59 protein-coding genes and 3 tRNA genes (1 of these 62 running past the window's edge) are annotated in these 57,671 nt (G+C 36.8%); 51 read left to right on the top strand and 11 right to left on the bottom strand.

The genetic code is table 11. The features are described from left to right. The 6 genes from ACFQ32_RS08925 to ACFQ32_RS08900 form a co-directional block, all read left to right on the top strand. Positions 1 to 433, top strand: the 3' portion of a protein-coding gene (locus ACFQ32_RS08925; protein ID WP_046324410.1) for a GntR family transcriptional regulator. 284 nt of this gene lie to the left of the window's left edge; the window shows 433 of its 717 coding nt (coding positions 285-717); its start codon lies off the left edge, out of view; the stop codon is at positions 431 to 433. A 23-nt stretch (positions 434 to 456) separates the two neighbouring features. Continuing rightward, positions 457 to 1,623 (top strand): SIS domain-containing protein, encoded by a 1,167-nt coding sequence (locus ACFQ32_RS08920; RefSeq protein ID WP_046324411.1) that lies wholly within the window; start codon positions 457 to 459, stop codon positions 1,621 to 1,623. A 164-nt stretch (positions 1,624 to 1,787) separates the two neighbouring features. Next, entirely contained in the window at positions 1,788 to 2,276 is a 489-nt protein-coding gene (locus tag ACFQ32_RS08915; protein ID WP_046324412.1) for a PTS system mannose/fructose/N-acetylgalactosamine-transporter subunit IIB, read from the top strand. A gap of 10 nt (positions 2,277 to 2,286) precedes the next feature. Further along, positions 2,287 to 3,210, top strand: coding sequence for a PTS mannose/fructose/sorbose/N-acetylgalactosamine transporter subunit IIC (locus ACFQ32_RS08910; protein ID WP_046324413.1), 924 nt, complete (start codon positions 2,287 to 2,289; stop codon positions 3,208 to 3,210). Continuing rightward, positions 3,197 to 4,015: a PTS system mannose/fructose/sorbose family transporter subunit IID gene (locus ACFQ32_RS08905; protein WP_046324414.1), complete on the top strand. Its 819-nt coding sequence runs from the start codon at positions 3,197 to 3,199 to the stop codon at positions 4,013 to 4,015. Before ACFQ32_RS08910 ends, ACFQ32_RS08905 begins: the two co-directional genes overlap by 14 nt. Positions 4,016 to 4,078: 63 nt before the next feature. Beyond that, a complete protein-coding gene (locus tag ACFQ32_RS08900; RefSeq protein WP_046324415.1) occupies positions 4,079 to 4,480 on the top strand; it encodes a PTS sugar transporter subunit IIA in 402 nt (133 codons plus the stop codon). Positions 4,481 to 4,550: 70 nt separating this feature from the next. Here the strand turns inward: ACFQ32_RS08900 and ACFQ32_RS08895 are convergent, their stop codons facing one another. Then, positions 4,551 to 6,569: a hypothetical protein gene (locus ACFQ32_RS08895; protein WP_046324416.1), complete on the bottom strand. Its 2,019-nt coding sequence runs from the start codon at positions 6,567 to 6,569 to the stop codon at positions 4,551 to 4,553. A gap of 199 nt (positions 6,570 to 6,768) precedes the next feature. Here ACFQ32_RS08895 and ACFQ32_RS08890 point away from each other — a divergent pair, with 199 nt between their 5' ends. Beyond that, positions 6,769 to 9,618: a TIM-barrel domain-containing protein gene (locus ACFQ32_RS08890; RefSeq protein ID WP_052724627.1), complete on the top strand. Its 2,850-nt coding sequence runs from the start codon at positions 6,769 to 6,771 to the stop codon at positions 9,616 to 9,618. A 142-nt stretch (positions 9,619 to 9,760) separates the two neighbouring features. Further along, positions 9,761 to 10,756: a tagatose 1,6-diphosphate aldolase gene (locus ACFQ32_RS08885; RefSeq protein WP_046324417.1), complete on the top strand. Its 996-nt coding sequence runs from the start codon at positions 9,761 to 9,763 to the stop codon at positions 10,754 to 10,756. Positions 10,757 to 10,813: 57 nt separating this feature from the next. Here the strand turns inward: ACFQ32_RS08885 and ACFQ32_RS08880 are convergent, their stop codons facing one another. Next, positions 10,814 to 11,575, bottom strand: coding sequence for a MurR/RpiR family transcriptional regulator (locus ACFQ32_RS08880; RefSeq protein ID WP_046324418.1), 762 nt, complete (start codon positions 11,573 to 11,575; stop codon positions 10,814 to 10,816). 120 nt (positions 11,576 to 11,695) lie between these two features. Between ACFQ32_RS08880 and pfkB the strand changes: the two genes are divergently transcribed. The 3 genes from pfkB (at position 11,696) to apf (ending at position 16,064) form a co-directional block, all read left to right on the top strand. Then, positions 11,696 to 12,625: a 1-phosphofructokinase gene (gene pfkB, locus ACFQ32_RS08875; RefSeq protein WP_046324419.1), complete on the top strand. Its 930-nt coding sequence runs from the start codon at positions 11,696 to 11,698 to the stop codon at positions 12,623 to 12,625. Position 12,626: 1 nt separating this feature from the next. After that, complete coding sequence (locus ACFQ32_RS08870) at positions 12,627 to 14,546, top strand: fructose-specific PTS transporter subunit EIIC (RefSeq protein ID WP_046324420.1); 1,920 nt, start codon at positions 12,627 to 12,629, stop codon at positions 14,544 to 14,546. A gap of 849 nt (positions 14,547 to 15,395) precedes the next feature. Then, complete coding sequence (gene apf, locus ACFQ32_RS08865; RefSeq protein ID WP_046324421.1) at positions 15,396 to 16,064, top strand: aggregation-promoting factor; 669 nt, start codon at positions 15,396 to 15,398, stop codon at positions 16,062 to 16,064. Positions 16,065 to 16,152: 88 nt separating this feature from the next. Here the strand turns inward: apf and ACFQ32_RS08860 are convergent, their stop codons facing one another. Then, positions 16,153 to 16,875, bottom strand: coding sequence for a GntR family transcriptional regulator (locus ACFQ32_RS08860; protein WP_046324422.1), 723 nt, complete (start codon positions 16,873 to 16,875; stop codon positions 16,153 to 16,155). 186 nt (positions 16,876 to 17,061) lie between these two features. Between ACFQ32_RS08860 and ACFQ32_RS08855 the strand changes: the two genes are divergently transcribed. The 20 genes from ACFQ32_RS08855 (at position 17,062) to ACFQ32_RS08760 (ending at position 32,387) form a co-directional block, all read left to right on the top strand. Then, on the top strand, positions 17,062 to 18,057 hold the full coding sequence (locus tag ACFQ32_RS08855) for an SIS domain-containing protein (RefSeq protein WP_046324423.1): 996 nt from the start codon (positions 17,062 to 17,064) through the stop codon (positions 18,055 to 18,057). Positions 18,058 to 18,280: 223 nt separating this feature from the next. Next, the gene (locus ACFQ32_RS08850; RefSeq protein ID WP_046324424.1) at positions 18,281 to 18,703 is read left to right on the top strand and encodes a PTS sugar transporter subunit IIA; all 423 of its coding nucleotides are present in this window, start codon (positions 18,281 to 18,283) and stop codon (positions 18,701 to 18,703) included. Continuing rightward, positions 18,700 to 19,170, top strand: coding sequence for a PTS sugar transporter subunit IIB (locus tag ACFQ32_RS08845; protein ID WP_046324425.1), 471 nt, complete (start codon positions 18,700 to 18,702; stop codon positions 19,168 to 19,170). The genes ACFQ32_RS08850 and ACFQ32_RS08845 overlap by 4 nt, the downstream gene beginning before the upstream one ends. A 15-nt stretch (positions 19,171 to 19,185) precedes the next feature. Beyond that, a complete protein-coding gene (locus ACFQ32_RS08840; protein WP_046324426.1) occupies positions 19,186 to 19,980 on the top strand; it encodes a PTS mannose/fructose/sorbose/N-acetylgalactosamine transporter subunit IIC in 795 nt (264 codons plus the stop codon). An 11-nt stretch (positions 19,981 to 19,991) separates the two neighbouring features. Then, positions 19,992 to 20,828, top strand: a complete 837-nt coding sequence (locus ACFQ32_RS08835; RefSeq protein WP_046324427.1) for a PTS system mannose/fructose/sorbose family transporter subunit IID — start codon at positions 19,992 to 19,994, stop codon at positions 20,826 to 20,828. 42 nt (positions 20,829 to 20,870) lie between these two features. Next, entirely contained in the window at positions 20,871 to 21,848 is a 978-nt protein-coding gene (locus ACFQ32_RS08830; protein ID WP_046324428.1) for an SIS domain-containing protein, read from the top strand. Between the two features lie 93 nt (positions 21,849 to 21,941). Beyond that, the gene (locus tag ACFQ32_RS08825) at positions 21,942 to 22,919 is read left to right on the top strand and encodes an SIS domain-containing protein (protein WP_046324430.1); all 978 of its coding nucleotides are present in this window, start codon (positions 21,942 to 21,944) and stop codon (positions 22,917 to 22,919) included. A gap of 15 nt (positions 22,920 to 22,934) precedes the next feature. Continuing rightward, positions 22,935 to 23,639 (top strand): GntR family transcriptional regulator, encoded by a 705-nt coding sequence (locus ACFQ32_RS08820; protein WP_046324432.1) that lies wholly within the window; start codon positions 22,935 to 22,937, stop codon positions 23,637 to 23,639. Positions 23,640 to 23,650: 11 nt separating this feature from the next. After that, entirely contained in the window at positions 23,651 to 24,127 is a 477-nt protein-coding gene (locus ACFQ32_RS08815) for a PTS sugar transporter subunit IIB (protein WP_046324434.1), read from the top strand. Between the two features lie 5 nt (positions 24,128 to 24,132). Beyond that, positions 24,133 to 24,921: a PTS mannose/fructose/sorbose/N-acetylgalactosamine transporter subunit IIC gene (locus tag ACFQ32_RS08810; protein ID WP_046324435.1), complete on the top strand. Its 789-nt coding sequence runs from the start codon at positions 24,133 to 24,135 to the stop codon at positions 24,919 to 24,921. Beyond that, positions 24,905 to 25,726, top strand: a complete 822-nt coding sequence (locus tag ACFQ32_RS08805) for a PTS system mannose/fructose/sorbose family transporter subunit IID (protein ID WP_046324436.1) — start codon at positions 24,905 to 24,907, stop codon at positions 25,724 to 25,726. The genes ACFQ32_RS08810 and ACFQ32_RS08805 overlap by 17 nt, the downstream gene beginning before the upstream one ends. Before the next feature lie 120 nt (positions 25,727 to 25,846). Further along, positions 25,847 to 26,905, top strand: a complete 1,059-nt coding sequence (locus ACFQ32_RS08800; protein ID WP_046324437.1) for an SEC10/PgrA surface exclusion domain-containing protein — start codon at positions 25,847 to 25,849, stop codon at positions 26,903 to 26,905. A 71-nt stretch (positions 26,906 to 26,976) separates the two neighbouring features. After that, positions 26,977 to 27,492 carry a GNAT family N-acetyltransferase gene (locus tag ACFQ32_RS08795; RefSeq protein ID WP_046324438.1) on the top strand — a complete coding sequence of 172 codons (516 nt, stop codon included), beginning with the start codon at positions 26,977 to 26,979 and terminating at the stop codon, positions 27,490 to 27,492. A 90-nt stretch (positions 27,493 to 27,582) separates the two neighbouring features. Continuing rightward, positions 27,583 to 27,654 (top strand) — tRNA-Gln (locus tag ACFQ32_RS08790). 195 nt (positions 27,655 to 27,849) lie between these two features. Further along, positions 27,850 to 28,560 carry a glycerophosphodiester phosphodiesterase family protein gene (locus ACFQ32_RS08785; RefSeq protein WP_046324439.1) on the top strand — a complete coding sequence of 237 codons (711 nt, stop codon included), beginning with the start codon at positions 27,850 to 27,852 and terminating at the stop codon, positions 28,558 to 28,560. Between the two features lie 154 nt (positions 28,561 to 28,714). Next, entirely contained in the window at positions 28,715 to 29,896 is a 1,182-nt protein-coding gene (locus tag ACFQ32_RS08780) for an aminotransferase class I/II-fold pyridoxal phosphate-dependent enzyme (protein WP_046324440.1), read from the top strand. 62 nt (positions 29,897 to 29,958) lie between these two features. Next, positions 29,959 to 30,040, top strand: a tRNA-Tyr gene (locus ACFQ32_RS08775). A 7-nt stretch (positions 30,041 to 30,047) separates the two neighbouring features. Continuing rightward, positions 30,048 to 30,119, top strand: a tRNA-Gln gene (locus tag ACFQ32_RS08770). Positions 30,120 to 30,491: 372 nt separating this feature from the next. After that, positions 30,492 to 31,604 carry a hypothetical protein gene (locus ACFQ32_RS08765; protein ID WP_046324441.1) on the top strand — a complete coding sequence of 371 codons (1,113 nt, stop codon included), beginning with the start codon at positions 30,492 to 30,494 and terminating at the stop codon, positions 31,602 to 31,604. 84 nt (positions 31,605 to 31,688) lie between these two features. After that, a complete protein-coding gene (locus ACFQ32_RS08760) occupies positions 31,689 to 32,387 on the top strand; it encodes a GntR family transcriptional regulator (RefSeq protein ID WP_046324442.1) in 699 nt (232 codons plus the stop codon). A gap of 40 nt (positions 32,388 to 32,427) precedes the next feature. On the opposite strand, the gene tagD is transcribed toward ACFQ32_RS08760, so the two are convergent. After that, positions 32,428 to 32,814 carry a glycerol-3-phosphate cytidylyltransferase gene (gene tagD, locus ACFQ32_RS08755; RefSeq protein ID WP_046324443.1) on the bottom strand — a complete coding sequence of 129 codons (387 nt, stop codon included), beginning with the start codon at positions 32,812 to 32,814 and terminating at the stop codon, positions 32,428 to 32,430. A gap of 124 nt (positions 32,815 to 32,938) precedes the next feature. On the opposite strand from tagD, the gene ACFQ32_RS08750 reads away from it, so the two are divergent. The 10 genes from ACFQ32_RS08750 to trxA all read left to right on the top strand — a co-directional run bounded on the left by ACFQ32_RS08750 (position 32,939) and on the right by trxA (position 43,933). Then, positions 32,939 to 33,670: a WecB/TagA/CpsF family glycosyltransferase gene (locus ACFQ32_RS08750; RefSeq protein WP_046324444.1), complete on the top strand. Its 732-nt coding sequence runs from the start codon at positions 32,939 to 32,941 to the stop codon at positions 33,668 to 33,670. A 2-nt stretch (positions 33,671 to 33,672) separates the two neighbouring features. Next, positions 33,673 to 34,764: a glycosyltransferase gene (locus ACFQ32_RS08745; protein WP_046324445.1), complete on the top strand. Its 1,092-nt coding sequence runs from the start codon at positions 33,673 to 33,675 to the stop codon at positions 34,762 to 34,764. Between the two features lie 77 nt (positions 34,765 to 34,841). Next, positions 34,842 to 36,320, top strand: a complete 1,479-nt coding sequence (locus tag ACFQ32_RS08740) for a nicotinate phosphoribosyltransferase (protein ID WP_046324446.1) — start codon at positions 34,842 to 34,844, stop codon at positions 36,318 to 36,320. Further along, a complete protein-coding gene (nadE, locus tag ACFQ32_RS08735; RefSeq protein ID WP_046324447.1) occupies positions 36,317 to 37,147 on the top strand; it encodes an ammonia-dependent NAD(+) synthetase in 831 nt (276 codons plus the stop codon). Before ACFQ32_RS08740 ends, nadE begins: the two co-directional genes overlap by 4 nt. A gap of 295 nt (positions 37,148 to 37,442) precedes the next feature. Continuing rightward, positions 37,443 to 40,082: an alanine--tRNA ligase gene (gene alaS, locus ACFQ32_RS08730; RefSeq protein WP_046324448.1), complete on the top strand. Its 2,640-nt coding sequence runs from the start codon at positions 37,443 to 37,445 to the stop codon at positions 40,080 to 40,082. Positions 40,083 to 40,134: 52 nt separating this feature from the next. After that, on the top strand, positions 40,135 to 40,392 hold the full coding sequence (locus ACFQ32_RS08725; RefSeq protein WP_038521496.1) for an IreB family regulatory phosphoprotein: 258 nt from the start codon (positions 40,135 to 40,137) through the stop codon (positions 40,390 to 40,392). Further along, entirely contained in the window at positions 40,392 to 40,820 is a 429-nt protein-coding gene (gene ruvX / locus ACFQ32_RS08720; protein WP_046324449.1) for a Holliday junction resolvase RuvX, read from the top strand. Before ACFQ32_RS08725 ends, ruvX begins: the two co-directional genes overlap by 1 nt. 1 nt (position 40,821) lies before the next feature. Then, positions 40,822 to 41,127, top strand: a complete 306-nt coding sequence (locus tag ACFQ32_RS08715) for a DUF1292 domain-containing protein (RefSeq protein WP_046324450.1) — start codon at positions 40,822 to 40,824, stop codon at positions 41,125 to 41,127. Positions 41,128 to 41,181: 54 nt separating this feature from the next. Continuing rightward, positions 41,182 to 43,536: an endonuclease MutS2 gene (locus ACFQ32_RS08710; protein ID WP_046324451.1), complete on the top strand. Its 2,355-nt coding sequence runs from the start codon at positions 41,182 to 41,184 to the stop codon at positions 43,534 to 43,536. 85 nt (positions 43,537 to 43,621) lie between these two features. Continuing rightward, positions 43,622 to 43,933 (top strand): thioredoxin, encoded by a 312-nt coding sequence (trxA, locus tag ACFQ32_RS08705; protein ID WP_046324452.1) that lies wholly within the window; start codon positions 43,622 to 43,624, stop codon positions 43,931 to 43,933. Between the two features lie 27 nt (positions 43,934 to 43,960). Here trxA and mscL read toward each other — a convergent pair whose 3' ends face one another. Both mscL and ACFQ32_RS08695 read right to left on the bottom strand, forming a co-directional pair. Then, a complete protein-coding gene (mscL, locus tag ACFQ32_RS08700; protein ID WP_046324453.1) occupies positions 43,961 to 44,332 on the bottom strand; it encodes a large-conductance mechanosensitive channel protein MscL in 372 nt (123 codons plus the stop codon). Positions 44,333 to 44,404: 72 nt separating this feature from the next. Further along, positions 44,405 to 44,824 (bottom strand): DUF2507 domain-containing protein, encoded by a 420-nt coding sequence (locus tag ACFQ32_RS08695; protein ID WP_143444005.1) that lies wholly within the window; start codon positions 44,822 to 44,824, stop codon positions 44,405 to 44,407. Positions 44,825 to 44,892: 68 nt separating this feature from the next. Here ACFQ32_RS08695 and murI point away from each other — a divergent pair, with 68 nt between their 5' ends. Continuing rightward, positions 44,893 to 45,681 carry a glutamate racemase gene (gene murI, locus ACFQ32_RS08690; protein WP_046324454.1) on the top strand — a complete coding sequence of 263 codons (789 nt, stop codon included), beginning with the start codon at positions 44,893 to 44,895 and terminating at the stop codon, positions 45,679 to 45,681. A gap of 15 nt (positions 45,682 to 45,696) precedes the next feature. Further along, positions 45,697 to 46,311 (top strand): XTP/dITP diphosphatase, encoded by a 615-nt coding sequence (locus tag ACFQ32_RS08685; protein ID WP_046324455.1) that lies wholly within the window; start codon positions 45,697 to 45,699, stop codon positions 46,309 to 46,311. Between the two features lie 77 nt (positions 46,312 to 46,388). Here ACFQ32_RS08685 and ACFQ32_RS08680 read toward each other — a convergent pair whose 3' ends face one another. Beyond that, complete coding sequence (locus ACFQ32_RS08680) at positions 46,389 to 47,204, bottom strand: mechanosensitive ion channel family protein (protein WP_046324456.1); 816 nt, start codon at positions 47,202 to 47,204, stop codon at positions 46,389 to 46,391. A 111-nt stretch (positions 47,205 to 47,315) separates the two neighbouring features. Between ACFQ32_RS08680 and ACFQ32_RS08675 the strand changes: the two genes are divergently transcribed. Both ACFQ32_RS08675 and ACFQ32_RS08670 read left to right on the top strand, forming a co-directional pair. Continuing rightward, positions 47,316 to 47,741, top strand: a complete 426-nt coding sequence (locus ACFQ32_RS08675; RefSeq protein ID WP_046324457.1) for a DUF948 domain-containing protein — start codon at positions 47,316 to 47,318, stop codon at positions 47,739 to 47,741. A gap of 17 nt (positions 47,742 to 47,758) precedes the next feature. After that, positions 47,759 to 48,172 (top strand): YtxH domain-containing protein, encoded by a 414-nt coding sequence (locus ACFQ32_RS08670; RefSeq protein ID WP_046324458.1) that lies wholly within the window; start codon positions 47,759 to 47,761, stop codon positions 48,170 to 48,172. Positions 48,173 to 48,252: 80 nt separating this feature from the next. Here ACFQ32_RS08670 and ACFQ32_RS08665 read toward each other — a convergent pair whose 3' ends face one another. Then, positions 48,253 to 49,353, bottom strand: coding sequence for an aminopeptidase P family protein (locus ACFQ32_RS08665; protein ID WP_046324459.1), 1,101 nt, complete (start codon positions 49,351 to 49,353; stop codon positions 48,253 to 48,255). A 148-nt stretch (positions 49,354 to 49,501) separates the two neighbouring features. Between ACFQ32_RS08665 and ACFQ32_RS08660 the strand changes: the two genes are divergently transcribed. Then, a complete protein-coding gene (locus ACFQ32_RS08660; protein WP_046324460.1) occupies positions 49,502 to 50,503 on the top strand; it encodes a substrate-binding domain-containing protein in 1,002 nt (333 codons plus the stop codon). A 26-nt stretch (positions 50,504 to 50,529) separates the two neighbouring features. Here ACFQ32_RS08660 and ACFQ32_RS08655 read toward each other — a convergent pair whose 3' ends face one another. Continuing rightward, positions 50,530 to 51,918: a glycerophosphodiester phosphodiesterase gene (locus ACFQ32_RS08655; protein ID WP_046324461.1), complete on the bottom strand. Its 1,389-nt coding sequence runs from the start codon at positions 51,916 to 51,918 to the stop codon at positions 50,530 to 50,532. Positions 51,919 to 52,003: 85 nt separating this feature from the next. Between ACFQ32_RS08655 and ACFQ32_RS08650 the strand changes: the two genes are divergently transcribed. From ACFQ32_RS08650 to ACFQ32_RS08630, 5 genes are read left to right on the top strand one after another with little or no spacing between them, the layout of a single operon-like run. Continuing rightward, the gene (locus ACFQ32_RS08650; RefSeq protein ID WP_046324462.1) at positions 52,004 to 52,339 is read left to right on the top strand and encodes a hypothetical protein; all 336 of its coding nucleotides are present in this window, start codon (positions 52,004 to 52,006) and stop codon (positions 52,337 to 52,339) included. Between the two features lie 12 nt (positions 52,340 to 52,351). Then, positions 52,352 to 53,749 carry a bifunctional metallophosphatase/5'-nucleotidase gene (locus tag ACFQ32_RS08645; RefSeq protein ID WP_046324463.1) on the top strand — a complete coding sequence of 466 codons (1,398 nt, stop codon included), beginning with the start codon at positions 52,352 to 52,354 and terminating at the stop codon, positions 53,747 to 53,749. Next, entirely contained in the window at positions 53,727 to 54,305 is a 579-nt protein-coding gene (locus ACFQ32_RS08640) for a YutD family protein (RefSeq protein ID WP_110446688.1), read from the top strand. The genes ACFQ32_RS08645 and ACFQ32_RS08640 overlap by 23 nt, the downstream gene beginning before the upstream one ends. Continuing rightward, positions 54,306 to 55,082 carry a TIGR01457 family HAD-type hydrolase gene (locus tag ACFQ32_RS08635; RefSeq protein ID WP_046324465.1) on the top strand — a complete coding sequence of 259 codons (777 nt, stop codon included), beginning with the start codon at positions 54,306 to 54,308 and terminating at the stop codon, positions 55,080 to 55,082. Beyond that, positions 55,079 to 55,687, top strand: a complete 609-nt coding sequence (locus ACFQ32_RS08630) for a TIGR01906 family membrane protein (RefSeq protein WP_046324466.1) — start codon at positions 55,079 to 55,081, stop codon at positions 55,685 to 55,687. Before ACFQ32_RS08635 ends, ACFQ32_RS08630 begins: the two co-directional genes overlap by 4 nt. 10 nt (positions 55,688 to 55,697) lie before the next feature. Here the strand turns inward: ACFQ32_RS08630 and ACFQ32_RS08625 are convergent, their stop codons facing one another. Then, the gene (locus ACFQ32_RS08625) at positions 55,698 to 56,348 is read right to left on the bottom strand and encodes a VTT domain-containing protein (RefSeq protein WP_046324467.1); all 651 of its coding nucleotides are present in this window, start codon (positions 56,346 to 56,348) and stop codon (positions 55,698 to 55,700) included. Between the two features lie 9 nt (positions 56,349 to 56,357). Further along, a complete protein-coding gene (locus tag ACFQ32_RS08620; protein ID WP_084619518.1) occupies positions 56,358 to 57,317 on the bottom strand; it encodes an NAD(P)/FAD-dependent oxidoreductase in 960 nt (319 codons plus the stop codon). Positions 57,318 to 57,671: the final 354 nt, after the last annotated feature.

The raw sequence follows: 57,671 nt of genomic DNA, 5'->3' as shown, positions 1-57,671 counted from the left end.
TAAAAATCAAAGTTTAGACTTGATTATCCCGGATAAAAATATTGCAGCACAGCTACATTTAGGACCGACAGAAAAAACATACAAGCTTGTACGTTTGCGTCTTGCTAATAATGAGCCGCGAATTTTCAGTACGTCCTATTTACCGGAAAAAATATTCCCTGAACTTGTTATTGATGATTTAAAATCTAAGCCACTCTATACTGTTATGAAAGAAAAATACAACCAAATTAGTGTAATGGCTTTTGAAGATGTTGAAGCGGTTTGTCTTAATTCTGAAGAGAGTAAAAATTTGGCTGAGGAAGTCGGCGCACCGAGTCTAAAAATATTTCGAAAAACTATTAATGATAAAAATGTACCAGTAGAGTTTACAATTTCTTTGGCTAGAGGCGATAAATTCGTTTATCGTTCACGTCAATATAATGATTTATCTTAGTTATATAAGGAAGGAAAATAATTATGTTTTCAAAAACAGATGCAGAATTAGAAAAAATGGGCGCTAAAATTACTACTCGCGAAATTGAACAGCAGCCTGAATTATGGGGACAAACATGGTCAATTTATCAGAATAACAAGGCGAAAATTACCGAATTTTTAGACGAAATAAAGCAAAAATGCGGCAAAGCCAGAGTTATTTTCACTGGTGCCGGTACTAGTGCATATGTTGGGAATACGATTATGCCATATTTACAAAAGCATGGTGACAGAACAAGGTATGACTTTGAAGCTATTGATACTACTAAAATTGTCTCTACTCCGGAAGATTATTTGGCAAAAGATACTCCTACAATTCTGGTATCATTTGCTCGCAGTGGTAACTCACCGGAATCTGTAGCAACTGTAGAGTTAGCTAAAAAGTTAGTTAAAAATTTATATCAAATAGCGATTACTTGTGCACCAGAAGGCCACTTGGCACAAGACTTAAAAGGTGACCCTTCTGGATTAGTTTTATTAATGCCGGAAAAGTCACTAGATCAGGGATTTGCCATGACAGGCTCATTTTCCTGCATGAGCTTAATGGCACTGCTTGTTTTTGATACATTGTCAGATGAGCAAAAAGAGCAGATTGTTAAGCAAATTGCACAGATGGGTAAAAGCGTCATTGACCGTGAAGATGAAATTCAATCTTTAGTTGATACTGACTTTAATCGTATTACTTATATAGGAAGTGGCAGTTTAGGAGGTCTTGCTGAAGAAACGCGACTTAAGATTTTGGAATTAACTGCAGGAGAAGTGGCAGCACTATTTGATACATCAATGGGCTTACGTCATGGCCCTAAGTCATTTTTGGACAAAAAGACAATAGTTTTTGATTTTGTTTCAAATAATACTTATACCAGACAATATGATTTGGACATTTTAAACGAAATTAAAGATGACGAAATTGTACCGCTAGTGATGGCCGTGGGGCAGGAGAAAGAAGGACAAAACTTCTCAGGTAAATCATTTACGTTTGCTGAGAAAGAATTGTTGCCAGATGCATATTTGGCTTTACCCGATGTAATGTTTGGTCAAACAATTGCTTTGTTAACCTCAATCAAAGTTAATAATAAGCCGGATACACCTTCTCCAACAGGCACGGTTAATCGTGTGGTTAAAGGAGTCACAATTCACGAATTTCATTAATATGCTTTTGTTGTTATTGAAAAAAGTATAACTATGTTTTCAAAAAAAGGTATTTTAAATATACCAAAATATATATTGACAAAAATTGGTTGGTACCTTAATATTAGGGTTGAAAGCGTTTTTGTTAATATTTAGATTTCCTTAAAAGATATGGAGGAAGAAATATGAATATTGTAGGAGCGAGAGTTGATGAACGCTTGGTTCATGGTCAGGTGGCAAACTTGTGGACACCTCAGTTGCAAGTAGAACGGATTATTGTTCTTGATGAGAAGGCAGCTAAGGATGACATCCAAAAAAGCGGCTTGAGAATGGCTACACCTATGACTACTAAGCTAAGTGTTTTACCAACTGAAATAGCTGCTGATCACCTGAAGAAAGAACGTTATGGCAAGCAGAGACTGTTTTTGGTAGCTAAGAAACCAGATAAGTTTCTTGAATTGCTTAACATGGGTATTAAGCTGGACACAATCAATGTTGGTAACATGTCTAAACAAGATGATACTACTGAATTGACTAAGCAAGTTAATATCAATGAGCATGAAGCCGATATTTTTAGAGAGATTTCTGGCAAAGGCGTTAACTTAATTGCCCAATTAAATCCTAGTGTTGAGTCACGGGATTTAATGAAATTGATTAATGAAAAGATGAAGTAGGAGGAGAAAAATGGCTTGGTGGCAAATATTACTGCTTACGTTGTATGCAGGATTAGAAATTTTAGATGAATTGCAAATTTATTCATCATTAAACACACCAGTTGGTGCTGGGTTGATCGCCGGTCTGATCATGGGAGATCTGCCTACCGGTCTGTTTATCGGTGCATCAATGCAGTTGACAGTTTTAGGTATCGGTACTTTTGGTGGTGCTTCAAGAATTGACGCTACTACCGGTACAGTTTTGGCTACAGCATTTTCAACTAGTATTAAAGGTATGAGTCCTCAAACAGCTATTTCTTCAATTGCTGTTCCAGTTGCTGCTATTATGATTGAATTGGACGTTTTGGCAAGGTTTGCCAACACCTACTTTTCACACAGAATTGATCATTTGATTGATCAAGACAAGATTAACTATAAGGCAGTTGAAAGAAATGTTTTATACGGTGCAATTCCGTGGTCACTTTCACGTGCTGTTCCTGTCTTTATCGCATTGGCCTTTGGTCAGGGATTAGTACAGCAGATCGCAAATGCTTTAAATGGAGATCTGTTATGGCTTGGTAATGGTTTGACTGTTGCTGGTGCCACATTACCAGCAGTTGGTTTTGCTGTTTTGCTCCGGTACTTGCCAGTTAAGAGACATGCAGCATATTTGATCTTGGGCTTTACAATTACGACATTGTTCTCAGTGCTCTTTAGTGGAATGCAAGCTTTGGGTACAGGCTTAACAGCTGTTAACAAAGGCTTCACTACTATTTTCAATGGCTTGCCAATGCTTGCAATTGCAATGCTTGGATTAGCTCTTGCAATTTTGCATTACAAGAATATTCCGATAAATAAAGGTACTGCTCAAGCACAAAGTACAGAAGGTCAAAGTAATAATGCAAGTTCAAGCTCTGATGACGATGAAGGAGAGATTACTGATGACGAACTCTAAACCTAAATATAAATTAACTGAACAAGACTTCAATCAAATTAACCGGAGATCTTTGTTTGGTTTCCAGTTAGGCTGGAACTATGAAAGAATGCAGAATAGTGGTTATCTATACACTATTTTGCCCCAATTGAGAAAAATTTATGGCGATGATACTCCAGAGTTAAAGGAAATGATGAAGACTCACATGCAGTTCTTTAACACTTCTAACTTCTTTAATACAATCATCACTGGTCTTGATCTTGCCGTAGAGGAAAATGAGGGTGTTGAAGGAAAAGACACCGTTACTGGTATTAAAGTTGGTTTGATGGGTTCATTTGCCGCAATCGGTGACTCTATCTTCGCTTCTTTAATTCCAACTATTTTTGGTGCTTTAGCTGCTTCAATGGCAACTCAAGGAAACCCAGTTGGTGTTATCATTTGGGTTATTGCCTGCCTTTTGATCTGTGTCTTCCGTTGGAAGCAACTTCACTTTGCTTATGACAAAGGTGTTTCTCTAGTTACTGACATGAGAGACCGCTTAAACGCTTTAACTGATTCCGCTACTGTTTTGGGTGTATTCATGGTTGGTGCCCTTGTTGCTACTATGGTTAACATTAAGTTTGCCTGGGCACCTCAAATTGGTAAAGTTACTATGAATGTTCAAAATAATTTGGACATGATTCTTCCTAAATTATTACCAGCAGCTGTTGTAGGCTTTGTTTACTGGCTTCTTGGTAAGAAGGGTATGACATCAACCAAAGCAATCTTTATTGTTTTAATACTATGTATTGTTTTAGGTGGCCTTGGAGTTATCGCTAAGATATAATTAAATATAGTAATTGCTTTAAGTAAAGCTGATAGTATAAAGTATTAAATAGAAAGATAAAGTATGGCAGAAAAAGAATTAATTTTAATTAGTCATGGCAAAATGGCTGAGGGCGTAAAAGCCAGTGCCGAATTAATTATGGGCGAACAAGAGCACGTACATACGGTATGTTTGCTTCCATCTGAAGGTCCTGATGATTTTAAGAAAAAATTTGAAGAGCAGATTTCAGGAATGAATATCGAAGATATTACTGTTTTCGCCGATTTAATGGGTGGAACTCCGGCAAATGTGGTTAGTCGTCTGATTATGGGTGGTCAAAAAATTCACTTAATCTCGGGAATGAATTTACCACTGGTAATTGAATGGCTCAACAGTCAAATGAGCGGTGCAGAATCCGATTATGTGACAGCAGGTAAAGCTGGTATCGTTGATGTCACTGCAATGTTGGCTAAAATGAAAAAATAGCATTTAAATAAAAAAATAGCGTCTAGTTCTAAACAAAGAGACTAGGCGCTATTTTTGGCTTTTATTTAATTTAAAACAGTATTTGAATAGTTTCAAGTGGTGCTAAAGGCTCATCTATTGAAGCAATGCCATTTTCAACATTAATATGAATTTTTGTCTTCTTAACTGAATTACCAACTTTTCTAACTATCGTTGCCTCATTACTTACAAGTGGTGCTGCCAGATGCCATTTTATTTGCTGGTAACCATCTAATGTAAAGTTAGCGAGCCAAGCTTTTTGACCATCGTTTTCAACCAAGAGCTTAACATTAGGCATTCCTATTAAGTAGTCTACAGGCTTAATACTGTCAAGCATTTGCTGGAGCAGTCCCTGCTTATACGTAATAAATTGGGAATCCCAACCGTGGCGTGGATCTTGATCCATAGGTAAAACAATAATATGTTGATCAATAACAGCCATAACGTTGCCCAATTTTTCATCAATCGAGTTGTACGCAAATGACCATACGTTTACATCACTTTGAGGCTGATATTCAATTTTTAAATAATTACCAGTATGTTGCAACATTGTTATTCGTGGATTTTTGACGCCATCAACAATGTGTCCGTCGGCTTGTTCAAAGGATTGATAATTGGTGCGAACTGGATGCCACTCAGCATTTTTAACGTGCAATAAGTTACCCAGATTGCGGTCAAGCAAAACTTGCACGCTCTCGCCATCAAGCAATACCAAATTCTTTTTGAGCAATGCTGTAATCTGGTCATTTGCCAGATTACGTAAAAGTTGCCCGGAAACAGCAATAATTTCGTTTTCTAATGAAGTTTTTTGATTAACAGGTAAAATGCTTGTTGCAAAACTAAAAGCTCCTAATAGACTAGCCCAGTTTTTTTCGTGGGGCAAAAGTTCTTCCACGTTTTTGCCGGCAGTAGTTTGTAAGTGATAACTGGAATCTTGATCAACCAGAACTTTAATCCCTCTTAAATGATCTAGCGGCAGGCGATTTTCTAATAGTTGATTAACGAATGGCTTGATGTCAGCAAGCATTTCAGCGTAATGCCAGCTTTCATTGATACCATTACCCATCATGTCATATAAGTTGAGTAGGATTCCCTGACTTCCGATTAAAGCAGCAGTGATAATTTGAAATGCAGTAAATGCATTTGATTTGACTAGAGGGGAATACATATAACTTTCTAATTCAGGGTAAAATTCAGCATTTTCTCCTAAAAAAGCAGCGGTAATACGAGTATACTCTTCAAAATTTCTACCATATGCTAGAGGCGCAACTTCATTGTAAGCAGGTAGGTGGGGCCGAGCCACCTTGGGATGACCTTCACCAGCTAAAGCCTTAAACAATTTTTCCCAATCACGACCTTCTAGAGCGTGCCAGTCAGGGTATGAAGTCATCTGTGCCAGATCTGTTTCGGGACTGACTTCATGAACGGCTTGCTCAATTAGATGTTCATTTTCAATCATTTCTTGACGTGCTTGATCCAGGTAAATTTGGCGCTCCTTAGTGGGTTTTCCCGGTTGCAACATCTTTTTAACAAATTCAGCACGTGTTTCTTTTTTGCCTAATTTTTCATTATACAGTTGCATATGATAGTCGCAGAAACACATCAATTTTAAAGGGGTGTGATTATAGTGGCGAAAATCGTCTTCTAACCATAATCGACGGGGATGTATGCTGGCATACTGAGCATAAGTGGCAGCCAAATATTTGCGCCATGTAGGATCAGCAGGACAAGCCATATCCTTAGCCTTATTACCATCAATGTCAACAAAAGTATTGAAACCAATCTCAGGATTAACCCGATAGCCCCGATCGGAGTGCATAATAGTTGTCCACGGGTTTAAACTAGTAGTTACACCTATATCAGATAATTTCTTTTGTAAAGGCTTAATGGCATCTAGCCAGACTTGTGTTTCTGCTTTAGTTAAGTGACTGTGGTTTAATTCTTCCCCATTTATGAAAAAGGCTACATCATCAATTCGGCCTTTTTTAACAAAATCAATTAATTTTTCGTCTTTTGCTGGCGTATTTGTTCTTGGATCCAGCATATATCTTAATGTATAAATAAATGTCATATTATTGTTCCTATATAAAAATAACTGTATATCTTATCTTAATTCTAGCATAATTTAAGGCTGTATACCTTGAGTTTTAAGTAGAAAGACAAATAAGTGGTTGGACAATAATTTTGTGTATAACTATTTATCCTCACCCTGATTTAGCATATAATCAATCCTATCAAACATTTCTAATTAAGATTAATTTTCTTTTAATATGAAGGAGGAGAGCACTATTAATAAAAATGACCAAAACCAAGTAACCGATTTTAGTAACTTGAAGTTGCAAGCTATCACTAATGTGACTAAGCAATCAGGTTATTTTGAAATTAACTATCAAAACGGGCTGACAGCTCGCCTTTATATCTTGGACTCAACAACATTCAGATTATATATTGATCCGACTCAAAAGTTTCAAGAACCAGAACAATCTGAAGCTGGCTTACATGCTCAAATTTTTGTGAAAGATATTTATGATTCTTGCGGTATGAATGGTGCCAGTATTCGTGTAACCAATACCGGCTGGCAAATTGATACGGGCATAATTGAAATTAATTTAAACAGAAACTCAGCTACTTTAGGCGTCACTAAAAACGGTAAGACGATTTTTCAAGAAGCAAAGCCAGTTGAATTGAAGGATTCATTAACAGTTCAAACCCTAGTTGATTGCAATAGTAATTACTTTGGTGGAGGTACGCAAAACGGGCGATTCACACTCGCTGGAGAAAAAATTGCAATTGTTAATACCAATAACTGGGTTGATCAAGGTGTAGCATCTCCTAATCCCTTTTACTGGTCAACGGCTGGTTATGGCGTGATCCGTAATACTTTTAAACCCGGACATTACGATTTTGACAACGCTTCTAACAATAAAATTACGACTGCTCACGAAGAAAAACGCTTCGATGCTGTCTATTTCTTTGCGGATTCGGCTTATGAATTGCTCAGTGCTTATCATCAGTTAACTGGCCAGCCGGCTTTAACACCAATTTTTGGTTTTTATGAAGCTCATTTAAATGCTTATAACCGTGATTATTGGGTAGAAGTTAACTCTAAAGAAAAGGGTGCTATCAAATATCCAGATGGTAAGTATTACAGGGAGTATCAACCAAAAGATTTACCTGCAGAATTAAAGCCAAAGTCAATTAGGGAAACGCTGAACGGCGAACATGGCGGGGTTTCCTATCAATTTAGTGCCCGGGCAATGCTTGACCAGTACCTTGAGCATGATATGCCTATAGGTTGGTTTTTGCCTAATGACGGCTATGGAGCTGGTTATGGGCAAACGGATACTCTAGCAGGAAATCTTAAGAACTTAGCGGAGTTTGTCAAATATGCTAATAGCAAAGGCGTGCAAGTAGGATTATGGACGCAGCAAAATTTAGCACCAGTTGATCCTGAAAATCCTAAGCCGGATGATCGCGATTTTGAAAAGGAACTAGTTGCCGGAGTAACTGCACTTAAGACGGATGAAGCATGGGTTGGCCATGGTTATTCGTTTGGGTTAAATGCCACGCAAAGTACAGCTAAAATGATTGCTAAAATTAAAGGCGATCAGTTGCGGCCGTTTATTATTACAGTTGATGGTTGGGCAGGAACGCAGAATACTAGTACAGTCTGGACAGGAGATGAAGTTGGTGGCGAATGGGAGTATATTCGCTTTCAAATACCAACTTATATCGGTGAAGGATTATCGGGCCAACCTAATGTTGCTTCGGATATGGATGGTATTTTTGGTGGGCAAAACCCGATTGTTAATACTAGAGATTATCAGTGGAAGGCCTTTACACCAATTCAGCTGAACATGGATGGCTGGGGCAAAAATCCTAAGAATCCATTTGCGTTTGGCGGGATCACAACTAAACTGAATCGTGCTTATTTAAAGCAGAAATCAATGTTGCTGCCGTATGTTTATAGTATTGCTGCCCAGGCAACCTTTACTAGTAAACCAATGGTACGTGCCATGTTTTTGGAGTACCCTAACGTTCCAGAATTTTATACAAATTTGGTCAGGTACCAGTATTCATGGGGAGATAATTTCTTAGTTGCTCCAATTTATCAAAACACTACCAGCGATGAAAAAGGAAATGATGTCAGAAACGAAATCTATTTGCCTGATAAAAAACAAATCTGGATTGACTACTTCACTGGTCAGGAATATCAAGGTGGACAAGTAATTAACAATTTTGCCGCTCCATTGTGGAAACTGCCGGTATTTGTTAAAGCCGGAGCCATTATCCCGGTAGCACCAGCAACTAACACGCCGCAGGAATATCTCAACTTAAAAAAGATGCGGCAATTTGTGATTTATCCCAGTGATACTAGCAATTTTAATGTCTATGAAGATGATGGCTTCTCTGCCCAATATAAGCAAGATAGATATGTCCAAACTGAAATTAGCAGTAGTTTACGGGGCTCCAGTTTGACCATTAAAATTAATAAAGCTCAAGGTACTTATGCAAAGTTTGACCCTGAAAAGACAACTGAGTTAAGCATTAAAACTAATAAAGTACCAAGGACAATCGCAGTTCTGATCGGTAATAAAGAAGTTCATTTAACTGAAGCAGAAAATTTAGCGGATTTTCAAAAGCATGATAATTGCTACTATTTCGATCAGCATTATCTGACAAATCCATATTTAGCAGAATTTAGCGCAAATTTGGAGCAGACATTTTTAAGGATAAAACTGCAACAGACGAATGTGTGTCAAAATGAAATCACTGTTGAGATTACAGGCATCGCTTCGACAGCAGTACCAGTTAATGAACTGCCGCTAAAAAATGAGGCTCTAATAGTTCCAGCTAATTTAACACAAAATGATCAAAAAACCACCTCAAATTCTATTACAGTATCTTGGCAGCCAGTACCTGGCTGTGACAGTTATCAGTTAAAAATCGATGGTTTGCTATATTCTAATATTGAAAAAACAGATTTTACGTTAAATAACTTGAAGCCTGAAACGACACATACTTTTCAAGTTAGAGAAATTAAAGAACTGACAGCTTCTTCTTGGGGAGCAAAAATTATTTGCAAGACCAAGAAAGCCGTTAGCTCTAAAAAGAAATAATTTGGTATTTAAAGTAAATTTTTTCTAGATTATTTGTAATTGTGAAAAAGTTTACTAAAACTTCTGCTTTTCTTTAAAAGGCTAAACTATCAGTATATAATAATAATTGTGCGATTAAAGATAATGTTAAAGGAGATATATAATGAAAACAATTTCTGCAGCAGTTGCCAAACATATGGAAAACTTGTCAACTACTGATGGTGTAATTAGTGCTTTGGCAATTGACCAACGTGGCTCTTTGAAAAAGATGTTAGCAGAGGCTGCTAATAAACCTGCTGATGAAACAACTATCGTTGATTTTAAAAAAGCAGTATCTAGTGAGCTGACCCCATATGCTTCATCTATTTTGACTGATCCAGAGTATGGCTTACCAGCTACCAAAGTTAGAGATAAGAATTGCGGATTATTACTTTCTTATGAAAAAACCGGTTATGATACTACTGAACCAGGAAGAATGCCTGACTTAATTGCTAATCAGTCCGGATTAAGAATTAAAAATGAAGGCGGAGATGCCATTAAGTTTTTAGTTTATTATGATCCTGATGAGGGCCAAGAAATTAATGATAAAAAGCAAGCTTTTGTTGAAAGAGTTGGTGCAGAAGCTAAGGCCAATGAGTTACCTTTATTCTTAGAAGTTTTGACTTATGACGCTAACATTCCTGACGCCAAGAGCGAAGAATTTGCCAAGGTTAAAGCTGACAAAGTTTTGCAGACAATGAAAGAATTTTCAAAGCCTGAATATGGTGTAACTGTCCTTAAAGTTGAAATTCCGTTTAACATTAAATTCGTCGAAGGCTTTAACGGTGACAACAATGTTGTTTATACTCAAGAAGAAGCCAAGAATCTGCTTAAAAAGCAGTCTGAAATAACTGACTTGCCTTATATTTTCTTATCAGCTGGTGTAACCAGTGAAGAATTTATCGCTGAAATTAAAATGGCTGAAGAAGCTGGAGCTGACTTTAACGGTGTTCTTTGTGGTCGTGCTACTTGGAAACCAGCCATTAAACCGTTCGCTGCTGAAAGTGAAGAAGCAGGTAGAAAATGGTTATCTACTCATGGTAAAGAGAATATCGAAAACTTAAATGAAGCTCTTAAAGGTGCAAAATCCTGGCGTGATAAGCTGGAAGTTGCTGAATAACTGAATTTCTCAAACTTAAAAAAGCTTTCTATACTATTTTAAAGTATAGAAGGCTTTTTATTTGCTCTTATAAAAATCACATCTAACCGAATAAGCGTCACAAAAGATGCGCGTCATTATTTGCAGTGGCAGGCGTGATCTAACCTCATATTCAGGAAAATAGTTAGTTTTTGATTTGTAGCCAGTGAAAATTAAAGTGGAGAAAGGCAAAATACTGCCTGATGAGTTAGTTGTAAATGTCAAAATTGGAACATCATTTTTATTTAAGGTTTTAGCTGCAGTTACTAATTCCTCAGTTTCTCCATTTAAGGTAATAAAAATTGCTAACGAATCCTTCTTAATCTTGCTGGCAATTGTCTTGATAATATTTGGATCTGAGTGAAATTCACAGTATTTTCCGGTTAATTGTAATTTGACCATCATTTCGTGAGCAATTGATTCAGACAAACCACGAGCAAAAATAAAAACGATTTTAGCTTGTTTTGTCAATGAAATACTATCTTCGATTGTGCTATAGCTCAAATTGTGCAGCGTGTTGTTCATTTCAATTTCATTTTTAGTAATGACGCTTCTGATTTTATCATCAGCATCATTTAGCACACTGAAAGTAGAATTTGAATTGCTTTTTAGTTTCAAAGTTTCACGGTAAGAGGTGTAACCACTATAGCCCATCTTTTGCATGGTGCGTACAATTGTTGCAGTCGAGACATTCGCGAATTGACTTAACTTTACTATTGACATATTAGCGATCTTTTGGGGATTATTTTCGACTATATTCCAAAGATGCAATTCTGCTGCTGAGAGTTCTTTTGTTGACATTTAAGTGCTCCTTTTGTAAATATTTTTCTTTTTATTATAGTAAACGCTGTCAATTCAGAAAAACGTTACACATATTTGTCTTTATAATAATACAAAAGGCAAAAAAAGGGAGAGAAATCTTTGATTTATACAGTAACGTTGAATCCAGCAATTGATTTAGTAATTGTCACTAAGAAGCTGGAACCGAAGGTAGTTAATAGAACTGAAAAATTTGAATTACAACCTAATGGCAAAGGGGTCAATGTTTCATTTATCTTAAAGCAACTAGGTATAGATAGTGTGGCCACAGGAATTGGTGGTGGCTTTACATTAGATTATGTCATTTCTGGTTTAGCAGAGAAGGGTATTAAAACTAATTTCTTAAAGGTAAAAGAACCTACTAGAGTTAATGTCTTTACGGATGTTTTAGACGAAGGTACAGAATACAAACAAGTTAATCCGGGACCAGTAGTAAGTTCAGATAAACAAGATCAATTTTTGGATTATCTTGAAAGCACAGTAACTAAGGATGATATGGTAGTTGTTTCCGGTAGTTTTTCTCGGGGTATAAAACCAGACTTTTTAGTCCAACTGGCTCAGTTAGTCCAAAAACAGGGGGCTAAATTTGTGATTGACAGTAGTTACCTAGAAGTAATTGATACTTTAAAATACCGGCCGTTTTTACTTAAACCTAATGATAGTGAACTCGCTGCCTTCTTCAATTATGAGGGTGAGATGACTGCCGCAAAAACGGTCGAATTGGCTCAGAAATTAATCAAATTGGGTTGTCAAAATGTTTTAGTTTCTCTAGGTGCTGATGGCGCTGCTTTTATTAATAAACATCATGTTCTATTTGCCAATGCTCCGCAAATACAAGTGGTTAATTCAGCTTGTGCCGGAGATACCATGTTGGGTACTTTTATTGCCTTTTTGGAAAAGAACAAACCAGTTAGTGCTGCTCTTAAAATGGCTGTTGCCGCGGGTAGCGATACCGCTAGTCGCACAGGACTGACAGATTTTTCTTTAGATGAGTTATTACCGCAAATTTCAGTGGAAGAAAGGATGAAATAAAGTGGCTAATTATGATTTAGTGGGTGCTACTGGTTGTGCAACCGGTGTCGCTCATACATTTATGGCAGAAGAGGCCTTAGAAAAAGCGGCTGAAAAGCTTGGTTATACTATCAAAATTGAAACACATGGTCAAACGGGCATCGAAAATAATCTGACTAGTACGGAAATTGCAGATGCTCAAGCAGTGATAGTTGCTTCTGATATTGATGTTGGCTTGGATCGCTTTGCAGGAAAGAGACTGGTTGTTGTTCCTGTTGCCAGAGGCGTAAAGGAACCAGATGCTTTAATCAAAAAAGCGTTGGCAGCTCCTATTTATAAAGAGGGTCAGGCAGCTGAAGATTCCACTCATGAAAGTGTAGGAAAGCAAAAGCTAGGCAACAAAATTTATACCTCTTTAATGAATGGCGTCTCTCACATGTTGCCGTTTGTCGTTGCAGGTGGTGTGCTAATGGCCATTTCCTTCTTCTGGGGAATTGATTCAGCAAATCCAAAAAGTAGCGAATACAATCAATTTGCTGCGATGCTAAATACAGTCGGCAGTACTACTATGAACTTAATGGCTCCAGTTTTAGGAGCTTATATTGCTGAAGCTTTGGCTCAAAGAACGGGTTTTGTAGTAGGCCTTTCTGCCGGTTTTATCACCTTCAACGGTGGCGGTGGCTTTTTGGGAGCCATCGTTGGTGGCTACTTAGCAGCAATTGTTGTTTTAGGCTTGCAGAAGCTATTTCAACCACTGCCAGATGATAAATTTAGAGGGTTGAAATCAATCTTTCTTTTACCTGTTCTCGGGGTTTTAATCACGGGATCAATTATGTATTTGTTAAATACCCCAATTAAAGCATTGAACGTTGGTTTAATGTCCTGGCTTAGAGGTTTTGAAAATACTAATCCTGCACTGTTAGGTATCATAATTGGCATCATGTGTGCGGCAGACTTTGGTGGACCAATTAATAAAGCGGCATACGTTACGGGAACCGTGCTGTTAGCACAAGGAAACTATTACTTTATGGCTGGTGTTTCTGCGGCTTGTATCGCTCCACCTCTAGCTACGGGCTTTGCGGTCTTAATGAATCGCAAAGCATATTCAAAGAGTGAAAGAGCTGCTGGCTATGTCAACTTTTTACTAGGATCAACTCATATTACTGAAGGCGCGATTCCTTTTGCTGCTAAACACCCATTATGGAATATTCCGGCATTTATGGTTGGTTCTGCAGTAGCATCAGTTTTAACTTACATAACGAAAATCAGTGTACCTGCTCCTCATGGTGGCTTTATTGTTTTGCCGTTAGTTAATAAACCGTTCTTATGGGTATTGTGGATTCTCATTGGAGCTGCTATTTCAGGAGCGCTGTTAGCTTTAATTGCCGGTAGATTTGATAAAAAAGATAAGCTGGCCGCAGCAGCAGAAACTACTGTTGCACCTAGCGAGGCCAATGTAACTAATCAAAATACTGAAATTAATACAGAAGCTTTTGAGCCCAGTGATATTCTTGAATTAAGGAACATTCAAGTTGGTGTTGCTGTTACTAGTCGTAATGATGCACTCAAATATCTGGCTGATTTTGCTGTCAAAAACCAATTAGCAAATGATAGTGATGCGGTTTACGATAGCTATCTTAAACGTGAAAAAGAAGGCTCAACTGGTATGACTGATGGCTTTGCAATTCCCCATGCTCAGTCAGCTGCAATTGCCAAGTCTTCAATGATAGTCTTAAAACTCAAAGAGCCAATTGATTGGCAATCTTTAGATGGCAAGAAAATTGATACAGTTATTTCTTTTTTAATACCAGAAACTGATAGCAATGCTCATCTGCAATACTTGTCAAATACTGCTAAATTGTTGACTCATGAAGACTTTATTGCAAGCCTTAAAAAGGCCAACACTCCTGAAGAAATTCAGGCTTTGTTTGAAAATAATTAATATACTAAAAAGAGTCTGGAAAAAAGTGCTCTTTGAAGTTAAATTAAAAAATTTCACAATTTAAAAAGACCGACAAATCAACGTTTTATTGACGTGATTTGTCGGCCTTTTTAGTTAGGTTAGAGTTTTTTTCCCAGTCTCTTTTTGTTTAAAGTTATAATTGCGCTATCTTACAAAAGTGCTTGCTGCTGGAATAGATTTGATAATGTGATATCGCCAAAATATAGCTAATGAAAATCTTCTATGACTAACAAGTTCAATTTTATCTTGCATAGACAATTTAGTCCCAAAATATTCCTCAAACTTGGGAGCAGGACATATCTGCTTTCTAGTCGTATTAACTTTTAATCTTCAATCTTTTTAGCTGCATTCAATGCCTTCATAATTGAAGGATTTTTTGAATGACAATCCTCAAGCATCTGTAAATCATTTTCATCTAATTTAACTTCATATTTACTCATTTTTCTTTTCCTTTCAGCTGAATATTAAATTAACTATAGCACTTTTGCAACAAAAATATTCAAAACTGGCTATTGTTTTTCATTTATGTTGCAAAAATAATCTATACTCGCTTAAATCTAAGTGAACAAACGCATGTTCTTGCTACTTACAACATTGCATTTTACCTTGCTATTATGGCTGTTTGTCAAATTAAATAACAGTTAACTTTGTGTTACAACTATGACATTTTTCATAAAAATGGTAACTAATTCTTAAAGGTTGAGTGATATTCCTGTTATCATTCTGCAATTTTACAGTTGTAGTATATATAACATCAAATTGATTATTAGTTTACTATTTTTGATTTGAAAAACATATTATGGATTTTTATTTAAGGAGAGAATTTTTTTGAAGGTAAAATCTATTTTAGTTAAATCAGCAGCAGTAGCAGCATTATCTGCTTCTGGAGTTGCAGTTATAGGCAGCGTTGCAACTAGCGACGTTCAAGCAGCTACCGTTGAAAATGATGCAGCAGTTGTAACTGTTAACTATGTTGATGGTAATTCAATTCATGTTTGGAACAGTTATAAACACCCTAAGGCTACTGGTCAAATTTTACCAAGTAATTCTTCTTGGAAAGTCATTAAGACTGCTTATGACAAAAAGGGTCACAAGTGGTACGACTTAGGCAAGAACCAATGGGTTAAGGCCAAATACGTCAATAAAGGCTATCATCCGGCAAATGAATCTCAAAATACAGCGGTAACCAGCAGTCAGACTGAAAACAGTACGGTTGCAAATAACACTGAGTCAACTTACGCTACTAATATAAATTACACTACTGCTTCAACTGACTCAGAAGCAGGAGCAAAGGCATGGATTGCCAGTCGTGAATCTGGTGGCTCATACAGTGCGCAAAATGGTCAGTACATTGGTAAATACCAACTTTCTGCCGCATATCTTAACGGCGACTATTCAGCCGCTAATCAAGAGCGTGTTGCTGACAACTATGTTGCTGGTCGCTATGGCTCATGGGCAGCAGCTAAACAATTCTGGCTTGCTAATGGTTGGTACTAATTAGTTAGTCTAAAGTTAAAACAGAATATTTATAAAAGTAAGCAGACACTAGTAGAAAACACTAGTATCTGCTTTTTTGATTTGAAAATTAATGGTTAACTGCATAGGTAAACTTATCGCTGCGGATAATTTCTTGAGTAATATGTAACGGAAAATTATGATCATCATAAACTAGATCTTTAATCCGCATTAATGGTGTTTTTTCGTCAACATTAAGTAAGAAGGATTCTTCTCTATTAGCGAATGCAATTTTAAAAGTCTTCTTTCCTTTTCCAGGATTAATGTGAAATTTCTTTCGTAAAATCTTGTACAGTGGCATATCAAGATCTTCATCTTTAATAGCACTATATTTAGGAGCCAGCCAAATCCATTCAAGACAGAAAGGAATATCATCGATATACCGCAAACGTTTAATTTCAATAATTTGTTGTTGGGCATTAGTTTGCAGAAATGTATTTTGCTCATCATCACCAGTAATACTCTTGATACTAATTAAACGATTGGAGATTTTTTTACCCGTTTTTGCAGCACTGTCTGTCAAGCTAGAAAACTTTTGATTCTGAGTTTCAATTTCGTTTCTTTTGTCGGACACAAAAGTTCCCTTGCCAGGAAGCTTAATTAAATAATTCTCATCACTTAATACTTTAAGAGCTTTTCGAACAGTGGTACGACTGACAGAAAACTCTTTTTGCAGCTCCATTTCAGAAGGTATTTTTGTGCCTATTTGATATTTATTTTCTGCAATTCTGTTTTTTACGATCTTTGCCAGGTCAATATATAATGGCATATGATTTTCTGATTTTTTTAACATGTTTTTTTCTTTCTTGAATATTATTATTTGTATTATAACAAAAGCTGATTGATTAAGCACCAGTATCTATTTTGTACCAAATAAAGATACTGGTATTTTTTAATATTCCCTTTACTTTATAAATAAAGCGCTTTATAATTTGTAAATGAAGATACATGTATCATTTTTAAATACAGGAGAGTAAAAATGAAGATACAAGATGAAGTTAAACAGACTGTCAAAAAAGCTGTTAACAAAATGGAACACGAAGGAGGTATTAAGCAAGTAATTTGGATAGGCGCCGGTGGTTCGTTCGGTGGCTTTTATGGCGCTAACTATTTCTTACATCAAGAATCAAAAAAGCTATTTTCCAGTATGTATACTAGTGGGGAATTTGTTTATGCTCCGCCAAAGAATTTAGACCAAAATTCATTAGTAGTTTTATGTTCTATGAGAGGAACCAGTGAGACGATTGATTCTGCTAAAGTTGCTAAAGAACATGGTGCAACCACTATAGCTCTATATGTTGATGAATCCGACTTGGTAAAAGTTTGTGATTTTAAAATAAAATATGAAAGTTTAGCTTTAGATGAAAGCAGGCTTGAGCGTGTAAATGGCAGTATTGGGTTATGCATAGCAATGAATTTGCTCCAAGAAGTTGAAGGCTATGATGATTTTGAAACAGCGATGAAGACTTTTGATTTACTTGATCCTATTTATCGTAAGGCAGTTGATTACACTACTCCTTTGGCAAAAGAATGGGCAGAGCTAAATAAAGATCAAAAAACTATTTATGTTATTGCCAGTGGTCCAGCGTATGGTGCAGCTTACGTTTTCTCAATTTGCAATATAGAAGAAATGCTGCAACTGAATTCACCAACCATTCATAGTTATGAATTTTTTAATGGTCCTTTTGAAGTTACAGATAAAAGCAAGTCAATTTTTCAACTATTGGCCACAGGCAAAACCAGGCCTGAAGATGAGCGTGCTCTTAAATTTGAACAACGGTTTGGCGGCAAAAAATTATATGTATTAGACGGTAAGGAAATAGGTTTAGATGATATCAAGCCCCAAGTTTCTCCGTATTTTAATCACCCGATTTTTTCATCTATTCTAAATAATGTTTATATGAGGGAACTTTCTTATGCTACCCACGAAAGCTATGAAACTCGTAGGTACATGTGGAAAGAAGATTATAAATAATCATTTTAGACGTGAAATGATTATAGGTGCTTGAAGCTTGTGTCATTATTTTTTAATAACAAATTTAGCGAAAACGCTTTAAAAAAATAATTTTTAAAATAAAATTTAATTATTTTTGAAGAAAGCATTTACGTGATCAGATTTTTATATTATTATATCAGGTATACATGTTAATACATCTTGTTAATATGCTAGTAAGTGTTTGGATTAGGGGTGAAGTTTAGTGAAAATAATTTTAGTTAGCCATGGCAAGCTTGCCAAGGGAATGAAAAATACTGTTGAAATGATCGCTGGTAATCAGGATAATCTTGAAGCATATGAAGCCTATAAAAATGGTACGAGTGATGATAGCTTTATTGGTGATATTAAGAATTCGCTTGATAAGGTTGGTGATCAGAAAGCAGTAATCATTACTGATGTTTTAGGTGGCTCAGTTAATAATGAGATGACCCAACTGTTAAAGGATCATCAAAATTTGACGGTGTTAACAGGCATGAATCTGCCTTTGGTTATAACTTTAGTTACTACAGCAGATTCCGGCCTAACCCAAGAGAGTATTGAAGAGGCTATTAACGAAGGACAGAAAGGAGTTTTGTCGATAAATAAGTTAATGACTGAGGATGACGATGAAGGAGATTTATTATGATAAAAGTAATTAGAGTTGATCACCGATTATTGCACGGACAAGTCATTTTTTCATGGACCAAGTTTGCGAATATCGAAAGAGTAATTGTAATTGATACAGCTACAGCAAATGATGATTTTAAGAAAATGTCCTTGAAACTGGCTAAGCCAGAAGATGTTCGTCTAAACGTTTTTAGCGTCGATAAAGCAATTAGTAAAATTGACCAGATTAAGGCACTAAAAGATAATATTATGTTGCTTTTTGAAAACGTAGCGGAATTGAGTAAATTTATTGCTGCATATGGATCTGTAGATGAAATTAATTACGGCTTAATTCCATCTAAACCAAATGCAAAACGCTTTAGTAATGCCATTTATTTAACTCCAGAAGAAGTTAAGCTTACTAAAGAAATGTGTGATAAGGGTATTAAGATCAGCATGCAACAAGTTCCTTCAGCTAATAAAGAACTTCTAAATAATATTATTTAGAAAGGGAGGTAAAAAATGTTTTGGAAAGCATTAGTAGTCGGCTTGGTTGGTGTATTCGCCATGTTCGACTCAAGATTGCTTGGGCGTGAAAACTTTGAGCAGCCATTAATAGTGAGTACACTTGTTGGCTTAGTACTGGGAGATGTTTCGAAGGGATTGCTGGTTGGTGCGACACTAGAGCTAGTTTCAATGGGAATAGTTCAAGTAGGTGCTGCCGTTCCCCCAGATATGGTTTTGGGGTCAGTCGTAGCTTCAGCTTTTGCTATTTTGTCACATACCAGTGCACAAGCTGCGTTAACTGTAGCTTTGCCAGTAGCCGTTTTGGGGCAACTGGTAGCCATAGTTATCAGAATGCTGTTTTCATCTTTTAATCAGTTAGTTGAAAATGCAATTGATGCAGGCAAATTCAGAAAAGCGCGAAGCTACCACATAGTATATGGACCAATTATTTATGGTTTGTTATATTTTGTTCCAGTATTTTTGGCAATTTTCTTAGGTACAAACGTTGTTACCAGTTTTGTTAAGATGATTCCAGATTGGCTAACTAATGGTTTAACTTTGGCAAGTAAGATTTTACCAGCATATGGATTTGCACTTTTGATGTCAACTATGATCGATAAAAAGAATGCAGTTTATTTGTTCCTAGGATTCTTTATTGCTGCATACGGTAAGATGACAGTTATTAGTGTAGCTATTTTTGCAGTTATTTTCGCTATTATTCTTAACAAATTTATGACTAATAACGGCAATAATAGTTCTGGATCAAATTCATCAGGTAGTGACGACCTAGATGATTTGGAAGAATTATAGGAGGACAAATTATGACCGAACAAAAGCATACAGATAAACAGCTACGTCATAGATTTTGGCAATTCTTCTGGAGATCGTGGGCTATTCAGACATCTTGGAACTATGAAAGTCAAATGAACATGGGTTTCATGTATGGGATGGCACCAACAATAGATGAAATTTATGGCGAAAAGCCGGATACACCTGAAAAACTCCAAAAGAAAAAAGAGGCATATCATCGTCATATGGCCTTCTTCAACTGTACACCACAGTTAACCTCGTTTGTTCTGGGATTATCTTCTGCAATGGAAGAAGAATATGCAGCCAATCCAGATACATTCGATCCTGATTCAATTAACGGTGTGAAAACTTCATTAATGGGTCCTTTATCAGGTATTGGTGATTCCTTCTTCCAGGGAACAATTAAAATTATTGCCTTTGGTCTGGGAATCAACATGGCTCAACAGGGAAACATATTTGGGCCAATTTTGGCAATGATTATTTCCATCATCCCTTCAGTTATTGTTACTTATTGGGGCGGTAAATGGGGTTATCTGCAAGGTAAAAAGAATATTCAGCGTCTTATTAGTAACGGTACCATTAACAGAATCATGTCTTTGATGAACGTAATCGGGCTAATGGTTATTGGAGCAATGGTGGCAACAATGATTGGGATAACGACACCAATTAAATTTGGTAAAACTTTTGTTTTACAAAAGACATTAGATTCAATTTTCCCACAAATGTTATCTCTTGCATTCACCTTAGGTATGTTTTACCTAATCAAAAAGAAGGTTAATACTGCTTGGATTATGGTCATCTGCATTTTTGGCGGTATTCTACTTAGCGTATTAGGTATTTTTAATTAGTTGTTAGTAATTTTTTATAATAATAAGGAGATTATATAAATTATGGATTTTGAAAAAGTTAAATCTATTGTAAGTGATATTAAGGAAAAACAACCTGATATTGATCGTGTAATGTTTGTTGGCTGTGGTGCTTCAATGGCTGACTTGTATCCAGGCTATTACTTCGTTTCGCATGAAAGTACTAAACTGCTTTCCTCAATTCATACTGCAAATGAATTTAACTATGATACGCCAAAAGGAGTGGGAGAACATACTATTGTAATAACTGCTTCTCTTGGAGGTACAACTCCTGAATCAGTAGCTGCAACTAAAAAGGCTAGAGAATTAGGTACTCACTTAATTACTTTATCAATGGCAGATGATTCACCTATTATTAAAGAAACAGAATATAAAGTTATTCATGGCTTCCACGAAAATTATGCTGCTAAAACTGAAAAAATGTCATATTGCTTAGCCTTTGCTATTGAAATTGTTAAGCAGTTTGAGGGTTATCAGTTTTACGATGAAGCTGTTGCAGCTTTCAACGGCATGCCTGATTTGATTGAAAATGCAGTAAAATCAGTTGGTCCATCAGCAAAAGAATTTGGTGAAAAGTACAAAGATGAAAAGAAAATTTTTGTACTAAGCAGTGGTGCATCACTTGGTGTTGCATATTCAACAGCATCATTTTTGTTTATGGAAATGCAATGGATTGCTGCTCCAACAGTTCATTCCGGTGAATATTTCCATGGCCCATTTGAACTTACCGAAAAGGATGCACCGTATCTATTATTCATGAATGATGGTAGCACTCGTCATCTTGATGCCCGTGCTTTGACATTCTTACAAAGATTTGATGCACAAGTAACAAATATTGATGCTAAGGATTATGGTCTTAATGAAGTTGCTGGTGAAAATGTAATTGATTACTTTAACCCAATGATTCATACTGGTGTAATGCGTGTTTATGCTGAAGAGCTTGCTAAGGCTAGAAAGCATCCATTAACCAAGCGTCGTTATATGTGGAAACTTACTTATTAATAGAAAAGAGTTTTAAAAGGATTCTATGAAAGTAGAATCCTTTTATATTAAATAGTCATATTAAAATTTAACATAAATTAGGAGTTCAAAAATATGGATAGCAATACTGTAAACAAAGTTGTTAAAGATGCCTTAAATCATAATCAGGGAAAAATAAATAGTATTTATTTTACAGCTTGTGGTGGTTCGTTAGTTGATTTATATGTTTCAAAATATTTTCTGGAAGCGGAAGCGAAGAAAGTAACTACAGGCTGGTATACTGCAAACGAATTTGTACATGTAACTCCAGCAAAATTAGGTAAGGATTCGATCGTGTTCGTTTGCTCACACAGTGGCAACACACCCGAAACAGTCGAAGCAGCTAAGGTTGCACAAGAGCATGGAGCTTTTACTATTGGCTTGACGTTTAATAAACAGGCAGATTTGCTTACTTATTCTGACGCTAAAATAATTTATGAATGGGGTAACGAAGCCGAAGTAGTCAATAATCCGATGGCAATAACGCTGCACGCCACCGCAAAATTATTACATGGAATTGAAGACTACCCTTATGTCGATCAATTTGAGGACGGTTTTAAAAAAATAGATACAGTTGTTGCTAATGCTATTGATCAAGTTCAACCACGGACAAAAGCTTTTGCCCAAAAGTATAAAGATGAGGAAATGTTTTACGTATTGGGTAGTGGTCCTTCTTTTGGTCACGCATATGGTTTTGCTATCTGCTCTTTGATGGAAATGCAATGGTTAAATGCTTCAGCAATTCATTCTGGAGAATACTTCCATGGTCCATTTGAAGTCACAGATAAGAACACCCCTTATATTCTAATTAAGAGTTTAGGAAGAACTCGAGCTCTTGATGAAAGAGCACAAACTTTCTTAGAGAAATATGCAGAAAAAATAGAAATTGTTGACGCTAAAGAGCTTGGCTTGGACATGATAGATGACAAGGTTTCAGAGTACTTTAATCCAATTTTGTTCTATACTATTCTTTGTGAATATAGATCAAAATTAGCTGATGTACATAATCATTCATTGGATGTTAGAAGGTACATGGGCAAAGTTAAATATTAAGGATAGTGATGACACTTGGCAGCAACAGGTTCTTTATATTCTCAAGTAATGGAAAAAATCAAGCAAAAAATTATTACAGGCGAGTATCCGACAAATAGTAAATTGCCAAACGAATTTGAATTAAGTAAGCAATTTAATGTTAGTCGTGTGACATTACGCAAAGCTATTGCTGGCCTGGCTGAAGATGGCTTAATTGAAAAAATCCACGGTGTGGGTACATTTGTCCGCAAGCCACGCAAGGTAAAAAGGATTATTAGTTCTGCTTCAGCTGAAAGCTTTTCACAAACAGCTGCAAAGGCTGGGTTTAAAGCTAATGCAAAAGTAATTAAAATTAAAAAGGTTGAAACACCTGAAAATTTGAAAACTACTTTGAAAACCAAAGTTGCTCTCTATGTTGAACGGGTATATGCAGTTGAAGATGAACCTGTAATGCTTGAACGCAATTATTTTCCTTTACCACGATTTACTGGGCTGGAGAAAACCGATCTAAGTAAATCTCTATACCAAATTTTACGCAGGCAATATCATATTAAAGAATTAAAATCACGTGATATGGTTATTAGTGTTGCTTTAGCAAGTCTCAGCGAAGCTAGAGTCTTAAAAAAATCTGTTGGTTTTCCTTTGTTGTTACTACAAGTGTGCGTTGAAGATGAAAATAACAATATAGTACACGCCGGAAAACACTATATAATTTCCGACAGGTATGAATTTCACGTATGAGGAAAGAAAAAGTGATTAATTTTTTTAGAGTAGATCACCGCTTACTTCATGGTCAAGTAGCACAAGCATGGTACGGTGCTACTGGAGCTAATTGTATTTTAATTGCAAATGATGAAGTTGCTGGTGATCAATTAAGAAAAAACGTAATGAAGCTTGCCAAGCCGGCAGGCGCAAAATTAGTAATTCAATCAATTGCTAAAAGTGCAAACTCGATTAACAGCGGGGTTACAGATAAATATCATGTTTTTGTAGTAGTCGCCAGTATACATGATGCTTATCGGCTATTGCAGAAATTAACGGTCAATATCAAAGAATTAAATTTAGGTGGTACCAGCCCGTCTGCTGAAGCAGAATCATTGTCTGCTGCTGTTGGCGTTACGCCACAAGATAGAAAAGATTTACGAAAGCTACAAGAAAAGGGAATGGAAATATTCATTCAACAGGTTCCTTCAGAAGCAAAAAAAGTCGTAAATTTTAGAAAGGAATAGTGCTCATGTTTTTAGAAACAATTCTAATTGGAATAGTCGCACTATTTGGTTATGGTGAGTACTTTCTGACTGGACGTGGTATGGTGGCCAGGCCTATCGTCATGGGACCTTTAACCGGACTAGTATTAGGGGACTTATCTACCGGTATTAAAATAGGTGCGGCTTTAGAATTAGCTTATATTGGAGTAGTGGAAGTTGGAGCATCTGTGCCGCAGGATATGGTCTCCGCTGGAGTCTTAGGGACCGTTTTTGCTATTTCAACTGGGAAAGGCACTTCGGCGGCATTGGCTTTTGGTTTGCCTCTTTCTATGTTGGTTTTATTAGTGCAAAACTTTGCTTATGTTGCCGTTTGTCCTTGGTACGTCAAAAAATGTGATGATTATGCCAAAGCTGGGGAGCCAGACAAATTAAGTAGAATGTCATTTTGGGGTGGAACCATAATTAATTTTGTTCCCTCAGTAATATTAATTATGTTAGCCTTCTATTTTGGTAATAGTTTTTCTAAAGAAATAGTTGCTGCTATTCCGCAGTTCGTTCAAGATGGGTTAGTCGTTGCCAGTGGTATTTTACCTGCTTTTGGTTTTGCAATGTTATTGGAACAAATATTACGTAAAGAAATAATTCCTTTCTTTGTTATTGGCTTTTTGTTAACAACTTATCTTAAAGTACCAATAATTGGTGTTGCTTTGTTTGGCGCATCAGTCATTGCAATCATGTATTTTTACGAAAAAAAATATCAACCCAATATGGCTAACAGTCAGATAGGAGATGATGATAATGTCGATGAGTTCTAATAACAAAATGAATAAAGTCCTACATAAGACGTTTTGGCGGACTTTTACCATGGGTGCCTCTTGGGAATACACCAGACAAATGGGTACGGGATATTGTTACGCGATGGTACCTGCTCTAAAGTCAATTTATCAAGGTGATAAAAAGCAGATGGAAATTGCTTTAGAAAGACATATGCAATTTTTTAACATTACCAACATTTTTGCACCCCTTGTTTTAGGGACTTCGATAGCAATGGAGGAGAAAAATGCTTCTTCAGCTGATTTTTCACCCGACTTAATTAATAACATTAAAATAAGTTTGATGGGACCTCTGTCTGCGGTTGGGGACTCGCTGTTTCTGTCTACTTGGAGAATTATTTGTACTGGACTTGCAATTTCACTGTGTCAAGCTGGAAATATTCTGGGGCCTATTCTATTTTTACTTGCTTACAATATTCCGGCTACATTAATTCGCTATTTTGGTTTGAAAATTGGTTATAAACAGGGATCAAGTTTTTTAAATAAACTTAGTGATACTAATATTATTCAAAATATTTCAGAAAAAGCTTCGATTTTAGGGATGTTTGTAATTGGTTCTATGGTCCCTAGCCTTGTTGTTGTTAATACACCTCTTAAAATAGGTATTGGTAAGAATGCCCAGTCTTTAACAAGCATATTAAATACTATTATGCCTAATATGTTGCCATTATTGGCTACTTTTATCATTTTTGCTATGTTGAAAAAGAAGGTAAAGGTAGTATGGATTTTAGTATCAATTGTGGCTTTTAGTATTTTAGGAACTTGGCTTCATTTCTTGTCAATATAATAAATATTACAGACTGTTTCTTAATTGAAAAAATAATTTAATTGGCAATTTTTCATAATAAGTTTAGAATTGAGTTTGTACCATAAAGAGCCAATTTAAGAGTAACTCTCGAGGAAGAATATGAAGAAAAGCAAATTTGCTATTGCCGTAGTTAATATTATTTTTTTATTTACCATTCCAGGATTAACTCTAGGCGGGACTGAACAAGTAGCAGCAGCCACTATTAAGGGCTATGTTAAAGTTAAAAAGAAGAAGAAAGTTCGCCTATATAAAATATCTGGAAAGCATTCTAATTTTTATGCAAAAGCTAAATATAGCTATCCATATAGTGCGAAGAAAAAAATTGGTAAGAAAAAAAGACCTGCTTATAAAATCGGTAACAATTCTCATTGGATTTTAGCTAAGGATGTTAAAGTCGTTAAGAAAAGTTTCCCCAGAGTATATACTCAGGCAAAAATGAAATTACCAAAAGGTTACACTAAAAGCGAATTGCTGCTCGCTTATCAAGGCAAACCTACTAAGAATTTTGTCAATGCTTCAATGCGAGGGATGAAAGCTAATGATTTCAGCCGCCTTAAAGTGTCTGAAAGTAAAGCTGATGATTTGACTCAAGTTGACTTAAATCAGCTTACACCTAAGCAAATTAGCGATCTAACTGCTTTTTCACTTCGTCTTATTAATGAAGCTAGGAGTGACCTAAATTTGTCACCTTGGGTTGAAAGTAATGGAACCGGTAAGTTAGCAGCTGATATTGCCTTGGAATATAGTAAGAATAATAAGACTATTAAAGATAGTCACTATGTTCCGGGTATTGTTCGTGCTTGCCATGCTAATGGCCTTAATCTTGATGATAATTTTGTCGAAGATATGGCCGGCTTTTATAATATTAGTCAGACAATGTCTATGACCGAATTAAAGAAAAGCGTTTATTTTGGCTTAAAACAAATGATATTTGGTTATGTTGGCAGTGGAGAAGAGGAACGATCTAACAGAAGCTACTATCAAGAATGGGAGCATGCTGGAGATTTGTTTAATACACAAGGGTCGCTTCACGATGGAGATTACAACTATTATGGCTTCAGTATTTCCCATAATGACAATGTTTGTTCTCTGCATTTTATTAGCGTTCCCACATATGTAGTTAACAGTAAAAAGTATAATAAAGGTTTTAAACCGTAAAAAACAGCCTAGTAATTGGGCTGCTTTTGTTTTACAATTATTTCTATATATTTTTAAGTAGGGTAAGAAAAATGTTAATTTATATTCGGATGGCTGAAAAAGAAGATCTTGATCAGATCATGACCATTATTGATGAAGCAAAAGCGTTGCTAAAAAAAGACGATAATCCCCAATGGCAGAATGGCACGCCCAGTCGTGAAATGCTGACAGAAGATATAAATCTTAAGCGCGCATACTGTCTAGTAGCAAATAAGGAAATAGCTGGTGTCGCGGTCTTGCTGACAACACCGGATCCTAACTATGCTGAAATAGCTGGAGCCTGGTCTAATAACAAGGAGCAATATGCCACAATTCACCGAATTGCCATTAGTTCCAAATTTCGCGGGCAACACCTCAGCCAATTTATGATGTCCAATTTAATCTCTCGCGGGCTCATGCTTGGCATTCGTAATTTTCGTATTGATACCCACGCGGTCAATAAGCGGATGCAGGGCTTAATTAAAGGTTTAGGCTTTGAATATCGGGGGATTGTTCAGGTTGACCAAACTGAAAATGGCGCTAGAAATGCCTATGAATTAAATTTATAGCGGGAAAAAAGTTATTTTGTACTTGACTTGCAAGACACAATTTCCTATACTATTTAATGTTGAGCAATCAAGTAAAAGCTCAAATGGTATTGGGTTATAGCCAAGCGGTAAGGCACTAGTTTTTGGTACTAGTATGCGCTGGTTCGAATCCAGCTAACCCAATTGTTCTTACGAACACCCAACCCGAAAAATGGCAGGTCTGTAAAGGACCTGTCTTTTTTTGCCCAAAATTCATTGCAAAATTTCTTTACTTTTTTAGTCTTTCATATTTAAAAAATAGCTAAATGGGTTTATTATACTCATTATGTTTTGTTTGTAATGTTTATCTTTTTGATGAGGTTTAACTAATACAAAAATATGAATAGCAGTAAAAGTAAGACAATAGTATTTGGACATAGAGGCTATCCTGCTAAATTTGCAGAGAATTCTATGGAAGGCTTTCGTAATGCTGTTGCAAATGGTGCTGAAGGCGTTGAATTTGATGTTCACCTGACACAAGATGGGGTCCCTGTAGTTATGCATGATGAAAAAGTTGACCGTACAACAGATGGCACCGGTTATATCAAGGACTTCACCCTTAAAAGGCTGAGAAAATTACATTTATCAAACGGTGAACCCGTACCCACTTTGCAGGAATTATTTGAGCTTCTTGAAAATAAAGATATTCAAATAAATTTGGAATTTAAAACCGGAATCATTCACTATCATGGTATTGAAAAAACCGTTTTAAGTTTGGCTTATCTATATCATTTTATGCATCCTATTATTTATTCATCCTTTGACTATGTCACTCTGAAGAACTGTCAAGAAATTGATCCTAATCAAATTTATTGTTACTTAACGGATGAAGAAGTAGTTAATTCAGCTAAGCTGGTCAAAGATAATCATTTTGCTGGTATCCATCCAGGTAAATTGCTTCCAACGCGCGAGGCAGTTACCGAGCGAATTTGGACGGTTGATGATCCGCAAATAGCTAAGAAGTATTTTCAAGAGCATGTTGCGGGAATTTTTACTAATAATTATCCTTTAATGATTAAATTACGAGATCAAATACAGGGAAAAGGATAGCTGAATATCTAAACCAATATTTTTAGAAAGGCCTTAACTCGTCTAGTTAGCAGGCCTTTTTTGCTAAATTAGTTTGAAATTAAAAAAATATTGTAGAAAAATAATTTTTTAAAAGGTATAATTTTTATAACTAAAAAGAAAGTTAGGTGAAAATATGGCAGATTTAATTAAATATGTACGAAAGGGTCTGGCTGAATCCCCTTCTAATCCAATTTTAAAATTTGCGGATTATGCCAGTAAAATTCCGGATGTTGTGAAATTTACTCTAGGTGAGCCTGATTTTAATACACCGGATCACGTAAAGGAAGCAGCCAAAAGGGGAATTGATGAGAATCATTCTCACTATGCTCCTTCAAACGGAACAATTGGTTTGCGCAAAGCGGCAAGTCAATTTTTAAGTAAAAAATATGGTCAAAATTATGATCCCGAAACTGAGGTTTTGGTTACAAATGGTGTTACTGAGTCAATTTTTGATTCAGTTATGGCAACTCTGAATCCTGGCGATATTATGGTTGTTCCTACTCCATTGTTCCCACTTTATATGAGTGATGCAGGTTTAATTAATGAAGGCATTGAAATAGTTAAAGTAAACACATCAAATGATGGTTTCAAATTGACTCCTGCAAAATTGCAAAAGGTAATTGACAAATATGGTGACCGGGTTCGCATGCTGGTATTGAATTATCCTACTAATCCAACAGGGGTAATGTATAGTCAAGATGAATTGGATGCTTTGGCGGATGTTATTCGCGATAAACCAATTTTTGCACTATGTGATGAAATCTATAGTGAATTGAACTATGACCAACCTCATGCGTCAATGGAAAAATCATTGCATGACCAAGTAATTTTAATGAACGGCGTTTCCAAGTCATGGGCCATGACCGGTTACCGGATTGGTATTGTCTGTGCGCCAAAAGATATTTTGCAACAAATTGCAAAAATTCACCAGGCAATAACGACTACTGAACCAACTCCTATGCAAGATGCAGCTGAAGAAGCTTTTAAAAACGGCATGGATGATTCTTTGCCAATGAAAGAAGAATTCCAAAAACGGCGAGACACTTTGTATGCCGGATTGACCAAAATAGGTTTTGAATGTGCTAAACCCCAAGGTGCATTCTACATTTTTGCTAAAATACCAGATGGTTTTGAGCAAGATGATAATAAATTCATTTATGAGCTGGTTGACAAGGCACACGTAGCGGTTTCTGCCGGATCCAGCTTTAGTGAAGGCGGAGAAGGTTATATTAGATTCTCCTATGCTGTTTCAATGGATCAAATTGAAAAGGGGCTTCAACGACTAGAAAAGTTCGTTAAAGAAAATAAGAAGTAATTTTAGGCAAATTTTGCTTGCAATCGCGCACGTTTTTCGGTATTATAATTAACGTGCGTGACGGAGGAGTAGCGAAGTGGCTAAACGCGGCGGTCTGTAAAACCGCTCTCTCTGAGTTCGGCGGTTCGAATCCACCCTCCTCCATCATTATTGGGTTATAGCCAAGCGGTAAGGCACTAGTTTTTGGTACTAGTATGCGCTGGTTCGAATCCAGCTAACCCAATAAAAAAGACGGCTCTTGTGAGTCGTTTTTTTTGTCGGCTCAGAATTGTTATTTGCATATCTGTTTTCAATAAATGTTACGGGACTTCTATTTCTGAAATTGTTTGCCCCTGTTAGCTATAACACAAGCTGACTGCCATAAATTTCAGTGAAAGCTCTAGCTTCGTGCTAGCCAAATGAATTACCCCTCAATTTTTACTGTTTAAACTGGTATTTATCTTGACCTCAAACAATTAACGAAAATTCCGCGTTTTATTTTAAAATATTGCAAATGATTTTTTAAATCTTAAGAATTTGGTTGTTAAAGTTTACCTATTTTCATTTCAATGATAGTACAATAGTAAGAGCTAACTTTTATTAAGAAGGGAAATATATGTCAAGACTTGTGCGCGTTGGTGCTGGAGGTAAAGAAATTAGCTGGCACAATGCCTTAAATGATTTACGTGCAGATGATGTTTTGCTTTTGGAGCCGGGATTTTATGAGTTACCCGCAGGAATTTTCTTATCTGATATTACTATTAAGGGGACAGGTAATCTTCCAGAAGACACAACAATATTAGGCTTTATCAATATTGATGCCGGCAGCCAGTTTGTTAATTTAGAGAATTTGTGCATCAACACGGTAACTGATGCGAATAGTTTGTTCGTTCCGGCCGAAGCTAATACTTTTTTGTCATTGCGCAACTGTATCGTCAAAGGCTTTGGTGGTGATACAGCGGTTATTGCTGCCAATGGCAAAGTCACCTTGGAATTATTCTCAACAGTGGTTATGAATGGTTCTGTGTCATTATTTGCTGATTCGAATTTTCGCTTAGAGATGAATGACTCGACTATTAAAAATACTGTGAAAGACATTGGTGCTCTAGCACTTGAAGGGCATGGCACCGCTGTTATTAATAATTCACGTATTCATGGCAGTATTGATACTTTTAGCAAGTCAAATGTGGAATTAGATATTAATAATACTGTTGTGAATGCATTGCTTATTCAGGGGCAAGCTTGGCTAAACATGCTTAACAGTATGCTTTTGTCACAAGAAGATACGGCAATGTTCATTACGGATAAAACTTGGATTAATATTATTGGCAGTGAGTTTAAGGGTGGTATTTATTTTGAAAAAGAGCCGCATGTGATTATCCAAAATAGTAGAATCGACCGCTTGATTGCCACCGGAGAAGCCCAAATCACCCTGAATAATTCTGTTATCGTTAATCATGCCGATTTTCAAAATAAAGTTAATTGTAATTCTAGACGGGCAACTTTTAATGGCGGAAATGAATATGAGTATTTCTTAGTTCTTAGTGATCAAGCTGAATTTGAGGGCCATGATCTGATTTTCAATTCTAACGGTGCTACTTTAGCTGTCGAAAATCAGGCTCATTTGCATGCTAGCGTCATCGCAACAAGTGATGATTCAATTATGGTGGAGTGCGGACAAAATGCAGAATTCCGTTTATGGGGCATGAAATGGACCACTAAAAAATAAATAGCTTGCTTTATTATAATTTGTAACATATCATACGAAGTAGACCAATTTAGATTATATAAGATGTGTAATGGGGGTATATTTATGGAAGAACCAATGTACATCAAAATTCATAATCAAATCAAACGTGAAATTGAAAATCATGACTATAAAGTTGGTAGTAAAATTCCAGCGGAAAGACAATTAGCTCAAAAATTTGGTGTCTCGCGGATGACTTTGCGTCAAGCAATTAAAACTTTAGAAGATGAAGGAATTTTAGAGCAGCGGGTTGGTAGTGGTACTTATGTTGCCAATCAAAAAGTGCAGGAAAAAATGTCGGGTGTCATGTCTTTTACTGATATAACCCATGCAAATGGGCAAACACCTTCAAGTAAGCTAATATCCTATCGCTTTGGTAAGCCTTCCTTATCAGAGATGGAGCGTCTTAATCTGGATGATAAGCAGGAAGTTCTACGGATGGAACGTATTCGTTATGCGGATGATGTTCCAATTTGTTATGAAGTCGTTTCTATTCCACAAGGCCTGGTTAAAAATATGTCGAAAGCTGATATTTCTTCACATTTATACCAAACTTTGGAAAAAAATGGTTATAAAGTAGGACGTGTAACAGAATATATTTCTGCCGCAGTAGCAAATGAAAACTCAGCAAGACTTCTTGATGCCAAAAAAGGTGAGGCGTTGATCACGCGCTTGCAGGTAACTGAATTATCAAATGGCATGCCATTTGAATATACAAGGGCAAACTATGTTGCAGATCGCTTTGAATTTACCTTTGCTAAATAAAAACTCCGAATTAACTGTGTTTAGTTAGTTCAGAGCTTTTTTATTTTAAATCATCTTTGATTTTAGTGGTAGAAATTCCTGGTGTGCGTGACAAATAAACTACTTGGCAGTAGGGCTTTAAAAAGTCAAACTTGCCTTGCCAATCGTTACCCATAACAAAAGTATCAATATCATATTTTTGAATGTCGCTAACTTTTTGTTCCCACCCTTTTTCTGGGATAACTTGGTCTACGTAGCGGATTGCTTCAAGAATATATTTGCGTGCGGCATAATTATTATAAGACTCCTTGTGCTTTTGCAACTGGTTAAATTCATCAGTAGACAATCCAACAATGAGGTAATCGCCTAGTTCACGAGCCCTTTTTAGTAAACGAACATGACCGTAATGCAATAAATCAAATGTGCCATAAGTAATTATTTTTTTCATAGTTCCCGTACTCCTATCATTTTGACGAGTTAATAGTATCATATTTATAGAAAAGGTAAAGCGTATTCTGAACTGGTTGTTATTTTGGTAAAATAAGGTAAATTGCGGATTAGGAGATATAGCTATGGCTAAGGTAAATGTTTTAGGTGTAAATTTTGATAATAAAAGTTTTAATCAATTTCAAAATGAATTTATTGGCAGAATTAATACCCACCAATCAACTTTTATTGTTACTGCCAATCCTGAAATTGTCATGTCAGCAAATGAAAACCCTGAATTTATGAAGATCCTGACTTATGATGCTGACTATATTACTGCTGACGGTATAGGCATTGTCAAAGCAAGTCATATTTTAGGTCAGCCACTTAAAGAACGGGTAACCGGTTATGATTTATTTACTTGGCTAATGAAGCTGGCAAATGATCGGGGCCTCAGAGTTTATTTAATTGGCGCTCGCTCAGAAGTGATGCATACGATTCAGGCTAAGATTGCACGAGAATATTCTGATATACAGCTAGTAGGAGCTGAAAATGGTTACTTTAAAGAAGATCTGGAACTAATTGCTTACCAAATTGAACGGACAGAACCGGATTTAGTTTTTGCCGCCTTGGGTTCACCCCGTCAAGAACAACTTTTATCCATTCTCCGGAGAAATCTCCTGCCAGCTTTAATGATGGGAGTAGGAGGCAGCTTTGATGTCTTTTCGGGTAAAGTAAAACGTGCTCCTCAAACATGGCAAAATGTCCATTTAGAATGGCTTTACCGTCTGCTTAAAAACCCCTCACGCTTAAAGCGAATGACGATTTTGCCTCATTTTGTGCATGAAGTTTATCAGTCAAAAAAGGGAAAAATCTAATTATGAAGGTTTTGCATGTTAATGCCGGGCTTGAAAATGGTGGTGGCTTAACTCATATTATTAACTTGCTAAAACAGGCAAAAAATGAACAGCAGGATTTTACGTTATTATGTTTAGCTGATGGCCCAGTTGCCCAAGCTGCACGAACTGCACAATTAAACGTGCAAGTTTTAGGTGTCAATAGTCGCTATGACTTGGCTGGCTTAAATAAGCTGGCTAGTTTTATTAATAATGCTGACTTTAATATTGTCCACACACATGGTGCGCGGGCTAACTTATTTGTCTCTTTAATTAGGCACAAAATTACCGCAAAGTGGTGTGTAACCGTTCATTCCAATCCTTATCTTGATTTTGTTGATCGCGGCTTCACAGGGAAAATTTTTACCAAATTAAACATTCAGGCCATTCGCAAAGCGGATTGCGTTTTTGCTGTTACTAAAAGATTTGCTAATTTGTTAGTTGAAAAAGCTAAAATTAAACAGAAAAAAGTTCACGTGATTTATAACGGTACTTTTTTTCATGCAGACAGTCAAATCCCTGCAAAATATGAACACCCCAACTTTAATATTGTAAACGTAGCCAGGGCTGAAAAAGTTAAGGGGCAAGACTTGTTACTGCAGGCTCTAAAACAATTAAATAATGCTAATGTGCATTTGTTTATTGCTGGAGACGGTTCTCAATTAAGATCACTAAAGGACCTGACGCAAAAATTAAACTTGGGTCCACAAGTAACTTTTCAAGGCTTCATGACGCATAAACAGTTAAAAAATCTTTATCGCAGAATGGATTTGGCCGTTCTAACATCTTATTCTGAGAGCTTTCCTTTAGTGTTGCTGGAAGCAAGCGATAATTTGTTGCCACTTTTGTCAACTGCCGTTGGTGATATTAGCATGATGATACCAGATAAAGAACATGGTTTTGTTGCAAAAGTCGGTGAGATAGATTCAATTTGTTCAGCTTTAAAGCAAGCTGTGAACACGCCTAAAACTCAGCTTAGAGAAATGGCGCAGCTTGAGAAAAATTATGTTGAGCGGCATTTTTCGTTACACGAGCAATTAAGTAGTATTTTACGGGTATACGATGATATCGTTTAAATTGGTAAGTTTGTTAAAAAGGCCACAAATGTTTATAATAAAACAAAAATATTAGTGGATTTAGTTAAGAGGACAGAATGTTTTACCAAGAATTGGATGAAGACGATTCATTAACCCTTCATACAGATTTGTATGAAATTAATATGATGTATACCTACTTTAAAAAAGGTATTTCTGAACGCAATGCTGTTTTTGAAGTTTACTATCGGAAAGAGCCTTTTGGCAATGGCTATTCCGTATATGCAGGCTTAGAACACGTCATTTTATATTTACAAAACCTGAAATTTAAAGAAAGTGACTTAAAATATTTAAAAGAAGAAATTGGCTATGATGACGATTTTATTGATTATTTGCGTCATTTGAAATTGCAGCTTACTGTACGATCGATGCCTGAAGGAGAAATTGCTTTTGCCAACGAACCCTTATTGCAAGTTGAGGGTCCACTTGCGCAATGTCAATTGGTTGAGACAACTATCTTAAATATTATTAATTACCAGACTTTACTGGCCACTAAAGCGGCGCGCGTCAAGTTGGCCGTTCAAGGTGACGGAGTGATGGAATTTGGTACCAGGCGTGCACAGGAAGCAGATGCAGCTATTTGGGGCACTCGTGCTGCTTATATTGGTGGCTTTGATTCCACCAGTAATGTTCGGGCAGGCAAATTATTTGGTATCCCAGTTTCTGGCACACATGCCCATTCCTTAGTAGAAGCCTTTGGCAGTGAATATGAAGCATTTAAGGCCTATGCAGAAACGCATAAAGATTGCGTCTTTCTGGTAGATACATACGATACAGTTAGAAGCGGCGTACCAAACGCAATTCGGGTTGCTGACGAAATGGGAGACAAGATTAACTTCCAAGGCGTGCGTATTGATTCGGGCGACATGGCCTATATTTCAAAGCAAGTACGCCGGGAACTGGATAATGCTGGTTATACTGATGCTAAAATTTTTGCTTCAAATGATTTGGATGAAACTACGATTACGAGTTTAAAGATGCAAGGAGCAAAAATTGATGTTTGGGGGATAGGGACTAAATATATTACGGCTTACGACCAGCCTGCTTTAGGAGCTGTTTATAAATTAGTTTCAATTGAAGATGATCAGCACCATATGCGTGACACTTTAAAAATTTCTTCGAATGTAGAAAAGGTATCAACTCCAGGTAAAAAACAAGTCTGGCGTATCTCAGCTAATACTGCTAAGAAAAATGAAGGTGACTGGATTGCACGGGCCGGCGTAGATCCGCGTAAATTTGATTCATTGTACATGTTTCATCCGCAATATTCTTATATCAATAAAGTGGTGACTGATTACACTGCAGAACCACTTTTAAAAGATATTTTTGTTAAAGGCAAATTAACATACCAAAAGCCCAAACTAATAGATATTAAGAACTTTTGTGCAGCCAATCTGGACGGACTATGGGATGAATACAAGCGCAGCTTGAACCCCCAGGAATATCCTGTTGATCTTTCTCAAGATTTATATGACAGTAAAATGACTATTATTCAGGATATTCGCACCAAAATCAATAAAGGAGATACTGCACAATGAGACCGTTACAAAAAGAAATTATAAAATATGAGCATGTTTTGCCTCAAATTGATCCGCAAAAAGAAATTAGACGTTCAGTTGATTTTTTAAAAGATTATCTCAAAGCAAATACCTTCTTAAAGTCTTATGTATTGGGTATTTCTGGTGGACAAGACTCTACGTTAGCAGGAAAACTATGTCAAATGGCAATTTCGGAAATGAGGAGTGAAACTGGCGATAATTCATACCAATTTATTGCAGTGCGCTTGCCTTATGGAGTTCAAGCTGATGCACAAGATGCGGCAGATGCTGTGGCTTTTCAAAGACCGGATCAAGACTTGGTAGTTAATATTAAACCGGCTGTTGATGCCTTAGTTTCTACTCTAAATGAAGCTGGGCAGGAGATTACCGATTTTAATAAGGGCAATATTAAGGCGCGCGAGCGCATGGTGGTGCAGTATGCTATTGCTGGTGCCCATAATGGTGCAGTTGTGGGGACGGATCACGCAGCTGAAAACTTCAGCGGCTTTTATACCAAATATGGTGATGGTGCGGCAGATTTAACTCCGCTGTTTCGTTTAGACAAGCGCCAAGGAAAACAGATGCTCAAGTTTTTAAATTGTCCAGAGCATTTGTATCACAAAGCGCCCACAGCAGACTTGGAAGAAAATAAGCCTGGCTTACCTGATGAAGTTGCACTCGGCGTCAGCTACAGGGATGTTGATGACTATTTAGAAGGGCACGAAGTTTCTGAAGAAGCCGCTGAAAAAATCGAATCTTTATGGCGTAAGAGTGAACACAAACGGCATTTGCCCGTAACCGTTTTTGATGATTTTTATCGTAAATAAGGACTAGGGCATTTTGAGTTTAAATTTTACCTTAATAGGCCTGTTATTGACAAAAACTGTGCAAGTAGTACAATTACTGTTAACTTAAGATATGTTTTTTAAGAATAACAGTTCAAAGAGAGAGCCGCCTGGTGAAAATGGCTTACTGTTACTTAAAAGATGCTCCTTACAGTTCAAATAAATAAAATAATTAAGAGGTAACAAACACTGTTGCAATTGAGGTGGTACCGCGTTTAAAGGCGTCCTTAAGATAAGCAACGGTGTTTTTATTTTGGCAAAAAGGGAGATATATTTGATGAAGAAACTGACAAGTTCAGAATTTAGACAGATGTTTTTGGATTTCTTCAAGCAGCACGGCCACATGGTATTGCCCAGTCAATCATTGATTCCGCAAGATGATCCAACATTGCTGTGGATCAATTCCGGTGTGGCAACGATGAAAAAGTATTTTGACGGCTCAGTAGTGCCCAAGAATCACCGGATCACCAGTTCACAAAAGTCCATTAGAACTAATGATATTGAAAATGTTGGTAAAACTGCCAGACACCAGACCTTTTTTGAAATGCTGGGTAACTTTTCAGTTGGCGATTATTTCAAAAAAGAAGCGATTACCTGGGCTTGGGAATTTTTGACCAGTCCTGACTGGCTCGATTTTGATAAAGAAAAACTTTACTGTACGGTTTATCCTAAAGATACAGAAGCACATAAAATTTGGCTTGAAGTTGGTATGCCTGAAGACCATATTGTTAAACTTGAAGAAAATTTCTGGGATATTGGTGAAGGTCCTTGTGGTCCTGACTCTGAAATTTTCTATGATCGTGGTCAAGAAAATAACGATGTGGCAGAAGATGATCCTGAAAACTTCCCTGGCGGTGAAAATGCCCGTTACTTGGAAATTTGGAATATAGTCTTTTCACAATATAATCATTTAGCAAATGGCAAATATGTAGATCAGCCACACAAGAATATTGATACTGGTATGGGCCTAGAGCGTGTTTTGTCCATTTTACAAGACGCACCAACTAACTTTGAAACTGACCTCTTCTTGCCAATTATTCATGAAACTGAAAAAATGACTGCTGCTAAAAAGTACGGCACAAACAAGGCGGATACAACAGCCTTTAAGATTATTGCTGATCATGTACGGACTGTCTGTTTTGCCATTGCGGATGGAGCGTTGCCATCAAATACAGGTAGAGGATATGTTTTACGGCGCTTGATTCGGCGCGCTGATTTAAATGGTCAACGTTTAGGAATTAAGGGTGCTTTTCTTTACCAACTTGTCCCAGTGGTCGGTAAAATTATGGAAAGTCATTACCCGGAGGTTACAGACCAAAAGGTCTTTATTGCCAAAGTAATTAAAAACGAAGAAGAAAGATTCCAGCTAACTCTTGAATCTGGGTTAACTTTACTTGATGACTTAATTGCCAAGGCCCAAAACTCTGAAGATAAAACAATTACCGGTAAAGATGCATTCAAGTTGTTTGATACTTATGGCTTTCCTTATGAATTGACTTTTGAAACTGCACAAGATGCAGGCTTAAAGGTTGATCAAAAGGGCTTTGATGCTGAAATGAAGGCCCAAAAAGAGCGTGCGCGTAAAGCTCGGGGTAATCTGCAATCAATGGGTGCGCAGGATGAAACTTTGATGAACTTAAAGGATAAATCAGAGTTTGAATATGGTGTTTATGAAGAAAAACATGCCAAATTAATTGATATTATAGTCAATGACCAATTAGTTGATAGAGCAGATGGTGATAATGCGGTTTTGATTTTTGATAAAACTCCATTTTACGGTGAACGTGGTGGCCAGGTAGCAGATCACGGTAATATCTATAATCAGGAAGGTGAACTGGTTGCTCAGGTAACGGATGTACAACACGCTCCGAATGATCAAAATATGCACTTTGTCGATGTGATTTTGCCTCTGAAAAAGGGTGAAGAATATACTTTAAAAATTGACAGAGTTCGCCGCGAAGGCCTGCGCCACTCACATACAGCTACACACTTGTTGCATGCGGCTTTGAGAAGCGTTCTGGGGGAACATACGCATCAAGCCGGCAGTTTGGTGGAACCTGATTATTTGCGCTTTGACTTTACTGCACTTGAACCAATGACTGCCAAGGAAATTAAGTCAGTTGAAAATTTGGTAAATCAAAAGATTTGGGCAGCAATTGATGTCAAAACTACTATTACCGATCCTGATACTGGTAGAAAAATGGGAGCTTTGGCTTTATTTGATGGAAAATATGGTGATAAAGTTAGAGTTGTCCAAATGCAAGATTTTTCTATTGAATTCTGTGGTGGTACTCATTGCGCCAATACTAACCAAATAGGTATTTTTAAAATCATTTCTGAATCTGCCATTGGTGCTGGAATGAGAAGAATTGAAGCAGTTGTTTCTAAAAAGGCCTACGAATATCTGGCTAACAGATCTGAACTCCTGGATGACATTCAAGCGGAAGTAAAATCGACCAAGCCCGAAGATATTATTGATAAGGTTGATTCCCTTGAACAGGAATTACATGATAGTCAAAAGCAGGTTGAAGATTTAAACTTGCAAATTAATCAGAGTAAAGCAAATTCAATTTTTAATGATGTAAAACAAGCAGGAGATTTGACCATTATTGCCCAAGAAGTTGAAGCCGGTGGCATGAATGATTTGCGTGAGTTCGCTGATACTTGGAAGAGTGGTCAGAAGTCTGATGTGCTCGTTTTAGGAACTGCCAGTGATGGCAAGGCCAATATGATTATTAGCTTAGGTGATAAAGCTTTGGCAAAGGGGCTTAAAGCAGGAGATCTAATTAAACAAGTCGCACCAATCTTTGGTGGTGGCGGTGGCGGTCGACCAAACATGGCTCAAGCCGGTGGCAAAAACCCTGAAGGCCTTGAAAAGGCTATTCAGACAGTGGTTACAATGATTTCCAAAAAATAATTAATTGAGTTTGTGCTGTTTTTCAAGTAAAATTATGCTAGGAGGAATAATTATGAGTTCGCTAGATAAGACAATGCATTTTGACTTTAACGAAAATAAAGGCAAAAATGTTCATGATACTCTGCAAGACGTTTATAATGCTCTGGAAGAGAAGGGTTATAATCCAGTTAACCAGATTGTCGGCTACTTATTGTCTGGCGATCCGGCTTATATTCCACGGCATAATGATGCTCGTAATTTAATTTTGAAGCATGAACGTGACGAAATTATTGAAGAGCTTGTCAAAAATTATCTTGGAAAAGATAAATAATGCGACTAGTTGGTTTAGATGTTGGATCAAAGACAGTAGGCGTTGCTGTTAGTGATGAATTAGGAATAACTGCGCAGATGGTTGAAACCATCCCCATCGATGAAACGCGTTATAATTTTGGTATGCGTGCAATTAAAAAAATTGTCCGCCAATATGAACCAGAGGCCTTTGTGCTGGGTCTGCCTAAAAACATGGATGGCTCTTCAGGTGCTTCAGTTAATCGCAGTAAAGCATATGGTGAAAGACTGGAGAAAAAGTTTGGTTTGCCAGTGCATTATTTAGATGAGAGACTAACGACAGTGGAATCTGAAAGAGTTTTAGTTGAAGAGGCAGGAATGTACGATCGCCATAAGCGCAAAGAAGTTATTGACCAAATGGCTGCTGTTTTGATTTTACAGAATTATTTGGATCTAAACCGAAAGGATTAATATGGCACAAGAAATTAACGGTGATGACCGTCAGATTACCCTGATTGATGATCAGGGTAATGAAGAATTATACGAAATTTTATTTACGTTTCATTCAGATGATTATGATAAATCATATGTTTTGCTCTATCCGGCAGCTGCTAGTGATGATGACGAAATTGAAGTCTTAGCATTCAGCTATGATTCAGATTCCGCAGGTGATGTTACCAGTAGTGATTTACACGAGATTGAAGCAGATGATGAGTGGAACATGGTCCAAGGAGTCTTAAATACATTTTTGGACGATGACCGATTAAGTGGTGAATAAGAAAGACTGGCTGGGCCAGCCTTTTTTATTAAAGATTAATAATTTAGAAAAATAATGAATGATAAAATATTAAAAACTTTAGAATTTGCCAAAATTACTGAACAATTACAACAAATGGCGATTACTACACCAGCTAAAATGAAAGCATTCAACTTACTGCCAAGTAATGATTTTGCTCAAGTTGAACTTAGTTTGAAGCAAACTCTTGCTGGTGCTGATATTTTGCGGGTTAAAGGGCAATTGCCATTGACTGATTTTGCTGATGTTACTGCAAGTACCAAGCGTTTGCGGATCAAGGCAAACTTAAACGCCAAGGAATTGGGTAATTTGTTATTAGTTTTGGCGCTTGCAAATGAAACAAATGAATTTTTTGGTGAAATTGATGAGGAAAAACTAGATTTAACCGCCATAGATTCTATTTTGGCACAATTAGATGTACCTCAAAGTTTGTATAACAAACTTAATCGTTCTCTAGATTTTGATGGAGAAGTTCTCGATACTGCTTCCAGCGAATTAGCCTATTTACGTCATGAAATCAAAAGCAATGATGCTGAAATTAAGCAGAGAATGGATGGCTATATTAAGGGTAGTAGCAGCAAGTATTTGTCAGAGCAGATTGTGACAATTCGTGATGAACGTTATGTTATTCCGGTCAAACAAGAATACCGCAATAAATTTGGCGGCGTTGTTCATGATCAAAGTGCCAGTGGACAAACGCTTTTTATTGAACCTAGTGCAGTTTTAAATCTCAATAATCGTCAGCAAAACCTTCTGGCACAAGAAAGAAGAGAAATCAGTCATATTCTGCGTAACTTGTCTGATCTAGTGCGACCGGAAGCTGATAGCATTGATACGATTGCTGGTGCTTTAGTTAAACTCGATTTTATTCAGGCAAAAGCGAAATTAGCTCATACTATGAAAGCAACTGAGCCTAAGTTAACTCATGATCAGTCACTTGTATTTTTACAAGCACGGCATCCTTTAATTAATCCTGAAACAGTTATTGCCAATGATATCCGTCTGGGTGAAGATTACGATACTATGTTGATTACTGGTCCAAATACTGGTGGAAAGACGATTACATTAAAAACAGTGGGTATTTTACAGTTAATGGCACAATCAGGCCTGTTTATTCCTGCTGCAGAAGGAAGCAAAGCCGGTGTTTTTAAAGACATCTGCGCAGATATTGGGGATGAACAATCTATTGAGCAATCACTCAGTACCTTTTCTTCACATATTAATGGCATTGTCAAAATAATGAAAAAGGTCGATGCCAAGACACTGGTTTTGATTGATGAAATTGGTGCGGGAACGGACCCAGAAGAAGGCGCTAGTCTGGCAATCAGTATTTTGGACTTTTTACGGCAAAAGAAAGCTAAAATTATCGTTACTACCCATTACCCAGAACTGAAACTATATGGCTATAATCGTGAAAGAACAACTAATGCATCAATGGAGTTCGATCTAAAGACCTTGTCGCCCACATACCGTTTACAAATTGGTATTCCTGGTCACAGTAACGCATTTGCAATTGCGCGCAGATTAGGGATGCGCGAAGACGTGGTTAAAAAAGCACAGGGGCTAATGAGTGATGAAAACGTTGATATTAACCAAATGATTACTGAGTTAACGAAGCAAACTAAGGCTGCTTCAGATGCCCGCAGTCATTTAACTACCAGTCTTGATCGTGCTAAAAAGTTGGAAAAGAAATTGCAGCAAGCACTCGATTGGTACAATCAACGTGTGCAAAAGCAGCTGGAATTTGCTCAGGAAAGAGCTAATGATGTAGTTACCAAAAGCCGTAAAAAAGCTGATAAAATTATCGCACAACTTGAGCAGCAAAAAGGTAATATTAAACAAAACGAAATTATTGCCGCCAAGGGTGAATTTAATCAGCTTGAACGACAAAACGAAAATCTGGCTCATAATCGTGTTCTGCAACGCGAAAAAAGAAGACACCATGTTAATGTAGGCGATCAGGTAAAAGTACTGTCTTATGGGCAAACTGGTACGATTACCAAAAAGTTGTCTGAACATGAATATGAGGTCCAGATGGGTATTATTAAAGTTAAAGTCAGTGATCGCGACATTGAAAAAAGCACTCAGCATGAAAAGCCGCAAACTCATTCGAAAGTGCGTGCAGTTAGTGCAAACAGGCGTAGCAATGCTAAAAGTGAGCTCGATTTGCGCGGTCAGCGTTATGATGAAGCAATGACTAATTTAGATCGCTATATTGACTCGGTGCTGTTAGCTGGTTTAGATGTTGTTACCATTATTCACGGCATAGGTACTGGTGCTATTAGAAAAGGCGTTTGGCAATATTTACGGACGAATAAGCATGTGAAAAGTTATAATTACGCCCCTACAAACGAGGGCGGAAATGGTGCAACCATTGTGCATTTGCAATAATTTACTTTACTTGTAAAAAGTAAGTCTGGTTGCTATAATGAAAATATCAATAGAATAATGTTTTTCTCTAAAGGAGGTTTTTTCAATGGTTGATGAACTTACAGATCAAAACTTTGAAGAAGAAACAAAAGATGGCGTCGTGTTAACGGACTTTTGGGCAACCTGGTGTGGCCCGTGTAAAATGCAATCTCCGGTAGTTGATGAATTGGCTGAGGAGAGACAAGACGTTAAATTTACCAAAATGGATGTTGATCAAAACAAGGAAGTACCAAGCTCTTTGGGAGTTATGGCTATTCCGACTTTGCTAATCAAGAAAAACGGTGAAATTGTAGATCGCATTACAGGTTACACACCTAAAGCAAAATTGAGTCAAATTTTGGATCAATATACCAATTAAAAAATTCCTGCAACTGCAGGAATTTTTTTAATTGCTTTTTTCTTTTAATAGATCGCGAATTTCTTTCAAGTAATCTTCAGCGGTTGGGCCAGCTGGTTGTTGCTGGTCGTTATGTCTTATTACTTTATTGACAGCTTTAACTAGCAAAAAGACGATGAATGCAATAATCAAAAAGTTAATCACAGTATTGATAAATTCACCGTATTTAAAAGTAGCACCTCCGGCTTTAAATACCAGATTGGAAAGATCAATTCGTCCGATAAATAGACCCAAAAGGGGATTAATTAAATTGTTTACCAATGAATTAACAATGTTGGTAAAAGCTCCGCCGATGATTACACCAACAGCCAAATCGATAACGTTGCCCCGTTGAATAAATTCTTTAAATTCTCTAAGCATTTTGTTTCCTCCATTCTTACTTTAATAATATTGCAAAAATGGTAAAAAACTAAATTATTTGTTTCAAAGTGCTTAATCAAATTTGGCGATTAATTTTACTATTTTTTTATGTTCATCAACCTTAATTTCGCATTCAGTAGTGCGACCAGTTTCTTTTTCAACTGCTTCTGCAATTATTCCTGCTTCAAGGGAAAATTCCTGATTACCACTGCTAATCCGATCGGCTACATTTTGTCCGGTTAATTTGAAAATTTTTTCACTATGATGGGCTCTTGCTTTTTCAATATTGCCAAATTCAGTAGTTGCAAAAAAGCTGGCTACATCTTCAAAGGACGCTAAGTCATATTTACGGGCTATGCGCTTGCCACCCCAATATAGAATTACATCATTGTCTTTGCCTAAGATCGTTGGCAGTAAAAAGTCCCGATAAAGCTGATTTACAAAATAAACATGTTCATGTTGCTGGTTATTGTCTTGCATAAAGAAATTCATCCCTTTTATTTTCTTTTATTTTACCGTAAAATTGACTGAAGTATAAATTATTTAGGGAGTCTTTTAATATGGATAATCGACCAATTGGCTTATTAGATTCAGGAGTTGGCGGCTTAACGGTAGTCAAAAAAATAATTGCTAAAATGCCTCATGAATCAACTGTTTTCATTGGTGACAATGCTCATGTTCCCTATGGTGATAAGTCTAAAGCGGAAATTATTGCGCTAACAAAGCAAAGTGTTAATTTTTTATTAAGTAAAAACGTTAAACTAATTGTCTTTGCCTGCAATACTGCCACGGCAGTAGCTATGAATGCTATTCAAAAAGAGATTGAGCCGCAAATTATCGGCGTAATTCAATCGGGCGCTCTAGCGGCAGCGCAAGCTACTAAAAACAAAAACGTGGCAGTTGTGGCGACAAAAATGACTGTTAGTTTAAATGCATACCAAAAGGAGATTCAAAAGCGTGATTCCCAAATAGTTGTGCATGAAATAGCAGCCCCCCAGATTGTACCCCTAATTGAAGCTGATGCAGGTCATCAGGCGTATGTCTCTGCACTGCAAGAACTTTTGCTGCCAATCAACAAGCTGGACATAGATACTCTCGTTTTGGGATGTACGCACTATCCTATTATTCGCAGTGAGTTTGCGCAATGTTTAAAACCTAATGTTCAAATTATTGATCCAGCTGACCAGGTAGCGCAATACACGTATAATGTAATGAAACGTGACGGCCTTTTTGGCAGTAATTCTAATGATGGTGCGCACGAGTATTACACAACGGGGGACGTCAGAATGTTTAACGAATTGGGGAAAATAGTATTAGACGAGCAATACGTTAGTGCAAAACACCTTTAAGAAGAAAGGAAAAAAATGGAAGTTTTATTTGCAACAACTAATCAGGGCAAAGTGAAAGAATTAAGCGCAGCTTTTAAAAAAGCTGCGCTTAACCTCACAGTTAAGACTAATGCCGATTTAGATAGGCCGCCAATTGTTGATGAGTACGGTACAACATTTGAGCAAAATGCTAAGCTAAAGGCACATGAATTAGCTGACTATAGTCAGCTGCTGACGATAGCGGATGACTCTGGCTTAATGGTTGATGCACTTGATGGTGCTCCTGGAGTTCACTCGGCGCGTTTTGCCGGTCCTGAGCATAATGATCAGAAGAATAATGCTAAATTACTGGCCGAGCTTGGTGGTGTGCCGTTAGCAAAAAGAACAGCTAGATTTAATACTACAATTGTAGTATCAATGCCAGGTCATTTTGAAAAAGATTTGGTTGTCTCAGGTCAATGTGAAGGCCTAATTTTACCAGCGCCTGAAGGTGAAGACGGCTTTGGCTATGATCCGCTTTTTTATGTACCGGAAAAGCAGAAAACTTTTGCCGAAATGACAACTGCAGAAAAAAATAGTCTTTCTCACCGAGGAAAAGCACTCGACAAATTATTAAAGTGTTTACCAAACTGGCTCGCTCAGTTTGAATAAATATCTAAAAAACTGATAAATATTATTTTTAATACTTTTTACTGGAAAAGTGTTAAAGACATTTATCAGTTTTTATTTTATTCTGCTAAAAGAACTTGGTTGCTTTGCAGGACGTTTAAATACTGCGTTAAGTATTTATCCTGCACTTCTTTTTCATAACCGGGTTTAACTTGAAAATGAACCACATAATTAACAGTTTGTGCTGTTTGCGTAGCGATGCCAATAATTTTAGGTTCCTGCACTAAAAAATTAATATCGGTACTCAATTTTTTGTTTACCTGTTCAATAAGACTATGAACTTTTGCAAAATCGTTATTAGCTTTTAGTTGGATTTCAATATCTAAGCCAATGCCACCGTGGGCTAAATTTTGTACGATTGAAATATTACGATTGGGGATGTAGATTAGAGAACCATCAGACCCTTTAAGTCTTGTAGTCCTTAATCCCAACTGAACCACTACTCCAGTTTGATTGTTGATTGAGACAATATCTCCTACGTCAAACTGGTCTTCACTTAAAATGAAGAAGCCGTTAACTAAATCGCTGACAAAGCCTTGGGCTCCCATCCCTAAAGCCAGAGAAAAGATACCAGCACTCGCAAGTAGCGTACCAATTGGAATACCTAGGATAGATAAAACAGCAAACAAGTAGAAAAAAATCACAGTGTATTCAAAGATACTGTTAATTAATGCAGTAACTGTTTGAGTTCTCTTATTTTGTTTTCTTTTACTATGCTCTAAATAATGTTTAATTATTTTTTTACCAACATGGTCGATCAGGTAAAAAACTAAAGCTGAAACTAGGAGCTGCCAAATAATTGTCAGAACTTGTTCTCCCAGCCTGTCCCAGTTAAACTTGAGCACGTTTTTATTGATTTGAAATATTTTATCCATAATAATTACCTTTCGTATATGCATATTAACTATAACAAAATATTACATATAGATTGAGATTGAAGCATTTTCATGCTAGACTTTTTTTAGGTATAGAATTGGAGGTAAAAGATGAAATTTTCTTATGGTGCATTAGCAGGTTTAATAGCCGCCATTGCATTATTAATTTTAGTACTTTTCACAATTCCAGTGCTTATACGTGCCGCAAAAGCGACTAGAGAAGCAGAAAAAACGATCCAGAGTGCTAACGAGTCAATTCAACAGGTCACTGGGGATGTAAATGATTTACTTCATCAAACCAGTGATTTGCTTGATAAAACTAATGTCTTGCTAGCAGATGTTAATGTTAAAATGAAAACTATTGATCCTGTTGTGCAAGCAGCAGCTGATTTAGGCGAAAGCGTTTCGGATGTCAACACATCTACCAGAAATATGGCAAAGCGTTTCAATAATTTTCATTGGAAACGTAACGGGTTGATGTCTTCTGCTTTAGCATCAGTGTTTGCACGGCATAAGCGGCGTAAAGGTGAAGATTAGTAAAAGGAGTTACTTTTATGAAAAATTTTGCAAATTTTGTTTTAGGTACTATTGTCGGAAGTGCTGTAGGGTTCCTAGCTGGTTCCTTATTAGTCAGTGATGAACAAATTGACGAACTGAAGAAAAAAGTTAAGAACAATGAAACTGTTCAAGACTTAAAGAAAAAGTATGATAACGGTACTGAAATTGTAAAGAATCAACTGGCCTCATTCCCCAAGAATGTAGAAGATGATTCTGAACTGAAAGATTTTGATGATATCGTTATTGATAGTTCAAAAGATACTGATGTACAGCAAAAAGATCATGCTGCAGATGTAGCTGATGACTTGCACCATGCAGAGGGTCCAGATGATTTTAATCACTCGGAACCCTCAGACCCAAAGCCTGAAGGCCCTGCAGATGCACCTGCTGATCCATATTCTAGACCATAAACACGATTTTAGTAAAATGGCACTGACAGAAAATAAAATCTGTCAGTGCCATTTTTATGCAATAAATAAAGTGAGTTTATTTAAAGAGGTAAAACTTTTAGTTCCTTACTTGTATGAGTAAATGGTTCATAGCCGTTTTTAGTTACAACACCACAATCTTCGATTCTGACCCCCGCTACGTTAGGAATATAGATACCAGGTTCAATTGAAAAACACATACCCTCTTCAATGATCAAATCGTTGCCTTGAACAATTGAAGGGTATTCGTGTACTTCTTTACCAATGCCGTGACCCAAACGGTGAATAAAATATTCACCATAGCCCGCTTTAGTAATAATATCACGAGCAACACTATCTAATTCAGAAGCTGTCATTCCCGGTCTCACTGCGTCAATTGCAGCTTGTTGAGCTTCGCGATCAATTTCGTAAATTTCTTTTTCTTTGGCTGTTGGTTCGCCATAAGCAACTGTTCTGCTGGAATCAGAAGCGTAACCGTTGTGCATAGTACCAAGATCAAATAACACCAATTCATTTGGCTTGACTTTATTCATAGTAGGACCTAAATGAGGATTAGCGGCGTTGGCCCCAGCTTGTACAATGGTTTCAAAACTTTCATGCATTACGCCTTTTTGTACCTTTAGCTGATATTCAATCTGACCAGCAATATACCTTTCAGTAACACCTTCCTTAATGGCGTCAAAACCAATTTGAAAAGCAAAGTCTGCCTCACGGCCAGCGGCTTGCAATTGCTTAATTTCCTCCGGTGTTTTATATAGGCGGATTTTTGCAACAAAATTAGAAACATCACCGTCAAAATTAGCATCTGGAAATTGCTCATGGATGAGTTGATAATGGGAAACAGAGAGGTTATTTTTTTCTAACGCCCATTTTTGGTATTCTTTGGTTCTGCTTTTCACTTTGTCAGCAATAATTGCCCAGGGATCTTCTGAGTCAAGATAACCATATACATCACCGTTCCAAGCTGAATTTTTAGCTTCTTCAACATTTAAAGCTGGAACAAAGACGAACGGATCTTGATCTTTAAATGCTAAAAGGGCAAAGATTCGTTCATGTGGCTCCATGTCATATCCTGTAAAGTAAGCAATTGTCGTTGGATTAGAAATGTAGGCAACATCGCAATTGGTACTTTGCAGCCATTCTTGTAATTTAGTTAAGTTCATAGCTTCTTCCTTCCATCTTGATTTTATGATTAAAATCAGTATATCATGTTCTAGACCTGAAAAAATGAAAGAATAGTTGTAAACGTTTGCAATTTATGGGAAAGAATGATAAATTTTATTCTAGTAATTTTAAGATGGGGGAACCAAAATGCGAAAACAGGATATTACAATTTATGATGTTGCTCGTGAGGCTAAAGTTTCAATGGCTACTGTCTCACGAGTTGTTAACGGCAATACAAATGTGCGTAAAGACACTCGCGAACGGGTTATGAAGGTAATCAACCGGTTGCATTACCAGCCAAATGCGGTAGCACAAGGATTGGCATCTAAAAGAACCACCACTGTTGGTTTAATCGTGCCGGATTTAACTAATCTTTATTTTGCGGAATTGTCAAAAGGAATTGATGATATTGCGCTTTTATATAAGTACAACATTATTATCACCAGTATTGAAAACCGCTTAATGAGGGAAGATCAGGCAATTCAGGGATTGCTTAATAAGCAGGTCGATGGTGTGATTTACATGTCAGACAATTTGCCAGAAGAAGCGGTTGAGGCCTTTAAACGGACTGATACGCCAGTAGTTTTAGCTGGTACTAAAGATAGTCACAGTGAATTTCCATCAGTTGCCATTGATTATCAAAAGGCCGATACAGAAGCTTTAAACCTTCTGTATAATGATGGCAGGAGAAATTTAGCCTTAGTCTTAGGCAATCCAGACACTGTGGTTAGCGCTGAAAATAGAATTCCGGCTTACAAAAAATTTATGGCTGATCATGGTTTAGGGGAAGGTCATATCTATACTAAGATTAAAGACCATTCTGATGGCTATAATTTATTATCCCAACTGGAGCAGGACGGTATTGATGGCGTGATTGTCAGTCGTGATGTCACTGCAGTGGGAATTTTGAATTCTGCTATTGATGCTGGTAAAAAAGTGCCGGAAGATTTAGAAATAATTACAGCCAGCGCAACTCAAATTGCTTCAGTTGTGCGCCCAGCGTTAACAGCCATTCGTCAGCCGCTTTATGATATTGGAGCGGTGGCAATGAGAATGTTGACTAAATTGATGAATAATGAAGAAGTGCCAGAGAAGCAAATTGAGCTTTCTTATGAGATATTGAAAAAGCAAAGTACTACAAATGAATAATATTATTCACACAAAAAGTGTTGCAGTTAATTATGCAGCACTTTTTTAGTAGTTATTTTTTTAATTTGCTTGATCTTCTGCCACGTGTTTAACGTCTTTGCTGGTTGCAGCTGTAAATAAGGAGTTAAAGCAATATTTGAATAACGGCTCATTCGCGGCAAGCGGCGATAATTTTGCCAATTTGCGTCGTCAAAGAAACCATAGAAAAGAATATCACGTGCTTTGATCCAACCTTGTGATGTAAATAGCCATAAACTCTTAGGACTACCATTAAAATTCTGGATTTTAAAAAGAGTATTTGCCGGTAGCAATTTTTTTGTTTTGGCTTGATTATCAGGGTAACGATAAATTCGAACATCTTTTTGCGGTTTAGCAATAATTTGCTTACTTTGATAAGGTGCAATATCTGCTGGTCTTAAGTCCATGTTGACAAACTCAGCTGAGATAAATGTTTGATTTGCAATCTGATAATAAAGTTGATTATGCGCCCTGACACCATACATTACTTCAAATTTTTGTCCCGGATAAACATATTTATTTTGCATTTTCTGTACATAAGGGTTCATCATTGTCTTGGCTTTCTTTTTACCAAAATAGCTGCCTTTGCGGTGGATAGCATACTTTTTGGTGCCTTCCTTAGCCAGCTTGTACTTAAATCCGGTGCTGGGAAAATTGGTTACCACGCCATCGACATTTTTATTAATTAGCCATTGCCATAGATCGGGCGATTCGTCCATTTCTGTCCACACAAAAACCTGTTTATTTAACTGGTGTAACCAATGTATCAGCCAGGAATGATTTAAAATTAGGTCGGAGGAAACATTAACAGCATTGACTTGCGGTAAATTACTAAAATTCATTCGTTTAAGACTGCCGACAATTAGAATTAAGTAGGCATTGGGCATAATTTTGCGAAAATGAAACAAACTGGCAGCAGAAAATGAATGAATCATTATTCTTTTTTCCATATGATATTTCTTTACAGTGGCGGCAATCTGATCTTCTAATTCATAAGAGGGATCAAGTCCATGATCAATTTTAGTTTCAAGAATAAATTTGGTATTAGGCTTTTTTTGATAATATTCAAATAGCTCTGGTAAGCTCAGCACATGTTCACCATTGTCATAGGTCAATTGGCTAAGTGCCTGCCAATAATTTTGTGATACAATTGCATGTGTATGGGTCACTCGAAATAGGTCATCATCATGTGATACAACTAGTTCACCGTCTGCAGAAAGGCGCAGGTCAAGTTCAACGTAGTCTGCACCTGAATTAAAGGCAGAGTTGTCACTTTGAATAGTTTCTTCAGGATATTTGCTGGGGTCTCCGCGATGGCCGACCACAGTGAAACCACTAGTTGTGATAAATATGATGCTAAAAATGAGAGCCTTAAACAGTTGGCTTTGATATTTCATGTGTACACCTCTGTTGTTAATTACAATAGCATGGTTGCACATTTTTTGCTATATGTCACAGATTTAATTTATACGGGGAATATTGATGAATAAGCAACAATATGAAGAATTAGATTTAATTGAAGAAATTGTGCGCAATGACGGCAGCAAGTATTTTGAAATTTCTAATATTGATCAGAATGGTATAGCAGAACTTGCAGCTGACAGAGGAAAAATTAAGAGTGTTCGTATTTTACAATTAAATATTCCACGTACTAAAGCACTTGTTACTTATGAAGAATATATCAATCAGAACTATAAGCTTGAGACTTTGACAAACGAAGATGATTGGAAAAATCCGGATTGGGTAGAATGGCAAAAGCCTAAGGGAAAAGTTCTAGACGCCTATAACATGGTTTTAAAGTCGAATCAAATTGGATAGAGAGCAAGGATAATGGAAAAAATTCGCATTTTACATACTAATGACTTACACTCACATTTCGAACATTTTCCCAAAATTGGCCGGTATTTGCGGGAAGCTCAAAAAGATCAAACTGTCGATCAGGTGTTTACTTTTGATGCTGGAGACTTCATGGACCGCTCACATCCTTTGACTGATGCAACTTATGGCCAGGCTAATATTCAATTAATGAATTCTTTTCATTACGACGCAATTACTATTGGTAACAATGAAGGTATTTCCAATTCCCACGCTGTAGTAGAAAGACTATTTGATCATGCCGATTTTCCCGTTATTTTAGCCAATTTGCGTGAAGAAGATGAATCTCTGCCTCACTGGGCAGTTCAGGATAAAATCGTAACTACAAAAAAGGGAACACGCATCGGTCTCATCGGTCTGACTGCCGCATACCCACTTTCATATGAACCTAATCACTGGCACGTCAAAATGCTGAAAGAAACAATGGATAAGGTTTTGCCACAAATAAAAGGCCACTATGACGTGTTAATTTTAATAACTCATATTGGCTTAGATATGGATACCTTTTTAGCCAAAAATTATCCAGAAATTGATTTGATTGTGGGAGGCCATAGCCACGACTTGCTTCCCCATGGTAAAGAAGTTAAGGGTGTCTGGATTACTCAAACCGGTAAATGGGGCAACTATGTAGGCAATACGTATATGGAAATTGATGACAATCACCATGTACTCAAGATTACGCCGCACGTTGAACCAACCAGTTTGATGAAGTCTCATTCAGCTGATGAAGACACTATTTTAGGATACAGGCAAAAGGGCAAAGAAATTTTGAGTCGAGAACTTGTTGCTGATTTGCCCGAAAAATATGATGGTGACCGTGAAGCTGCAATCCAAGTTTCAATGAATGCAATTGCTCATTTTGCAGGAACCGATTTGGCAATGCTCAGCTCGGGTCTTTTCTTAACCCCTTTTAAAAAAGGCATTATCACTAAATATGATTTGCAAAAGTCTTTACCGCATTCAATGCATGTAGTGCGTTCTACTTTAAGAGGCAGTGATCTATGGCGCCTAATTATGGAAATTGAAAAAAACCGGCATTTTTTAGATCAATTCCCTTTGCAGGGAATGAGTTTTCGGGGGAAAATATTTGGTCAAATGCATTATAAGGGCATAAAATTTGACCCTATGAGTAGAGTAGTCTTCGTCAACGGCAAAGAAGTTGATCCATACCAGGAATATCAAATTGCTGTTTTGGATCATTATGTTTTGGTGCCGTTTTTTCCAACTCTGGCAATCGTGGGCGACAATGACTTTTTGTTTCCACAATTCTTGCGTGAGGTGATTGGAGACTATTTGGCACAAAAATACCCTATAACTGGAAGTGAAAATAATAGTGAAAAAAATAAACAGTAATCAACTACAAGAAAATAAATTTGACCAGGAGCAGCCTCTGCGCCATCCCCTGGCAGCAGTGGCTTTGGATAATGAGCAGTTAAAAATTAACAAACAATTGTACCAGGTAATAGTTAATAAGGATGATGCTCTGGATCTTGAACTTTTGCGGCAAAAATACGACCCATATCTTGATCAATATGATTTTATTGTAGGAGACTTGTCCAGTGATCATCTGCGTTTAAAAGGTTTCTACCAGGATAATGCTCAGGCTGCAATCGATCGTAAAAAACAAACAATTGCGGATTATTTACTTGAATATTGCAATCCCGGTAGTCCGTATTTTATCTTGCAGTTGTTAAGTCCAGTACATCATTATCATAATAATAAAAGAAAAAGGCGACTAAATTCGTTTAAAAATCGGGGACAAAATATACACAGAAAGAAGCTTTACAAATCGTTTAAGAGTTACCATGTTCGCCAACCTAAGATAAAGAAGCCCGAAACAGTGGCAATAAAAAAAGAGCGTGCGAATAACCATTCTTTTGTAATCAAAAAAAGGAAGGGCAGCAAATAAGTGAAAGATTACCGTTTGTTTTTAATTGATCTTGATGGCACCATTTATCGGGGCAAGGAAACTATTGCTGCAGGTGTTCGTTTTGTTAAGCGCCTTGAACAGGCACATAAAAGCTATATTTTTTTGACTAATAATACTACTCGTACGCCACAAATGGTGGTGGATAAGCTTAAAACGCATGGCATTAAAACCGATGTTGCGCACATTTATACTCCTTGCATGGCAACGGTAAGTTATATTTTAAGCCGTGAAAAGAAGCGGCAAAGTAAAATCGGTATTTATATAATAGGTCAAATTGGTTTATGGCGTGAATTTTTGCAAAATTCTGCTTTTGAAGTCACTGATTTTAATCCTGAATACGTGATTGTGGGGATGGATACGGACTTGACTTATCATAAAATTCAAGTGGCTGCTACTGCAATTAGGAACGGTGCTACTTTTATTGGGACTAACGCAGATTTAAATTTACCTAGTGAAAAAGGTTTATTGCCCGGTAATGGTTCTCAGTGTGCGATGATTGCGGCTTCTAGTGGCCATAAGCCATTTTTTATCGGCAAGCCTTCTTCCGTGATTATTGATATGCTGTTAGCTAAACTACAGTTTTCTAAAGAAGATGCACTTTTAGTAGGTGATAACTACGATACTGATATCAAGGCGGGTTTTAACAGTCATGTTGACCAATTGCTGGTAACGACGGGTATTACAAAATTGGCTGACATTGAAGGCAAAAGGCAGCCGACAATTTTAGTTGATAGTTTGGATCAGGTTAAATTATGAGCAAAAGAAATAATATATTAACTATTATTTATCATTTTATTTTTGCTATTTCTACTAGTGTGGTGACAGCTCTTGTTGCAAGTTGGCCACTGTTATTCGTATTTGTATTAGTGCAAAAAACAAATAAAACAGTCAATTTATCGATTGAACAAGTGATGAATAGTTATAATCAGTTGTTGTGGTACCTCATTTGGCCATTTAAGCGTAAGCTGCACATGCGTGATTTTCATACGTCTGCAATGGCTGCCAGGCATTTTGCTGATGTCAAAAAATTATTTGTTTTGGCGATCGTTGCCTTCTTGTGCTGTTTAATCATATATTTTTGGTGTAAAAGACAAAATCAAAAATTTTTGCGCTTAAATAAGGTTTGGGCGTTATTATTTTTGCTATTGCCGATTGCCGTTTTACCGTTTGCTTTGGCAAATTTTGATAACTTTTTTATTACATTTCATCATTTGTTTTTTGCTGGCAGCAATACTTGGCTGTTTGATCCCGCTACAGATCCGATTATTAATGTGCTCACAGAAGGCTTTTTTGCTTCTTGTTTTGCGATTGCCGGTATCGTCTATGAATTGTATTTTGCAGATAAATTATTACAAAAATAAAAAGGAGTCCTTAATGGATCTCCTTTTTGTTTTTAATCCGCTTTTTTAACGATACTATAAGAAGCGGCAGAACCGAGATTATAATTATTGCAAGTATTAACATTGAGAAATGATTTTTGACAAAAGGGATGTTGCCAAAGAAGGCACCAAGTATTGTGAATAAACCACTCCAAAATATTCCGCCAACTACGTTATATAAGGCAAACTTGCCATAATGCATGTTACTCCCACCCGAAATGAACGGGACAAAAGTTCTGATGAAAGGGATAAATCTGCCAATAACAATAGTGATTGGTCCATGCCGCTCAAAAAAGTTTTCAGCAGCCGTCCGATTTTTTTGATTGATTAAGCTATTAAACCAGGTATGCTTGGAACCTTGTCTGACTGACCAGGCGCCTATTTCATAATTACAGGCATCGCCTAGTATTGCTGCCAGCAGCACTGCAAAATAAATCCACCAGATATTTAACTTGTATGCAGGATTAACTGCTAAAGAACTGGCAGCAAAAATTAATGAATCACCTGGTAAAAAGGGAAATATAACTAATCCAGTTTCGATAAAAATAATGGCAAAGATAATCAAATACGTCCAATTGCCAAACTGATTGACTATTTCAATCAGATGGTGATCGATATGCAAGATAAAATTGATTACTGTCATAAACATCTCCTAAATGCTGGTTGAATGTATTGTTAAGGTCTTTTCAGGGAAAAGCTTACGCATAATTGTAGTAATTGCAATTTGTGCTTCTCCAAAGCCCAGTCCAATAAGTGGGACTCGGCCAGAATAAGTAGTGACATCGCCTATTGCATAAATACCAGGTATATTGGTTTCCATAGAGCGAGAAACTTCTATTTGGTTATTAACTAAATTAACACCCCATTTTTTTACAAATTGATTATTAGCTCGAAAGCCGTAGCCAACGATTATTTGATCAAATTGCTCGTCAGTAATAGCGTTACTTCCAATTTTTTTCAAGCTAATATTAAGTTGATTATCTCTAATTTCAATTGATTTAGGAAGATAAGGGGTCTTTATTTCAACATTTTTTAAACTTTTTAGTTTGGTGACACTTGATTCGAGACCGCGAAATTCATTTCTTCTATGAACTAGTTTGATTTTGGCAGCCGATTGACTTGCTAATTCAATTGCCCAGTCAAGAGCTGAATCGCCACCACCGAAGACACCTACTTTTTGATGAGCAAACTCCTGGGGATCTTTAACATAATAGTGAATCCTTTTTTCAATTTCCTCATTCGTTTTTAGTGGAAATTTTTTAGGACTGAAAAACCCAGTCCCAGTGGCAATAATGACGCTTCTAACAGAATAGTCGTCATCGATAACAAATTCATTGTTACTTTGCTCAATGGCTCTAACTGGATGATTTAAAACAAATGTTGTATGTTGTCTGGCATCATTTTGTAATTTGGTAATTAATTCATGAGCTAAAATAGAACTGTAAGCTGGTATATCCAAAATTTCTTTAAAAGGATAAAGTAGTTTTGGTTGCCCGCCAACCTCAGCTAGTGAATCAAAAATTATTGTATTTAGACCATGAAGATGAGCAAAATTGGCACAGAATAACCCTACGGGTCCCGCTCCTATAATTGCTAAATCAAATTTTTTTATTTTGAAAACTCCCCTCTAAACGTTGATATGACAACTTTATCATGAATAAAGAAGATAGTCACTTGAATAATTTGCAAAAAAGACTTGCAAAAAAGAAAAATACTTGCTAGTATTAATAACTGTCGTCGGGCAATGAGCCGCAAGGCAAGAGCACGAAGACAGCGTTAAAAAACCAAGCATAAGCAGTTGACAAAAGACAATTGTTTTAGTAAGATAATAAACGCTGTCCGGTAAGACGGCAAAATAAGTCAGAAAAAAGTGCTTGACAAAAGCAACTGAATCTGGCAAAATAAAAAAGCTGCTTTAGCAGCAGGTAGTACCTTGAAAACTGAACAATGTTTTCGCAAAAATGTG

It is taken from the genome of Lactobacillus melliventris (assembly GCF_042679465.1).
GTDB lineage: Bacteria > Bacillota > Bacilli > Lactobacillales > Lactobacillaceae > Lactobacillus > Lactobacillus melliventris.
The sequence above is the reverse complement of the archived record's forward strand: the minus strand, read 5'-3'. Positions and strand labels throughout refer to the sequence as shown.

Coding starts and splice junctions, on each gene's coding strand:
- ACFQ32_RS08660 (WP_046324460.1), top strand. CDS start 49,502: ATGCGAAAACAGGATATTACAATTTATGATGTTGCTCGTGAGGCTAAA.
- ACFQ32_RS08835 (WP_046324427.1), top strand. CDS start 19,992: ATGACCGAACAAAAGCATACAGATAAACAGCTACGTCATAGATTTTGG.
- ACFQ32_RS08680 (WP_046324456.1), bottom strand. CDS start 47,204: ATGGATAAAATATTTCAAATCAATAAAAACGTGCTCAAGTTTAACTGG.
- ACFQ32_RS08900 (WP_046324415.1), top strand. CDS start 4,079: ATGGCAGAAAAAGAATTAATTTTAATTAGTCATGGCAAAATGGCTGAG.
- ACFQ32_RS08920 (WP_046324411.1), top strand. CDS start 457: ATGTTTTCAAAAACAGATGCAGAATTAGAAAAAATGGGCGCTAAAATT.
- ACFQ32_RS08855 (WP_046324423.1), top strand. CDS start 17,062: ATGAAGATACAAGATGAAGTTAAACAGACTGTCAAAAAAGCTGTTAAC.
- ACFQ32_RS08625 (WP_046324467.1), bottom strand. CDS start 56,348: ATGACAGTAATCAATTTTATCTTGCATATCGATCACCATCTGATTGAA.
- ACFQ32_RS08785 (WP_046324439.1), top strand. CDS start 27,850: ATGAATAGCAGTAAAAGTAAGACAATAGTATTTGGACATAGAGGCTAT.
- ACFQ32_RS08915 (WP_046324412.1), top strand. CDS start 1,788: ATGAATATTGTAGGAGCGAGAGTTGATGAACGCTTGGTTCATGGTCAG.
- nadE (WP_046324447.1), top strand. CDS start 36,317: ATGAGACCGTTACAAAAAGAAATTATAAAATATGAGCATGTTTTGCCT.
- ACFQ32_RS08745 (WP_046324445.1), top strand. CDS start 33,673: ATGAAGGTTTTGCATGTTAATGCCGGGCTTGAAAATGGTGGTGGCTTA.
- ACFQ32_RS08805 (WP_046324436.1), top strand. CDS start 24,905: ATGTCGATGAGTTCTAATAACAAAATGAATAAAGTCCTACATAAGACG.
- ACFQ32_RS08665 (WP_046324459.1), bottom strand. CDS start 49,353: ATGAACTTAACTAAATTACAAGAATGGCTGCAAAGTACCAATTGCGAT.
- ACFQ32_RS08840 (WP_046324426.1), top strand. CDS start 19,186: ATGTTTTGGAAAGCATTAGTAGTCGGCTTGGTTGGTGTATTCGCCATG.
- ACFQ32_RS08750 (WP_046324444.1), top strand. CDS start 32,939: ATGGCTAAGGTAAATGTTTTAGGTGTAAATTTTGATAATAAAAGTTTT.
- alaS (WP_046324448.1), top strand. CDS start 37,443: ATGAAGAAACTGACAAGTTCAGAATTTAGACAGATGTTTTTGGATTTC.
- ACFQ32_RS08845 (WP_046324425.1), top strand. CDS start 18,700: ATGATAAAAGTAATTAGAGTTGATCACCGATTATTGCACGGACAAGTC.
- ACFQ32_RS08825 (WP_046324430.1), top strand. CDS start 21,942: ATGGATAGCAATACTGTAAACAAAGTTGTTAAAGATGCCTTAAATCAT.
- ACFQ32_RS08895 (WP_046324416.1), bottom strand. CDS start 6,569: ATGACATTTATTTATACATTAAGATATATGCTGGATCCAAGAACAAAT.
- ACFQ32_RS08830 (WP_046324428.1), top strand. CDS start 20,871: ATGGATTTTGAAAAAGTTAAATCTATTGTAAGTGATATTAAGGAAAAA.
- mscL (WP_046324453.1), bottom strand. CDS start 44,332: ATGCTTAGAGAATTTAAAGAATTTATTCAACGGGGCAACGTTATCGAT.
- ACFQ32_RS08810 (WP_046324435.1), top strand. CDS start 24,133: ATGTTTTTAGAAACAATTCTAATTGGAATAGTCGCACTATTTGGTTAT.
- ACFQ32_RS08650 (WP_046324462.1), top strand. CDS start 52,004: ATGAATAAGCAACAATATGAAGAATTAGATTTAATTGAAGAAATTGTG.
- ACFQ32_RS08860 (WP_046324422.1), bottom strand. CDS start 16,875: ATGTTAAAAAAATCAGAAAATCATATGCCATTATATATTGACCTGGCA.
- ACFQ32_RS08645 (WP_046324463.1), top strand. CDS start 52,352: ATGGAAAAAATTCGCATTTTACATACTAATGACTTACACTCACATTTC.
- ACFQ32_RS08710 (WP_046324451.1), top strand. CDS start 41,182: ATGAATGATAAAATATTAAAAACTTTAGAATTTGCCAAAATTACTGAA.
- ACFQ32_RS08675 (WP_046324457.1), top strand. CDS start 47,316: ATGAAATTTTCTTATGGTGCATTAGCAGGTTTAATAGCCGCCATTGCA.
- ACFQ32_RS08725 (WP_038521496.1), top strand. CDS start 40,135: ATGAGTTCGCTAGATAAGACAATGCATTTTGACTTTAACGAAAATAAA.
- murI (WP_046324454.1), top strand. CDS start 44,893: ATGGATAATCGACCAATTGGCTTATTAGATTCAGGAGTTGGCGGCTTA.
- tagD (WP_046324443.1), bottom strand. CDS start 32,814: ATGAAAAAAATAATTACTTATGGCACATTTGATTTATTGCATTACGGT.
- ACFQ32_RS08905 (WP_046324414.1), top strand. CDS start 3,197: ATGACGAACTCTAAACCTAAATATAAATTAACTGAACAAGACTTCAAT.
- ACFQ32_RS08885 (WP_046324417.1), top strand. CDS start 9,761: ATGAAAACAATTTCTGCAGCAGTTGCCAAACATATGGAAAACTTGTCA.
- ACFQ32_RS08890 (WP_052724627.1), top strand. CDS start 6,769: ATGAAGGAGGAGAGCACTATTAATAAAAATGACCAAAACCAAGTAACC.
- ACFQ32_RS08670 (WP_046324458.1), top strand. CDS start 47,759: ATGAAAAATTTTGCAAATTTTGTTTTAGGTACTATTGTCGGAAGTGCT.
- ruvX (WP_046324449.1), top strand. CDS start 40,392: ATGCGACTAGTTGGTTTAGATGTTGGATCAAAGACAGTAGGCGTTGCT.
- ACFQ32_RS08880 (WP_046324418.1), bottom strand. CDS start 11,575: ATGTCAACAAAAGAACTCTCAGCAGCAGAATTGCATCTTTGGAATATA.
- ACFQ32_RS08695 (WP_143444005.1), bottom strand. CDS start 44,824: ATGAATTTCTTTATGCAAGACAATAACCAGCAACATGAACATGTTTAT.
- ACFQ32_RS08685 (WP_046324455.1), top strand. CDS start 45,697: ATGGAAGTTTTATTTGCAACAACTAATCAGGGCAAAGTGAAAGAATTA.
- ACFQ32_RS08630 (WP_046324466.1), top strand. CDS start 55,079: ATGAGCAAAAGAAATAATATATTAACTATTATTTATCATTTTATTTTT.
- trxA (WP_046324452.1), top strand. CDS start 43,622: ATGGTTGATGAACTTACAGATCAAAACTTTGAAGAAGAAACAAAAGAT.
- ACFQ32_RS08715 (WP_046324450.1), top strand. CDS start 40,822: ATGGCACAAGAAATTAACGGTGATGACCGTCAGATTACCCTGATTGAT.
- ACFQ32_RS08655 (WP_046324461.1), bottom strand. CDS start 51,918: ATGAAATATCAAAGCCAACTGTTTAAGGCTCTCATTTTTAGCATCATA.
- ACFQ32_RS08910 (WP_046324413.1), top strand. CDS start 2,287: ATGGCTTGGTGGCAAATATTACTGCTTACGTTGTATGCAGGATTAGAA.
- ACFQ32_RS08780 (WP_046324440.1), top strand. CDS start 28,715: ATGGCAGATTTAATTAAATATGTACGAAAGGGTCTGGCTGAATCCCCT.
- ACFQ32_RS08795 (WP_046324438.1), top strand. CDS start 26,977: ATGTTAATTTATATTCGGATGGCTGAAAAAGAAGATCTTGATCAGATC.
- ACFQ32_RS08765 (WP_046324441.1), top strand. CDS start 30,492: ATGTCAAGACTTGTGCGCGTTGGTGCTGGAGGTAAAGAAATTAGCTGG.
- ACFQ32_RS08760 (WP_046324442.1), top strand. CDS start 31,689: ATGGAAGAACCAATGTACATCAAAATTCATAATCAAATCAAACGTGAA.
- ACFQ32_RS08800 (WP_046324437.1), top strand. CDS start 25,847: ATGAAGAAAAGCAAATTTGCTATTGCCGTAGTTAATATTATTTTTTTA.
- ACFQ32_RS08740 (WP_046324446.1), top strand. CDS start 34,842: ATGTTTTACCAAGAATTGGATGAAGACGATTCATTAACCCTTCATACA.